Here is a 57671-nt window from a genome sequence, read left to right as displayed (position 1 = left end):
CCTCTACTTACTGCTTGTTTAGAAATACCAACAGGAATAGTAGGCGATTGGTTAGGACGAAAAAAAGTGTTACATCTAACATATATATCATTTTCCATATCAACATGTATTTTATTGTTTGCAAACCATATAGCAATAATATTTTTGGCATATGTATTAGAAGCTTTAGGTTGGAGTTTTTACAGTGGAAATACAGAATCAATTATATATGAATTAAGTGAGAAAAAGAAGTTAGATACAAATAGATCACTTGGTAATTTTTATGCGAGCTTAAGCGTTGGATATTTGCTTTCTGGCATTATTGTAGGATTATTACCAGGAAGTTATTCTGAAGATATCTTTAAATATGCTTTAATTGCCACCCTTATCTTTAGAGTTGTATCTACGATAATAGTTTATACATTAAAAGGCATAAATTCAGAAGGTGATAGTAAGAAAACTCCAATTGAATTGTTTCGTAAAACACTTAAGGTGTTTTTTAAAGATAAAAAAAGTATATCTATATGTGTGTATGAAGCCATGGGAAGATTACAGTTCTATTTACCAGTTATATACCAACCGATTTTATTTATGAAAGGTATGTCTGTAAAACAGGTTGCTATTATATATTCCATTACTCAATTGGCTCAAAGTTTATCTCAAAAATTTTCACCTATGGTAGTTGAAAAGTTTAAAATTCCTAGGCTGATTAAATTTGGACCTATAATACAAGGACTGTTCCTTTTACTATTAGTTTCAAATAATTTTCTATTAATTCTTTTAGGGGTTGTTGTAAGTTATTGTGCCATACCATTAAAAGGACAATGTATAACTTTGCTTAAACATGAAGAAGTAGACAATGAAATAAGGTCTACATTCTTATCAGTTATTTCTTTAGCAACATTGATAATTAATTCTATATTCTTGTCAATATGCGGAAAAATAATATCCTATAATACAATCGCTGGTGTAACATGTTTAGCTATTACATTAATAATAATTAGTGGAATAGCTGTTAATAACATTATTGCTTCGTCAAAAGATAATTTAATTAAGATTGAAGAATAGAGTAATTTGTTTGAGAATATGAAAAATTGGAGATGAAAGTGTGGATAAAGTAATTTTTTTATTTTTAAGTCTTGTATCTGGTTGTGTTGAAATAGGTGGAGTTGTATATGGGATATCGATAGATTTACCTGTTTTGCAAGTTGCTGCATTAGGATTAGCTTATCAGATAGGAAATTTAGTGCCTAATCCGTTCAAATTAAATAAGAAAGTAACAGCTATTACAGCATTTTTAAGCATGGGATGTTTTGTTATCTATGAATTTGTAATTTCTAATTATTGGGTTTTGGTTTTGGGATATATATTTATTGCTATGACTATACAATCAGTACGTTCTTTACAAAAGGATAAGGTCAGTACTACAGTTAAAAGAACTTTTAGAATATTAGGATTTGTTATTGCACCTTTTATTGGAGTAGAGCAAAATATAATTATATCAATAATATTGATATTTATTGTAGTATATTCTAAATACAAAATAAAAGAGTCTAAATTTATAAAACCGAGTTTTAAATTTATTAATGGGATTATGGTAATTCATCAGATGCATTATTTTGCTTATGTCTATTTTATATTGATCATAATTAGTAAACTTACTAGCAGTTTTGGTATTAAAGTAATTGGAATATTGGTTATGGCTGGCTGGATAACATATACCAGTGTTTCACATATAATTAAAGGGAAAAATTATAGGCAATATTTTATTGCAGGTCATTTTATTCTTTCAATTATTTTAATATGTTTAGCGAAGAATTATGATAATATGTTTGCAATTATTTTTTGGATAGCAACTGGCTTTGGTGGAGGTACTGTGTATTGCATTGGAGAGGTTAATAAAATTAATCAGGACTGTAGTAAGGGAGATATAGTGTTTTCTGAAAATATAGGGCATATTTTTGGAGTTATTGCAGGTATGTTAGTTTATTGGATTTTTAATGATTTGAGAGCTCCCATATATTTAAGTGCTTGTTGTGCAATTACAGCATTTATCTTAATGTTTATATATGGATTGTTGAAAAAGGATGTTGCAAAGAAAGAATTAGCTTAACTAATACTCAAGTTAATAGGAAAGGTCTAAAGTATTATGATTAATATAAAAAAAGTTGCAGTAAAACAAGTTAATACAAAATCAAAGTTACCTGATTCAGATTATGTAATAAATCCATATGTAGGTTGTCCTCATGGATGTATATATTGCTATGCTGAATTTATGAAACGATTTACTGGGCATGGTGATGAATGGGGGAGTTTTTTGGACATAAAATGTTGTGGTAAAAAAATAAATTTAAAACCCATGACTAATAAAACAATTTTATTAAGTTCTGTCACTGATGCTTATAATGTATATGAAGGTAAGTATAAAGTAACGCGTGGAATATTGGAGCAGTTAGTGGATGTTGATGCACGAGTTGAGATATTAACAAAATCAAGTTTAGTTTTAAGAGATATTGATCTTTTTAAGAAATTTAAGGATATACATATAGGGATATCTTTAAATACTTTAGATGATGAGTTTAGAAGGAAAATTGAACCGAGAGCATCATCAGTAGAACAGAGAGTAAAAGCTATTAAAAAATTGAAAGAAGAAAAAATAAAAACATACTTATTTATGTCACCAATGTTTCCAGAGATAACAAATTATAGTGAAATAATTGATTTCATTGGTGATGATGTTGATTATTATTGTTTTGAAAACTTAAACTTAAGAGGAAAGTACAAGAAAAGGGTACTGGATTTTATTGTTGAATATAAACCAGAATTAAAAGAGATTTATGATGATATATATATTAGCGGAAGAAACACTTATTGGAATTGTATTGAGGAAAATATTGTAAAGAAATGCAAGAAAGATAATTTAGCGTACAAGATTTATTTTTATCATGATAAAATAAAAAAGAAATAGATATAGTTCAATTATTGAAATCCCCCCTATTTTAGAAATAGAGGGGATTTTTTATATTATACTAAAGTGTTTTAAAGCATATTCAATACCGTCATCTTCAATATCTTTAGTAACAAAAGATACTAAATCAAATAATAATGGATTACTATTTCCCATTGCAATACTGTTTTTTACGTACTTGAGCATAGATAAATCATTTGTACTGTCTCCAATTGCATATGTATTTTCAAAAGGAATATTTAAATATTTAATTAGATACTCTATACCAGAAGCTTTTGAAAAGCCTAATGGAACTAATTCGTAAAAATTTTCTCCTCTATGGATAAATTCAAAGATATCTTTATATTTATCATAGAATTCTTCAAAATTACTATTATCATTTGTCCAGATTGTTAGCTTATCAAAATCAATTTGAGAAGAATCCCAAGTTGCTCCATTATATAATTGTTGTTCTCTATGATGAGCCTTTATTTTAAGTAATTCCTTAGAGATAATATTTTCATCTTCTTCATAGTAGATATCTTTTTCACCTTCAAGAATTGCATCAATTTTGCATTTTCTAAGATCTTTAACTACAGCTTTTGATATATTATTGCCTAGTTGCTTAGATAATAATATTGTATTTTTGTATTCTACATAAGTACCACAACCACATATAAACCCATCAAAACCAAGCTCTTTTATAAAAGAATCTATGCTTCTTATAGGTCTGCCAGTATTAATTATGGCTAAATGACCATTTTTTTGAGCTTTTTTTATAGCTCTCTTAGTGCTGTCTGGAATTTTTAATGTATTTTCAGTAAGTATTGTTCCATCGATGTCAAAAAAAACTATTTTTGATTTCATTATGTTCTCCTTTAAACTTGTCCATCGTTAATCTATATATTTATTATATATTATTAAGAAAGTTTATTACAACTATAAGAGAGGTTATGATGCTTTGATTTTAAATTAAATTACATTATAATATAAATAGAGATAAAAACACAGTTCTGTTGGTAGTCAGAACCTATAATAAATTATAGCAGTAACCTGCCCTCCTGGGGTTGTCCGTTCTCAATTATTTTTATTAACAGGAGGATTTAATTATGTTATCAATAATTAAATTAACAGTTCTTTTTAGTGATCCTTTTTGGATTGGAATTTTTGAAGTAGAGGATGGAAATAGAATAAAAGTATGTAAAGTAACCTTTGGTACAGAGCCAAAAGATTATGAAGTATATGAATTTATTCTAAGCAATTTTAACTCATTAAATTTTAGTAATTCTATGTCAATGAATGATGAAAAAATTATTAAGAAAAGAGTGAATTTCAAAAGGCTTTTAAGAGAAACAAGAAAAGAGACTTTGCAAAAAGGAATAGGTACTAAAGCGCAGGAAGCTTTAAAACTACAATATGAAAAGAACAAGGAAGAACGTAAGAAAGAAACGAAGGATGAGAGAGAACTAAATAAGAAAAGAAAGTATTGTCTTAAGCAGAAGAAAAAGCTAGAAAAGCATAAAGGACATTAATTTCAATGAAAAAAGTGTTAATTCTACAAAAGAAGGACACTTTTTTTGTTAACTACTAAATAATTAATGAATATAATTTGATAAGATTTCTATAAATGTTATAATTATGTATAAGGGTATAGTTTTAAATAACGGAGGGATAACATGACTAAAAAAATATTACTATTATTAGGTGATTATACAGAGGATTATGAAACAATGGTTCCGTATATTTTGCTTAAAACATTGGGTTACGAAGTTCATACAGTTTGTCCAGATAAAAAGGCTGGAGATTATGTAAAAACTGCAATTCATGATTTTGAAGGTGATCAAACTTATACAGAAAAGAGAGGCCATAATTTTGTTTTAAATAAGGATTTCACTGAGGTATGTTTAGGAGATTATGATGGATTATATATTTCAGGTGGAAGATCTCCTGAATACTTAAGGAATAATGAAGATGTCGTAAATATTGCTAAATATTTTTTAACTAATAGCAAACCAATAGCTGCAATTTGTCATGGTCCACAAATTTTAGTAGCAACTGGTATGTTAAGAGGAAGAAAACTTACGGCATATCCATCAGTAGCACCTGAAATCAGAGCATGTGGTGCAGAATATATTGAAGTTCAAGGGGATAATGCTGTGGTAGATGAAAATTTAGTTACTTCACCTTCATGGGCTGCACATACATCTATATTATCAGAATTTTTAATTTTACTTGGAGCAAAAATTAAATTATAGAAATTAAAACATCAAGGATATAATATAATAATTCCTTGATGTTTTGTTTTTCAAAGATAATATTATAAGAAAGTGTGATATGATATATTTTGAGGTGAATTAAATATGATTGATTTAACACTTTTAGGTTGTGGAGGAGGAATGCCAACACCAAATAGATATCTATCATCATTGCTAATAAATTATAAGGGAAGAAAAATATTAATAGATTGTGGAGAAGGTACTCAAGTATCAATGAAGATTGCTAATACTGGGTTTAAAGCTATAGATATCATTTGTATAACACACATTCATGGTGATCATATAATAGGATTGCCAGGGCTACTCGGCACAATTGGGAATAGCGGTAGAACAGAACCTGTTATAATAATAGGACCACATGGAATTAAAGAAGCTGTAGAAGGGCTTATGACTATAGCTAAATATCTTCCATATGAAGTTCGGGTTATTGAATCACCTAAAGAGGATTTGAATTTTATTGATGAAGATATAAAGATATCTACTTTAGAATTAGATCATTCTTCTCCCTGTATTGGATATAGTTTTTACTTTAGTAGAAGTCCTAAATTTGATGTGGAAAAAGCTTTGGAAAATAATGTTCCAAAATATTTATGGAATAAACTGCAAAAATCTAATGAAGAAATAATTGAAAATGGAATTACTTATTCAAGGTCTTTAGTAATGGGAGAAGATAGGAAAGGTATAAAACTTAGCTTTATAACAGATACAAGACCAATTGAAACCATTTCTAAATTCATTGATAATAGTGATTTGTTAGTAAGCGAAGGAACATATGGGGATGACTTAGATGAGAAAAAAGCTATTAAAAACAAGCATATGACCTTTAGGGAAGCAGCAACTTTAGCTAAAAGTGCATCAGTTAAAACTATGGTGTTAACACATTTTGGAACAGCTATGGCTGAACCAAAAGATTTTTTAGATAATGCTACAGAGGTTTTCGAAAATACTATTATTGGAGAAGATAGAATGACATTTGAATTGAAATTTGAAGACTAGTGAAAACATATGAAAGGAAAGTAGTTAATTATGATTAAAGCATTAGAAGCTGCAAAGAAATTAAATTTATATTTAAAAATTGTAACAACAACATCATCTTTTGAGAACTATAATAGTTTTTTTAATATATATAGTGAAATGGAAGAACCATGTAGAAGGGTAGCAGTTCTAACTCCGTATAAAGATTTAGAAGAAGTAACAGAAGTTGATTTTAATAAACCAATTAAGAAATATGATCTTATAGATAATAATCTATGGATAGAAGAATATCCTTTAACAACTAATCCGAAAACAATTAATTTGGAGGATATTTTCATACCGGAAGAGGCATATAATCTTTTAAAGAATCACATATGACGTAAAAACTAGATAGTTTTATAAAAAGCTATCTAGTTTTTTATAGTTAATTAATTTGAAAAATGCAACTTGTATATGGGGCTAAGTCAATTAAAATGGAGTGTTTTTTATTATTTGCAGATATAGGCTCGCTAAAAATTTGTTTAGAGTTTACTATATTGCAGCCTCCATAAATATCTAATTCACTATTAATAATTTCTTTAGCACTACATTCGTGATCTAAACCAAGTCTGAAATTTTTATAATGATTACTTGACATATTGAGAATAATTAAAAGCTTTTCTTTTTCACTATATCTCATATATGAGTATACACTCGCATCTTTATTATCAGCATCTATCCACTTAAAGCTAGCTTCATCATAATCTTTTTCATAAAGGGCGGAATGAGAAGAGTAGATTTTGCTTAACTCCTTAAAATATCTATTAAATGAGTCGTGAGATGGATATTTTAATAAAAACCAATCATTTTCTTTATTTTCATCCCATTCTCTAAATTGAGCGATTTCGTTGCTCATAAAGTTTAATTTCTTACCAGGATGGGTGAACATATAAGTAAACAATGTCTTGCATTGAGCAAATTTTTCCTCATAAGTACCCCAAAGCTTATCTATTATAGATTTTTTACCATGAACTACTTCATCATGAGATAAGGATAAAAGGTAATTTTCATAATAAAAATAACTCATTGAAAAATTAATTAAGTTATGGTTAAATTTTCTTTCCCAAGGTGGAGTAGCAAAGTAATTTAAGGTATCGTGCATCCAACCTAAGTCCCATTTATAATCAAAACCTAGCCCACCATAAGGTGTGGGAGCAGTAACTTTAATATAATTACTAGAATCTTCAGCTATAAGCATGACTTCAGGGTACATGCTATTTAAACCGTAATTCATTTTTCGCAAGAAATCAACACCACCGATATTTACACCTCTTTTTGAATCTCCTTGCCAATATATAGCGTTAGATATGGCATCCATTCTAAGCCCATCAACATGATAAACATCCAGCCAGAAAGTAGCTGCACTCATCAAAAAACTTACGACAGTAGGGTTGTAGTAGTTAAAGTTACAGGAACCCCATTCATTATCTGCTACATCGTCATATTCATATTCATAAAGTGCAGTACCATCAAATTTAGCTAATGAAAAATTATCGCGAACAAAGTGCACGGGAACGAAATCTAAAATGACTCCAATATTATTCTTATGACATTTATCAATAAAGAGCATTAATTCTTTAGTAGTTCCATATCTAGAAGTAGGGCTAAAATAACCTGAACTTTGGTAGCCCCAAGAGCCATCAAAAGGGTGTTCGTTTAGAGGCATAATTTCAATATGGGTAAAGTTATTTGATTTTAAATGACTAATTAATTCATCAGATATTTCAGTATAATTATAATATTCATCTTTATTTGGCTTTTTCCATGATCCCAGATGAAGCTCATAAATACTAATAGGATTATTATAATTTTTAGATCTAGCTCTCATCCACTCATCATCAGTAAATAAAGAATTATTTAAGTCAACTATATAGGAAGCTGTATTTGGTCGAAGTTCACTAAAAAAGCCGTAAGGATCGCACTTATCACAAATCACTCCTGTAGATTGAAAAATACGATATTTATACATCATTCCTTCTTTTGCTTCAGGAACAAATAATGTATAAGTGCCTTTTTCATCTAAATTGACCATTTCATAATTTTCGCCTGTCCATTTATTAAATTCTCCAATGACTTGGACACCTTTTGCTTTAGGCGCATAGACAGTAAATCTAACTCCTAATACACCTGACTCATGAGTTAGGTGAGCCCCAAAGTATTTGTAAGCGTGAAAACAGTTTCCAGAATAAAAACTATTAAGTAATTCATTTCTCATATATCATACCTCTCTTTCTTACCACCAATATATTATAAGGTGAATTTACAAAAAAAGTAAATGATATAAATGTAAATTTTTTAAAACATAATTAGTTTAAATAAAGTTAGTGCTTAGAGATTTTGCTCTTTTATAGGCACCTTTAGTTATTTCTTTTGGGAATCCTGTATAGTCTAGAAGTTTTATAGCATTTCTAGTTTTGGAAATGCCTTCTTTTAGTTTGTAATCAAAATTTAACCCAGTACTGATATTTACGTTTTCACTAAAGAAATAAAAATTATATTTTCCATTTAGCAAATTAGATAATTCTCTATCGTGAGTAGCAACTATACATATGGCATTTTTTCTATTTATATAATTTAATATTTCAGCAGATGAAGCTATTCTTTCAATTGGATTAGTACCTCTAAATATTTCATCTATAGGACAGAAGACTGGAATATAATCATTTAGTGATTTAAGGATTCTTAATATAGATTCAGCTTCAGATATATAATAGCTTTTGTTATTGTTTATATCATCTTTTGGACTTATTGAAGAAATAATGTTAAAGAAACAAGCTTCGTAACTTTTGGCTAGTACGAAGTTAAAGGTTTGAGCTAATAAAATATTAACAGTTATCATTCTTAAAAAGGTAGATTTTCCAGACATATTTGTGCCTGTTAAAACTATGCCTTTATGGTATATTGTAATAGAATTTGCAACAGGATTATCTAATAATGGATGAATTCCTTCAGTTATTTTTATTGTAGTTTTATCTATAAAGAGCGGAGTAGTACATTTATCTTTATTACTTTCTATATAGCTTGCAATAGATATTAAAGCATCTATTTCTCCAGCTGCTGAATATAAAGAAAGAATTGTATCTCTTTTTTCAATAAATCTTCCACTTATTTTATAGTATGTAGTAGCTTCTAGTAAAAAAGGAACAGAGAGAAATTCCATTATTCCACCTAGTCCTGTTATAATATTAATGAATTTAATTGATCGGTTAATTGATTTTAGTTCATTTAAAAGTAAATTAATTCTTTTAGTTAAAGGAGATAAATTTAAATTATCTATTTTAGAAAGTTTTATAGAAGAGAGAAGTAGCTTACCTAGATATACTATTCCAGTTGCTTTTACAGTATTTTTTTCTTTTTCTTGAATACGAATATTGATGTTTATTAGTATGAAGATTAGAAAAATAAATTTAGGTTCCTTAAATATTATAGCAAGGATAGATAACAATAGGGGGAGGATTTGCCCTAGGAATTTATATAAAAGAAATTTAAATTTATTTACAGAAAGTAAGCCTTCAATCATTTCAATAAGATTATTATTAGAATCGAAACCCATATAAAATAAAATATATCTTAGATGTGCTCTTAAATCTGTATTTTCTCTAAATAACTTTATATACTTTTCTCTATCTTGTAGTTTGTTTTTGTCCATAAGAGGATTTCTTAGCATATGGTAAAGCATAGCCTCACCAGCAGTTGAACATGTCCTATCTAGTTTTGTAAAAATATCATCCATTAATAGATCATCCCAAGTTGTTTCGTCAATAGTATATTTGTTTTTTTTAGACAAATCGAAAAGTTTTCTGATTTTATTCATATTTCTTCTTTTTTCTTTAGGACGTGTAAAATCTGAGGACAGTATTCTTTTTACAGAATTCATAAAAATTCTCCTTTATATTAAGTTTTGTAGCTACGTAGATTTTTTCAGTTATATATAATGATGAATAATAGAAAAGAAGCCAGAGGCTTCTTTAAATTATTTAAATAAAATTAGTGTTAAGAGTTTCCGCTTTCTTATATGCTGCTTCAATTATTTCTTTAGGATAGCCTATGTAATCTAGAAGCTTTATTGCATTTCTAGTATTTGAAATACCTTCTTTTAGTTTATAATCAAAACTTAATCCTTCAGTGTTATTAACATCTTCGCTAAAGTAATAAAAATCATATTGGTCTTTTAGCATCTCAGATAATTCTCTATCATGGGTAGCTACGATACATATAGCATTTCTTCTATTTATGTAACTTAATATTTCAGCAGAAGAAGATATTCTTTCTATAGGGTTAGTACCTCTAAATATTTCATCAATAGGACAGAAAACTGGTATATCACTATCTAGAGCTTTAATTATTCTTAATACTGATTCTGCTTCAGATAGGTAGTAACTCTTTCCAGAATTAATATCATCCTTAGGACTAATAGATGACACTATATTTAAAAAACAAGCTTCATATTCCTTAGCTAGTACAAAATTAAAAGTTTGTGCTAATAGAATATTTGTACTCATCATTCTTAAGAATGTAGATTTTCCAGACATATTCGTTCCAGTAAGAACTATACCGTTTTTTTCAATTGATATAGAATTTGCAACAGGTTTATTTAATAGTGGGTGAATACCATCCACAATCTTTAAGGTAGTATTATCTAAAAATTTTGGAGTAGCACAATTTGATATATTGATTTCTTTATAACTAGCAATAGATATTAAAGCATCGATTTCGCCAATTAAATAATATAAAGTAAGAATTTTATCTTCACTATTTGATAAAATACCGCTGATTTTATAATAATTTGTGACTTCTAGTAAAAAAGGTACAGATAAATATTCTAAAATTTCACCATATCCAGTGATAAACTTAATGAATTGAGTAGATCTATCTATGGATTTAATTTCTTTATCATTTAAAGCAGACTTAATTTTCTTAGTCATAGAAGCTAGAGCTAGATTATCTTCTTTAGAAATTTTATTTGCTGCAGTTAATAAATCTCTAAGATAAATGATTCCGGTAGCAGTTACATTGTTTTTTTCTTTATGAGTTATATAAATATTAAGGTAAACTAATATGAAAAAACCAAATGCAAATCTTGGTTCTTTAAAAGCAAAGGCTAGAATTATTAATAATAATGGAACTATTTGCCCAAGTATCATATAAAGAAAGAATTTTGCCTTACTTACGGCAAGAGAACCTTCAAGCATTTCAATAAGCCTATTTTTAGAGTCGAAACCCATATTAAATAGTATGTACCTTATATTACCACTTAGTTCTTTGTTTTTTCTAAATAATTCAATTAAGTTTTCTCTTTTCTCTAATTTATCCTTATCCATTAATGGATTCCTCAGCATACTATATAAAGCTGCTTCCCCTGAACTAGAATAGGTTCTATCTAATTTAGTAAAGACATCATTCATCATTAAATCATCCCAAGTATTATCATCAATTGTGTATTCATTTTTATAGGATAAGTCAAAAAGAGCTCTTATTTTAGTAAAGTTTCTTTTAGAATCCTTAGTTCGGGTAAAATCTGATAAAATTAGTTTTTTTATTGTATTCATAAGAATCTTCCTTTCCTTCATAGGTCTTGTCCATATATGGAAAGTATACCAGTATAAGTAGTGAAAATAAAGTATTTACAATTTAAATAATAAATTTATTGTCTATAACACCATTAAAATAATCAACAATTAAATTAGCTGCAAGAAGGTTCATGCTGTAGAATGTATCATAAGTAAAAGTTCCAGCATGAGGAGATAATATTACATTATCTAGTTTTAAAACAGGGGAATCTAAGCAAGGCTCTTCTTGAAAAACATCTAAGGCAGCGCCAGATATAATTCTGTTTTTTAAAGCTAGTGCTAAATCTTCTTCATTAACTATAGACCCTCTAGCGGTGTTAATAAACATGGCTGTTTTTTTCATTTTTTTAAACTTGTCATATGTGAACATGTTTTTAGTTTCTTCAGTAGATGGCATATGAAGTGAAACAAAATCACTAATTTTCAATAGTTCATCTAATGTAACATAACGAATGTTATATCTTTCTTCTAATTCAATTTTTCTATGAGGGCAATAATAAACTAAATTCATATCAAAAACTGAAGCTTTTCTTGCTACTTCTTGTCCTATGTTGCCAAAACCAACTAGCCCAAGGGTGGTTCCTTTAAGTCCTGATGAAAGTCTTTTATTCCAAATTCCATTATGGATATCTCTAGAATGTTCTTCTAGTTTTCTAGTTAAGGCCAAAATAAAGGCCATAGTAAGTTCTGAAACAGAAGATTCAACAGTACCTAATGTACGAGCAATGGTTATATTATTAATGTGGCAGTAATCAACATCTATGCTATCATAGCCAACACCTCGCCTAGCGATAAATTTCAAATTTGGAATCTTTTCTAATACTTTTTTATCTAAGGTTTCAGTGCCAACAAGTAGTGCGTCAGCATCTTTAATAAACTCTATGTATTCTTCTTCATTCTTTATATTTTTAAATGGTTTTTCTTTTACATCAAAGCCATTTTTTTTTAAAAGTTCTAAAGGTTCATTATTTAAATTTGATACATCACTAGCGGTGATTCTAACGTTATACATAATAATTCCTCCTAAATGTAATTGAAAATATTATAACATACTAAAATAAACATACTAAACTTAGCTAGGGATATGTCTTTTATGATGCTAAGCTTAATATGTTTATTATAATAATTTATTTATTGCAATTACAACAAGTTTGCGTATTATAGCAATCACATGGTGAGTAAACGAATATAACTGTGAATTTATAACATGTGCAACCATCATCTGCTGTAAAGGATAGAGTGTCCATTGTTCCAGGCCTTATGCAATTATATGCATCTAAAACTATACCTGAATCATAAGTTGTGTAAACTCCTAAGTCACCACATATTTTTTTGGTACATGGATCATATTTTCTCCCAGTATAAGTTATTGTAATGGGGCCGTTACATTTACTTGAAGTAGCGGTGAAATACTGTGGTTTGCCAGAACATACATATATTATTTTATTTTTAGGGTCGAAGTTTACGTCTAATCTACAGTTTGCGATGATAGATTTACAGGATGGAGAAGGTTTTTCCATCTTTTTTTCCTCCTAAAAGTGCATAAATTTCTTTTTATTTTATTCTATGGGGAAGGTTCAGCAATTGGTACAAAATATGAAGAAAAAGCATAGTATATTTTGTAAGAAGTTGCAGGGAGGATGTTAATTATGAAGGAAGAGGAGCAGGGTAGAGATACATGTGAATTTAAGATACATCCAAATAATTTTAAAGTTGAAATAAGTGAAATAAAACCTATATGTGCATATGGATGTATACCGGTGATATTGGACATAAAAGTAAGAAATTGTAGTAGAGCAAAGAGTTCTGTAAAGATTAAATTAAATCCATGTAATGGTATTTTGTACTTTGTAGAACCATCCACTTATATATATAAGGCTAAAAGAGGATTTTGTGGTATGGATATTTTCCAATTATGTTTTAGAGATGAGTATGGGGAAGAATCTATAGAAAGTATATTAGTTAATGTGAAAAGAGCAAGAAGGTCATGTAAACATAAGATAAAAAAATAAACTGAGTATTCCCTCAGTTTATTTTTTATATAAAATTATTAATACATCTTTTCAACTATAAGTCCAACTAAACCAGGTCCGGTATGTACTCCAAGAGAAGGAGCAATACATCCTCCTAGGGTACATTCAATAATATTAGGGAAATCTTTTATTGATTGATATAATACTTTTGCTTTTTCAGGAGCACCTCCATTTAGAACCCATACTTTACATTTACCTTTCTCAAGATATGGTTTTAGTAAAGTAGAAAGTTTTGATATAGATTGTTTGACTCCTCTAACTTTAGCAGCAGTATGATATATTCCGTCATTCCCAACTGTTATTATTGGTTTTAAGTTGAGGGTAGTAGCAATTGTACCTGCAACTTTACCAATTCTACCTCCCTTAATTAAATATTCTAAAGTATCTATTGTAAAAAATACATCTATTTTATCCCTTAAGCTTGGTAGAAACTCAGTAATTTCTTTAAAGGATTTACCTTCTTTTATTAGATTAGCTGTTTCAATTACCATAGCACCTTCAGACATAGTTAAAGTCATAGAATCAAATACAAAAGTTTCTATTCCATTAACACTTTCAGCAGCTAGTCTTGCAGAGTTATAAGTACCAGAAAGGCCGCTTGATATTGTTATTATAATGGCATGAGTATAACCTTCATCCTTTAATGAAGTCAATAATTCTGCAAATTTGTCTGTACTAGGTAAAGAAGTTGTAGGAACTTCTTTTGGTAAAAGTTCATAAAGCATCTCAGATGTCAATTCTATAGCATCATTATATTCTCTATCAGAAAAAATAATTTTAAAAGGTACTACCTTTATATTATTTTCTTTTACAAAATCTAAGCTTACATCTGAAGCACTATCTGTTATTAACGCTATTTTTTCCATTATGAATTCTCCTTTATGTATCTTAAATTAAGATGTCAATTTTATTTCACTTATTCATAAAAGTTTTGATCTTTGTATATTTAGTATAACATAACTTAGATATACATCGTAACCATAAAAGTAAATTTGTACAATAACTGATTTAAATTGGCTCGCATTATAAGATAAGTTCAATATGTTTTTATCCAATAATCTTTGAATATTATAAATATTGATTTTATTTGTCTATTTTTAACTAATTATAAATCATATAAAAATAAGGGTCAAATGGATAGAATGGTTGACTAATCAACTATTCTATGATAATTTATTATTTGGAAAGCAAAAGGAGGAAACATGAATAGCAAATTTAGAGATTTAATTAGATTAACCAATAATATATATAGATACACTCAAGTATATTTAGATAAGAAATTAGAAAAGCTAAATATTACAACTGGAAGTTATCCATATTTGTTAGTGTTAAACAAGAATGAAGGCATTAGTCAAAATGAGATAAGTAGAGAGCTTAATGTGGATAAAGCTATGTCTGCAAGAATAATAAAAAAACTAATTGAGTTAGAATATGTTAGAAAAGAAGAAAATGAAAAAGATATACGTGCATATAAATTATTTTTAACTAAAAGAGGAAGAGAAGTAATCCCTGAAATTCATAATATTATAGAAGAGTGGACTAATATGATAATTCAGGGAAATGAAGAAGAACAAATTGAAAGTTCTATAGAATTTCTAGATAAGGTATTAGAGAATGCTAAAGAAATTAAAAAGAACTGCTGTGAAAGGATGAAAAATATTGAATAATAAAGAAGATGAAATATATAAAAAGCGATGGATTATTCTATTTACAGTGTTATCAGCCACATTCATGTCAACTTTAGATGGTAGTATTGTAAATGTCGCTTTACCTGATATGTCTAATAAATTAAATGTTAGCTCAGCAAGCATTCAGTGGGTAGTTACTAGTTTTTTAATTACAATCGTAGCTACTATTTTAATATTTGGAAGGCTAGGAGATATAAAAGGTAAAACAAAAATATTTAAATTTGGAGTTTTGCTTTTTACATTAGGATCATTACTTTGTGGCTTTACTAATTCCTTATTAGTATTGGTTGTTGCAAGAGTAATTCAAGCCATTGGAGCGGCTGCTACCATGGCAAATAATCAAGGTATTATAACTCAAGTTTTTCCTCCTAATGAACGGGGAAGAGCCCTTGGAATTTTAGGAACTTTTGTTGCGTTGGGAGCCATGGCTGGGCCTCCACTTGGTGGGATAATCGTTTCGGCTGTTAGTTGGGAATATATATTTTTAATAAATGTGCCTATAGGAATAATAGTTTTCATACTTACAATGAAGATTTTTCCAAAGTCAGACAAAGAAATAGATGAAAATTTTGATGGAAAAGGAGCTCTTTTATTTGCCATATCAACTGTGGCATTATTTGGTGCTTTAGTACAAGGTCAAACTATTGGGTATAATAATATATATATAATATTGGCATTTATTGTATCAGCTATTACTTTTATAGTGTTTCTTTGGATTGAAAGTAAGATGGAATTACCTCTACTTTACTTAAAGATTTTTTCAAATAGTTTATTTTCAATAAGCATATTATGTGCATTTATATCATTTATTGCAATTAGTGCATCTAATATAATTCTGCCTTTTTATTTTCAAGATGCTTTAAAACTATCACCAGCCACAACAGGATTTTTTATGATGGTTTCACCGCTTGTACTTTCTGTAGTAGCACCTTTTAGCGGGTATTTATCAGATAAAATTGGATCAGAAATACTTACATTAATTGGGCTCACGTTAACCAGTTTAGGTTTATTTCTTATATCAACCTTAAATGAGAACTCACCTGTTATAATGTTAATAGTTTTTATAATAATTATGACTATTGGAAATGGAATGTTCCAATCACCAAATAATTCTTTAGTAATGTCAACTGTAACAAAGGATAAGCTTGGAATTGCAGGTAGTGTAAATGCACTTATTAGAAATCTTGGTATGGTATTTGGTACATCGCTTGCAACTTCTTTACTTTATAGCAGAATGAGCAGCAAAGCTGGATATAGGGTAGTTGATTACATAGTAGGCAGAGATGATATATTTATATATGGGATGAGATGTGTTTATATTTCGGCTTCTATGCTTTGTGTTGTAGGTGCTATAATTACTGGAATACGATTATATAATAGTAAAAAAATTCGTAAATTAAATACAGAATATGAAAGCTAAAATAGAGAAAAAAGCCATAGTGATATGGCTTTTTTTATATGGGAAAATAACATATGTATTTAATAGGATAACTTTTAACTTTTTACATAAGACAAAGTAATAATGGATAAAATACTAAAAGTATATTAACAAAAAAATAATGATATTAAGAACATGAGGTGGATACAATGAAAAAGATGAAAACCATGGATGGAAATACAGCAGCAGCATATATTTCATATGCCTTTACAGAAGTATCTGTAATATTTCCTATTACACCTTCATCTCCAATGGCAGAATATGTAGATAGTTGGAGTGCTCAGGAAAAGAAAAATATATTTGGTAGACCAGTTAAAGTTGTAGAGATGCAATCAGAAGCAGGTGCAGCAGGAGCATTACATGGCTCACTTCAGTCAGGTGCTTTAACAACAACATATACAGCATCGCAAGGGTTGCTACTTATGATACCTAATATATATAGGATAGTTGGAGATAGATTGCCAGGTGTTATTCATGTAGCAGCTAGAGCGCTAACTACATCATCATTAAATATTTTTGGAGATCACCAAGATGTAATGGCTGCAAGACAAACAGGAGTAGTAATGTTAGTAGAAAGTTCTGTTCAGGAAGTTATGGATCTTTCAGCAGTTGCACATTTAGCAGCAATTAAAAGTAGAATGCCATTTCTTAATTTTTTTGATGGATTTAGAACCTCTCATGAAATTCAAAAGATAGAAGTTTTAGAGTACGATGATCTTCAAAAGATGGTTGATCAAAAATCCCTTGAGGATTTTAGAAATAATTCTATGACACCTAATAGTCCAGTAACTAGAGGTATGGCTCAAAATTCAGATGTTTATTTTCAACTTAGGGAAGCAGCTAATAGATTTTATGATGATATTCCAACAGTAGTTGAAGAGTATATGAGTAAAATCACAAGTCTTACAGGTAGGGAATATCATTGTTTTGATTATTATGGGGCACCTGATGCTGATAGGATTATTATTGCAATGGGATCTGTCACAGATGTATGTGAAGAAACTGTTGATTATTTAAATAATAAAGGAGAAAAAGTAGGACTCGTTAGGGTAAGGCTATTTAGACCATTTTCTACTGAAAGGTTACTAAAAGTTATACCTAAATCGGTTAAAAAGATAGCAGTTTTAGATAGAACTAAAGAACCTGGTGCGCCTGGAGAACCTTTATACCTAGATGTAGTTAGAACATTCTTTAGTGAAAAAGAAAGACCTATAATAGTAGGAGGAAGATTTGGACTTGGTTCAAAGGATCCAAATCCAGAAAATATAGCGGCAGTTTATGAAAACTTGACTAAGAATGAGCCCAAAAATAGTTTTACAATTGGAATACTAGATGATGTGACAAATACTTCATTAGAACTTATAAAAGGTATTGATGCAACACCAGAAGGTACAACTCAATGTAAATTTTGGGGTCTTGGATCTGATGGAACCATCGGTGCAAATAAAAGTGCCATAAAAATTATAGGAGATCATACAGAGATGTATGCTCAAGGTTATTTTTTCTATGATTCAAAAAAATCTGGTGGTATAACAATATCTCATTTAAGGTTTGGTAAAAAGCCAATTAAGTCACCTTATTTAATAGATAAAGCTGATTTTGTTGCTTGTCATAATCAAGCATATGTTTATAAATATAATGTAATGGAAGGGCTAAAAGAAAATTCTAAGTTCTTGCTAAATACAATTTGGAGTCCAGAGGAGCTTGAAGAAAGACTTCCAGCAAGAGTAAAGGTGTTTATTGCAGAAAATAATATTGAGTTTTATACAATAAATGCAATAAAGATAGCGCAAGATATAGGTCTTGGTGGAAGAATTAATATGATAATGCAATCAGCTTTTTTTAAACTTACAAATATAATTCCTGTTGAAGATGCTGTTAAATATCTTAAAGAAGCAGTAGTTACTTCATATAGTAAAAAAGGAGAAAAGGTAGTATCTATGAATCATGAAGCAATAGATAAAGGTGTTAATTCAATAATAAAAATTGATGTACCTGCTTCATGGAAAGATGCAAAGGATGATAAGCTTGATATCAAAGAAGATATACCTGACTTTGTAAAAGAAGTAGCTATGCCAATACATAGACAAGAAGGAAATAGTTTGCCAGTTTCTACTTTTGTAAAACATGGAATGGACGATGGATCTTTTAGACAAGGGACTTCAGTCTTCTTTAAAAGAGGTATTGCAGTAAATGTTCCTGAATGGATACCTGAAAACTGTATTCAATGTAATCAGTGTTCGTATGTATGTCCGCATTCAGTAATTAGACCTTTCTTATTAAATGAAGAAGAGAAGAACAATGCGCCAGAAGGAACAAAGCTAGTTGAGGCTAAAGCATTAAAAACTGATGAAAAATATAATTTTTCAATAGGCGTAAGCATTTTAGATTGTACTGGATGTGCAAATTGTGCGGAAGTTTGTCCAGCTCCTGAAAAAGCATTAATTATGAAATCACAAGATTCACAGGCAGAGCAAATTGAAGTATGGGATTATTACATGGAAGGTGTTTCTAAGAAAGAAAATCCAATGAGCAAGTTTACTGTTAAAGGCAGTCAATTTGAAACTCCTCTTCTTGAATTCCACGGAGCTTGTGCTGGTTGTGGAGAACCTGCATATGCTAGAATTATAACTCAATTATTTGGAGATAGGATGATGATAGCCAATGCAACAGGTTGTTCATCAATATGGGCAGGATCTGCAGAAATGAGTGCGTATACAGTAAATAAGGATGGTCATGGTCCAGCCTGGGCTAATTCTTTATTTGAGGATAATGCAGAGTTTGGTTATGGAATGCATTTAGGAAGCACATATATGAGGGAAACAATTGCTGAAGACATTAAAAAAGCTTTAGAATCAGATTTACCTGATGAAACAAAGAATGTTTTAAAAGACTGGTTAGATCACAAAGATTCAGGTGAAGGAACAAGACTTAGAGCAAATAGAGTTATTGAAGTATTACAAAATGAAAACTCTGAAATAGCTAAAAAGATACTTAAAAATAAGGATTACTTAGTAAAGAGAAGTCAATGGCTATTTGGTGGAGATGGATGGGCTTACGATATTGGATATGGTGGACTTGATCATGTATTAGCTTCTGGAGAAGATGTAAATGTATTAGTAATGGATACTGAAATTTATTCCAATACAGGAGGTCAGTCATCAAAATCTACCCCTACAGCAGCAATAGCTAAATTTGCTTCTAGTGGTAAGAGAACAAAGAAAAAGGATCTAGGTGCAATGGCTATGACCTACGGATATATTTATGTTGCTCAAGTTGCTATAGGAGCAGATAAAAATCAAACACTAAAAGCAATTGCAGAAGCTGAAAGCTATAATGGACCATCTTTAATTATTGCTTATGCGCCATGTATATCTCATGGAATTCATGTTGGAATGGCTAATTCTGTAGAAGAAGAGAGAAAAGCGGTACACTGTGGTTATTGGCAACTATATAGATATAATCCTAGTCTTCGAGGTGAAAAGAATCCATTTTCACTTGATTATGCAAAGGAGCCTAATGGTAAGTTCAAAGAATTCTTAATGGGAGAAGTTAGGTATTCATCACTTGCTAAAGCTTTTCCAGAGCAATCTGAAAAGTTGTTTGAAAAGACAGAGCATGATGCAATGGAAAGATTGGATACATACAGAAGGTTAGCAGAAAGATAGTATTTTGAGGGAAGTTAATTACTTCCCTTATTTTTCTGAAAATTATAAGCAGTTATATATTTGTAGTCATATATTGAATAGTAGATTTGTTTAGCAATAACTAAGAGTGGTGATAGATATTGAAAAAAGATAGACTTACACAAGGTAATGAAAATAATAAAAGCAGTAAAGATTGGAATCAGTTTTTAATAGAACTTGGATGGAGCAATAGAGAAATTTTATCAGGACATATAGCTCTATATACAATAATACAAAGTATTATTGTAAGACATACTAGAAGAGCAATTTTATTAGATGACATAAATGGAACTAATTATAAAAATGATCCACAAGCTACATGTATACTTAAGAAATATCCTGGTTTAATTACTGGAACATTATTAGTCTTAGCTATAAATTCTGTGGAAGTAAGTTTTGAACAATTGGTTAATGCTTACTCTTTAGGGAAAGCAACAAAGCAGGAACTCAGAGATTTGCAGGATTCTTTAATATCTTCCTTTTTTGCATATGTGGCAGCAAAAATTAGTCATGAAATTGAAAGTAGAGCTCCATTTTACTAAAATGAATTTCAAGTTATCTCATATTTTGAAACATTGCCAGTATATTTAACATTCCATATCCCCATTGAGGATTAGGATAAATATCACCAGCTCTTTTTGTTGTTCCTCGAGCAAGGTATGTCTTTATAGTTTGAGAATACATTGTTGGATCATTTCCATCTACAATTCCCCATTGGAGTAATAATGCGCAAGCACCAGAAACTACAGCAGCAGATACGCTTGTTCCATTAACAACAGTGGTAGAATTATTTGGAGCAACTGTAACGGCATTAACACCACCAGCCGCAACAGTAATTCCAATGCGGTTATTGCCAGTAAAACCTACCCCTGAATAGTTTAGAATATTATTATTATTTTGATTGTAAGCAGCAGCAGTAATTATAAAAGCTGTATTACCTGGATTGGTTAAAGTTCCATAAATATCTGATGGCATAAGTCTAGTTCCTCCAACTGTTATTCCACTTTGAGGTATCCAAGCATTAAAGTTTCCATCTAGAATATATTCGCCTATTATTCTAATTCTCCATATGCCAGGCTGAAGTTTATAGATTCTAATGCGAATTAATTCGTTACCACTGTTTTCTTCTGGAGTGTAGAAATTTATTTTCATCGATGTTTTTTCAAATAGAAAAGTATAAGTTTCAGTAACATTAATTAAAGCACGTATAGGCCCAGTATTTTCTCCAGATGGAGATACTATATCAACAGACAAAATATTGGGAGCATCAGACCAAATTTCAACCCAAAGATCTTTCTGCTCAGGAGAAACATCTATTTCAATTTCTTTATTTACGCCAGTTTCAGGTATAATTCCTGAAGTATGTTCACTTTCAGCACGTTCATTGCCTGCTCCTGTAATTACAACGATTCCAGTATTAGAGGAAATTGAATCTATATATTGAGAAACAATATCATTACCATCATGACTACCTAAGTTAGTACCAAGAGGAAAACATATGGCCATTGGTTTAAAAAAACTTAGGGCATATCTATTTAAAAATTCAAGTGCTGCAAATATAACTGTTACATTAAAAACTGGAATTTCTATATCAAATTGAGCCTCAAAAGAAAAATCTTCAATTAGTTTGATTACTACGAAATTGCACTCAGGGGCAATACCTTTTAAATTAGGGTTTTTTCCAGAGGCTCCAATTATACCTGCCATACTAGTTCCATGACCAAGAGTATCTTGTGTTGGTACTATGTCATAGGGAGATTTTCCTTCTCTTGAAGCATTTATTGCATCTTGTATTTTTTCTTTGCTAAAAACTGTTCCAAAATGAGGAGTATTAGTATTAGATGAATTTTCTGATGGGATAGTCATATCCCAAATTAATTCTATTCTGGTTTGTCCATTGGCATCCATAAATTCAGGACTTAAGTAATCTATACCTGAATCTAGTATAGCAACATTAACACCTCTTCCAGTAAGGCTTAATGGAAGATTTAATTGTAAAAAGTTAACTTGCGTAGCCTCTATTGGAGATATTTGCTGCAAAGTGTACATTTCTGCAGGTTTTACATAAACAATAGTAGGGAAAAAAGGACTTGTTATATTAATTTCAATGTCCTTTTTTACGGAAACTATAGCATATCTATTATTAATTATAGTTGCATAGTAATCAGGAAATCTAGAAAGATCTTCTTGAATGTTTCCTTGATATTGTACTACGTAGTGATCATAATTAACATCATAAAAGATATTTGAAGGTGTACCATTTACTCGCTTCATTTTAACTTTCCTTTCATTTTGGAATTCTTATAAATAAATTATTTATATTATATTCATGAAAATTTGATTGGTTTTCTTTTATATAATCTCTATTTACTTCACCATAGGATCTACTAATGATGTTAAAGGTATCTAACAAGTCAAAATCGCCATAACCTGTTTCTCTATTAGGAAATTTATAAATAGCATTTCTATAGGCACCGTAGTATAGGTAGCTTCTTATCTTCCTTGAATGCATAGTTCTATCATTATTTTTAACAATTCCCCATTCCAATAGAAGGGCAGAGGCCCCTGCTACTATAGAAGCTGCAGCAGAACTACCAGAAAGGGTGGTGTTTCCACCACCAACCTGGGTAGTTAAGATATTAGTACCTAATGTGGCTACATCAGGATTTATGATACCATCTGTATTATAACCTCTTCCAGAGGATGGCATTCTAGCACCATTTTCACCAAAGTATGCTACTGTCACAATATTAAGAGCGGTACTTGGAACTGATAAAGTACTATATGGGTCAGGTTCAAGAAATACTGTTCCTTCAGGTAAAGTGATTTTAGGTGGAAGCCATATATCGAATCGGCCATTGACTATATATTCACCTGTAATTTGAAATTTCCAAATACCAGGCTTTATATTTTTAAAATCTACTTGAATCATCTCATGTCCTGTAAAATGTTCCGGAGTTAAGTATCTAATTTCCATAATAGTATTTGTATATACAAATAAATGACTGTCGCGCTTGCCAATTTTAGATTCATACAAGGTTGAAGATTCTCCAGTTGGAGAAATTACTCTTAAAGAAACACGACTTGGTTTTTGAACTACTATTCTAAAGCCAAGTTGTTTCATTTCTCTAGGAATCCTAAGTTCAACAGTTTTTGAATCTCCAACTGACACAATGGTTCCAGATGCATGTCCTTGAGAGTCACCTTCATTACCAACTCCTATTACAGTGCATATTCCTCTTATATTTCCTAAACTTGCTATATATCTAGCAGTTAAACTTAAAGTATCATGACTAAGATCCGTAGTTCCAAGATTTAGACTAATGACCATAGGTCTATTTAAGTTAAGACTAATATTTTTTACATGCTCTAAAGCTGCAATAAGTTCTGAAGCATTATAAACAGGAACATTTACTATGCCATTATCGGATAAAAGCTTTTTAAAATAGGAAGACTGAGAGAGTTTAACTATTACAAAATCGCAATCATGTGCAACACCTTGAAGTTCACCAGCGTAACCTCTAGCTCCAATAATCCCAGCAACTTTTGTTCCATGACCAATTTCATCTCTAGATGGGACTATTTGATAGGGATCCTGATTGTTTTTTGAAGCAGCTATAGCTTGATTAATTTGTTCATTTGTATAAATTTCACCCATATGAACTGAAGGATTGGTGGTAGTAGTTATTGACTGATCCCATATACTAAGTATTCTAGATGTTCCATCCTCTCTTATGAATTCTTGGTTAAGATAATCTATGCCAGTATCAATAATACCAACTAAAACACCTCTGCCAGTCAAGTTTAAATATGGACTGATCTTAATAGTATTTATATTATCCACGTTAGAAGGGGAGGTTTCTTCTAAAACAAATATAGGGTTATAGCCTATAAAAATAATAGCAGGAACATCAATTAAGATTTGTTCCAAATATTTATCCTCTAAAGATATAACCCCAATACTTTCAGTAATTATATCTCCGCAGGCATAAGAAACCTTATCTATTTGTTCTTTAAAATTGCCTCTATATTCAACTAAATGATTTGCTGTATTAGATTCATGGTAAAGATTGCAAGCACGTGAATTTTGCATTGTTAACTCCAATTTAATAAGCTTTAATAATATTTTATTTTTAATTTACAGTATTAATGATAAAATTTTGGGAAATGCGGAGTAGAGTGTAAATTATATAGTTTATTTGTGCATATAACACATTTATTAATATGAGAACATATTTATATATAAAATGGAAAGAACTAACGTGAATTATATGGAGGATAAAAATGAGAGGAATAGATGTATCAAATCATAATGGAAATATTGATTTTGATAAGGTTAAAAATAGTGGAATAGAGTTAGTATATATTAAGGCAACAGAAGGAACTACTTATCAAGATCCTTTTAGAGAAATAAATTATAATGGTGCTACCAGTGCTGGGTTACAAGTAGGATTTTATCATTTCCTAGTAGGAAGTAGCTCACCAGAAACTCAAGCAGAGAATTTCTATAATGTAATAAAGAATAAAAATAATTATTTAAAACCATGTCTTGATTTGGAGACGGCAGGATTTGATGTAATGGATTATGCTTTAAGATTTATTAGTAAATTTAACTCATTAACAGATTTGCCTATTGCAATTTATTCATCGCCTTATTTTATTAATAACAATTTAGATAGCAGGCTTGCAAACTATCCATTATGGGTTGCTCATTATGGAGTAACAACACCAACTAGTAATAATGTTTGGGGATCAAGTTATGTTGGACATCAATATACAAGTAATGGGAGAGTAGATGGGATAAATGGAAATTGTGATCTAAATAATTTTTATGATGGTATACTCGTTTCCAGTAGAAATAATGATCCATCACCTGCAGCTGAAACAATGGTAGAAAGAGGGAGGAGATTTGTAGGGTCCAGATGTAAAGAACTTCAGGAAAAATTAATTGCAAGAGGGTATGATTGTGGAGGATATGGAGCTGATGGTATTTTTGGTGAAGGAACATTAAATTCTTTGCTACAATTTCAAACAGATAATGGATTAGTTGCTGATGGATTAGCAGGACCATTAACTTTTGCAAAACTTAATAGTGGAAATAGTACAGTAGATGATGTAGTAAGAAAGCTACAAAGTGAAATAAATTCACAAGGTTTTGGGAATATCGCGGTAGATGGAATAGTTGGGGAGGAGACTTTAAGTCATGTTCCAGTAATAAGATATGGAGCTAATGGGGAAATAACAAAATGTCTTCAGATTCTTTTAAATCGTAAAGGATATAACTTGGCTGCAGATGGAGTATTTGGAGATAATACTTTAAATGCGGTTAAGTCTTTTCAAAGTAAAAAAGGCCTTTTAGTAGATGGAATAGTTGGAAAAAATACTTGGAGTAGTTTATTAAAGTAGATGTTGAAATATCCTTAAAAGAAATATATACTTATGTAAAGTTTAGTATATATGTTGAAGGAAGGGATATTATGAAAAAGGAAGTAGTTTTTACTGAAAAAGCACCTAAAGCTATTGGGCCATATTCTCAAGGAGTTAAAGTAGGAGAATTAATCTTTACATCAGGACAAATACCATTAGTGCCTGAGTCTGGAGTAATGGTTACTGAAATAAAAGAAGCAACAAAGCAGAGCTTAGAAAATGTGAAGTCTATACTTGAAGCCGCTGGCAGTTCTTTGGATAAGGTTGTGAAGGTTGTAGTTTTCATTAAGGATATGGATGATTTTCCAGTAATCAATGAGATTTATGGAGAATATTTTAAAGAAAATACTCCAGCTAGAAGTCTTGTTCAGGTTGCTAAGTTACCTAAAGATGCTTTACTTGAGATAGAAGCAATAGCTCATATTTAACTTAAAATAAATTTTGAATGATAGGTATAAATGTCTATTTTGAATTTATGAAATTATAGGAAGAAATATATTTTTTAAAGAGGAAAAGTAGTAGCTTCATAGGTAAATACATTATTGACATTTATACCTTTAACAACATATTACTAAAGCTCAAGAAATATACTTGTTTTATAATTTTTTTTGCTTCGAACACTTAAATTATGTAGTATTTAAATTAAAACGTTTTATAAGACCATATAATAGCATTTTACGATATATTTATTGATTTTCTTTATGGTAAATTATAAACTTGTTCTTGGATAAAATTGTTGGATCGGGGGAGAAAAATGAAGAACAAAGTGAAAAAAATAATAGCAACAATATGTATAGTAACTTTGTCAGCGCCATTAATAGCATGTGGTGGACAAGATAAAAAAGCACCGGAAGAGGTTGTAAAAACATATATTGGAACTTATTTGAAGTCAAAAGATGTTAATTATGAGAAAACAAAAGTAGATAAAGATACTGCAGAAGATTTAGCAAATAAACGCGACTATAATTTAGTAGTGACTTTTAATTTAGATGGAGAAGATATGGAAGGTGATTTTGTAAAAGCATTACATTCAGCCTTGTCTAAAGTAAAGTATAATGTGACTTCATCAGAAGTAGATAAAGCTAAAGCTAAAGTATCTTTAGAAATAGAAGGCATTAATTTAGATGATGTAGAAAAAGATGGATTGGGAAAATTGAAAGAAGAAAAGAAAAAGAAAACAATGAATGTTGAAGAGAGTATGAATTACCTTGGTAAAGTTGTAATAGATGATCTTAACGATATAAAATTAGATGATAGTAAAACTGTAGAACTTGAATTAAATCAAGATTCTAATAAAGTATGGACTTTAACAGATGATAGTATAAGCAAACTAGAAGCAGCTATTACTGAAAAAGATTCCTATGAAAGAATTAAAGAAAAAGTTCCAGATAACTTTAAAGAAGTTATTAATCAGGCATCCTAAAAATTCACCTTATATAAAAAAAACTATCCAATTTTAAATTGGATAGTTTTTTTATTATCTTCTTTTAGTAGCTACTTCAACATTAACTTTTCTTTTATTAATCTTGTTTCCAGTACATGCTGAAAGAACTTTATCTGAAATGTCCTTATCAACAGTAACAAATGAAAAACTTTCAAGTATATCTATTTTATTAACTTTCTTGCCATTTATATTAGCCTTTTCAGTTATAAATTTTACTAAAGTTTTTGGTGTTAAATTATCTCTTTTTCCAATAGAGAAGAATAATCTAACATCATCACGATTTTTAAAACGATCTGTACCGTAAGAAGTTTCTCTTTTAGGAGTTTCCAAAGCATCACTAGTATAGTTAAAGCTCATTTCCTTATTAAATTGCATTTTCATAAGTGCAGCAACCACATCAACTGGGTTGTAATTTTCACAAAGAGTGTTAGCAAGTTTAACATATTTAGAGCAATCTTCATTAAGTAAAACTTGTTCTATTTCCTTAGATTTAGAGTTAAACTTTGATTCTAAAATTTCTTCAACTGTTGGAACAGGCATTTTTGTTATAGTACCTTTTGTAACTCTTTTAATTTGGTTAAGCATTGAAAATTCTCTTGGAGTAATGAAAGAGTAAGCAGTACCTTCTCTGTTAGCTCTACCAGTTCTTCCTATTCTATGGACATAACTTTCAACATCTTGAGTCAAGTCATAATTTATAACGTGAGTAATTCCTTCTACATCAATACCTCTTGCAGCTACATCTGTTGCAACTAAGTAACTTAAAGAACCTTCTTTAAATCTTTTTAAAGTTCTCATTCTATGGAGTTGAGACATATCACCATGCATTCCTTCAACAACATAGTTTCTTGATTGAAGACCTTCAACTAAATCATCAACACCTTTTTTAGTTCTACAAAAGATGATTGCAGCGCTAGGTGTGTCATAATCTAATACTCTGCATAAGGCTTCAAATTTATTTCTTTGATTAACTTCAAAAAATCCTTGCTTAATCTTAGAAACTGTCATAGCAACTTTTTTTATGTTAACTATTTTAACATCTTTCTTCATATACTTCTTAGCTAATTTCTCAATTTGAGGTGGCATAGTAGCAGAGAATAATAGTGTTTGTCTTTCCTTAGGTAGTTCTTTTATAACTTCTTCTATATCTTCAATGAAGCCCATATTAAGCATTTCATCAGCTTCATCTAAAACTAAGAATTGAGCATCTTCTAAGTGAAGAGCCTTTCTTCTAATAAGATCAAGAACTCTTCCTGGAGTACCAACAACTACATCAACACCTCTTTTAAGTTCTCTAAGCTGCTTTTGAATAGAATCTCCGCCGTATATTGGTAAAACGTTAATCTTATCATATTTTGATAATTTATTTAATTCTTCGTAAACTTGAATTGCAAGTTCTCTTGTTGGAGCTAAAACTATAGCACCAATATTGCCAGTTTTAACAAGGTTGTTTAATAAAGAACAACCAAAGGCAGCAGTTTTACCTGTACCAGTTTGTGCTTGACCTATAAGATCATGTCCTTCTAATGCTAAAGGAATAGCCTCTGCTTGAATTTGAGATGGATTGACATAACCTAAGTCGTCTATAGCCTTTATTATCTCATTTTTTAAATTTAAATCTTTGAACGTAATTTTTTCCATGTAATGTTCCCTTCATTTTATATTTGCTTCATATATTATTAAACTTTTTAAATTGCACATTTAAACATCATATATATTTGCACTAACTTTCTAAGTATAGCCTAATTGAAAGAATAATGCAAAGAATTTTAAATATTATTTCCAAGGTGCTGCATCAGAAGGCATTCTTAAATCTCCTCTTGGGGATAGTGATATTGATCCAACTTTAGGTCCATCTGGTAGTGCGCTCCTCTTAAATTGTTGTGTAAAGAATCTCCACATAAACTTATCTAACCACTTTTGAATTTCGTCTTCACTATAGTCATCCTTAAAAGCATTTTTTGCTAAAAAGAAAATTCTTTCCTTAGATGACCCATGTTTCATAAAATGATATAGGAAGAAATCATGTAATTCATAAGGGCCTACAATATCTTCTGTTTTTTGAGTGATTTTACCTTCATCATCCTTTGGTAAAAGCTCAGGACTTACAGGAGTTTCAAGAATATCAATTAATGTTGAGCGAACAGTAGAAGTTGATTCCTTTTCCGCAACGTATCTTACAAGGTATCTTACAAGACTCTTAGGGATTGAAGGATTAACAGAGTACATAGACATATGGTCTCCGTTATAAGTACACCAACCTAAAGCTAGTTCTGATAAATCACCAGTTCCAATAAGCAGACCACCTTCTTTATTAGCTAAATCCATAAGGATTTGAGTCCTTTCCCTTGCTTGAACATTTTCATAAGTAACATCGTGGATATCTTTATCATGGCCAATATCTTCAAAATGTTGAAGAGAAGCTTTAACTATATTAATTTCTCTTAAATCACAACCAAGTTCTCTGCATAAGCTTAAAGCATTATTATATGTTCTATCAGTTGTTCCAAAGCCTGGCATGGTTATTGCTACAATATTATTCATTGGATAATTTAACAGTTCAAAAGTTTTAACAATAACTAGTAAGGCTAATGTAGAATCAAGTCCACCTGAAATTCCTATAACTGCCTTTTTAAGCCCTGTATGTTCAAATCTCTTAGCTAAAGCAGAAGATTGAATATTAAATATCTCTTTAGAACGTATTTCTCTTTCAAGATCATTAGATGGAACGAATGGATGTTTATCTACATATCTATCAAATTCCTTTAAAACTACATCTTCATATGAGAAATTTATAGTCTTAGGAGACATATTTAACATTCTAGTAGAATCTCTAAAGCTAAGGTTTTTCATTCTTTCAGCATTTAGCTTAAAAATATCAACTATAGAATAAATTACTTCGTTATCTCTTTGGAAACGCTTATTCTCCTTTAGTATGCCCCCATTTTCTCCAATTAATAAATGTCCGCTAAATAATAAATCTGTAGTAGATTCATGAACGCCTGCAGAAGAGTAAATATATGAACAAATACAGCGGGCACTCTGATTTTTAATAAGATCACGTCTGTAGTCCATTTTGCTGACAAGTTCATTTGATGCGGAAAGATTACCTATTATATTAGCTCCCATAAGAGCTAAATAGGAACTTGGAGGAATAGTAACCCAAAGATCTTCGCAAATTTCAACACCAAAAGTAAAATCAGCACATGAGAAAAGAAGGTTTGTACCAAAATCAATATCTTTTTGAAATGGAAGATCAATTATTTTATTTGTTATTCCAATTCCCTCAGTAAACCAGCGTTTTTCATAGAATTCACTGTAATTTGGTATATATGATTTAGGAACTATACCAAGAATCTTTCCTTTAAATAATATGTATGCTGCATTATATAAAGTACTCTTATGTAGTAGTGGGGCACCGACAGCTATAAGAATATCTAAGTTTTTAGTGTCTTCAAGTAAATTATGAATTCCTTCAATAGATTTATTTAGCAAAGTGCTTTGCAAAAATAAATCAGAACAAGTATAAGAAGTTATAGATAATTCTGGGAATACAATTAATTTTGCTCCGTTTTTCACAGCGTCTTTTGTACATTCTAAAATATTAGAAATGTTAAAATTTACATCGCCTACTTTTGTAATAGGGCAAGCAGATGCTACTTTAATAAAATCCATGTATTTCAACTCCATTGTGTAATTATTTTTTACTACATTAATAGTAGTATTTCATTTATTTTAGGTATATAAACATAATAAAATGAAAATTTTAGAAAAGCAATGAAAAATAAAGAAAGAGAAAGAATAATCACTTAAAGAGTTATTTTATAACTTATAAAGAGAGAAAATTAAACTTGTAAGCTTGGACCTTTGGAAATAGAATGTATTCATAGATAAATTAACTAACAAGAAATAGGTACTTAATGGTATAATGGAAACATATATACTAGTATTAATAATGAAAGGGGAGATGATAATGGGAATGCTTATATTTTGGCTAGTTCTTTCTATTGTTGCATTATTGGTTGATGCTTTTACTAGTGCATTTTTATTTATATGGTTTGCTTTTGGTGGTGTGGCAGCTATAATTGCAAGCTATTTAGGGGCAGGACTTATGTTACAGATTGCTTTATTTGTCTTAGTTAGTTTAATTGCAGTGGCAATTGGATATCCATGGGCTAAGAAAAAATTTAAGACTTCAATAAAGCCTACACCGCTTATGGAAGAAACTTATGTAGGAAAAGAATTTGTAGCAGAAGAAGAGATCGGAGAAAAAACAAGATTAAAAGTGTCAGGAATTTATTGGACAGGATACAATGAAGGAAATATAATAAAAAAAGGACAAAAATTTAAGATAGTGGGAATAGATGGGAATAAATTAATGATTAATGGAATCGAGGAGGAATAATTATGAATGGATTAATAGTTGCAGGAGCAGTAGTACTTATAGTAATAATAGTTTTATTAGCATCAATAAGAATAGTAAATACAGGATATGTTTACGTGGTAGAGCGTTTAGGACAGTTTCATAAGGTATTAGAACCAGGGTGGCACTTTTTAATTCCTTTTGTAGACTTTGTTAGAAAAAGGGTATCTACAAAACAACAAATTTTAGATGTAGAACCTCAATCAGTTATAACAAAAGATAATGTTAAGATTTCAGTAGATAATGTTATATTCTATAAGCTTTTAAATGCAAAGGATGCAGTGTATAATATAGAGAATTATAAGTCTGGTATAGTTTATTCATCTACTACTAATATGAGAAATATTATAGGTAATATGACATTGGATGAAGTATTGTCAGGTAGAGATAAGATAAACCAAGATTTATTAAGCATTATAGATGAAGTTACAGATGCATATGGTATTAAAATACTTTCAGTAGAAATTAAAAACATAGTACCTCCAGGCGAAATACAACAAGCTATGGAGAAGCAAATGAAGGCTGAAAGAGACAAAAGAGCTGCAATACTTGTTGCAGAAGGACAAAGACAATCACAAATAGAAAAAGCAGAAGGTGAAAAGAGAGCTAAGATTTTAGCTGCAGAAGCAGAAAAAGAAGCTCAGATAAGAAGAGCAGAAGGTTTAAAAGAATCTCAACTTTTAGAAGCTGAAGGTAAAGCAAAAGCTATAGAAGAAATAGCAAAAGCAGAATCAGAAGCTATTATGAAAGTTAATAGGGCAATTATTGAGTCTGGAACAGATGAAAAAGTTATTGCATTAAAACAAGTTGAAGCTTTAAAGGAAATGGCTAATAATCCTGCTAATAAGCTTATATTGCCAAACGAAACTTTATCTTCTCTTGGAAGCATAGCTGCAATAGGAGAGATGCTTAAAGGAAAGTAATAAAACTATAAAAACATTTCACAGCTTTATATAGCTGTGAAATGTAAACAGAAAAATGAACGGGGTGTTGCTTTGATGGTTATTTTTATAATTTCCTTAGTGACCGTAATATTAGGATTTACTATTTATATTAAAAAGTTATATAAGCTAGGGTACATGTTTTTTTACTATAAGTCTATTGATAAATGTTATAAGGTTAATAACGAAAAAGACAGAGATGAAATAGCTGAAATTACTGGAGCGTATATGATGGTTGTTGGATTGATTATAGGGGTAATTTATCTACTATCCATGGCTATAGATTTAAAAGTCTTGCTTTTAATATTACTAATATTTATCCCATTTTTTCATTATAGACTTTATAGAAGTCTTCATGAATATAAGGGCGAAAAAATAGAAGAAGAATAAAGATTAGAAAGAAGTACATAAAAATGTATTTCTTTTTTTAATACTTTAGATTACTGCGGAATGAATTAGTATGGACAACTATGGGAATAATTAAGGTAAAAAGTTATTGTTATAGGAGATCATATGAAAAAACGTGTCCAGTTAATTGATGAGTTAAGAGGCTTAGCTATAATACTTATGATAATATACCATTTTATTTATCAATATGTATTATGGATGTCATCAAATAGTAAAATTTTAGATAACATAATAATTGAAGGTATTAGGTTAGGGGCAGAGTTTTTGTTTATAACTATATCAGGAATTAGTAGTTCATTTAGTAGAAATAATTTTAGAAGAGGATTAATTTGTGTTTACTTAGGAATTTTCATAACAGTTGTAACTTATATTTTTGTACCTAGAGAATTAATTTCATTTGGAATATTACATTTCCTTGGGATTTCAATAATTTTTTATGAACTTTTGATAGATAGGATAAGAAAAATTACCCCTAATAGGGGATTGGTTTTATCTCTTATTCTCTTTATCGTTACCTATGTTGTCTTATATGAAGGGTCATATTTAAAAGAACGTATGAAATTATCTTGGATAATTAATCTTAAAAATAATGGATATCTTAACTTTATTGGAATAAAGTCGAATTCTTTCATTAGTTCTGATTTTTTCCCTATTATTCCTTGGTTTTTTCTATTTCTTTCAGGAGGATTTATAGGGGAGAAGATTAAGAAAATAGATAAGATTAAAGATGGAAATAAGATTGAGTTTTTAATTTTTTTAAGATGGCTTGGACGAAATTCTCTTTTAATTTATATGACTCATATTCCTATAATAATTGGGATTATTTTTTTCATAAAGTATATAGTTCTATAAGCCTACCAAAACTTTTATTAGATTTTTTGCACTCTGAGAAGAAGGGATTTATGGTATATTCTAATATTCTTGTATTCTGAAGAATATTAGAATATTAGAATACAAAGGGGAAATTAGCCGTGGATATAATATTTATGGATGAGACATATTTTTATAGGCAAATTTACCAGGCAGATTTATTTTAAAAATATGGTTAGAGTAGAGTATCAGTGGAGTTGTAGTATATGAATTTTTCTTCCTTAAATTTAGACATTCGCTTGGTAAAAAGGAGATAGAATGAGATTATTGCAGCCTGGTGATTGATTGTAGTATTATAAGAATATAGAATTTTCTAGCATTAACCATTAACATGAGATGTATTTAAATTCTGGTGAAACTTTGCCATTAATTCTTAATATTGCAATTAACCATTAACATGAGATGTATTTAAATGTTGAAACTATGAGTAAACATTTGAGTAAAGAAGAAATTAACCATTAACATGAGATGTATTTAAATCTTTTAAAAGCTTCTCTTAGTTTATCAGCTACACCGATTAACCATTAACATGAGATGTATTTAAATTTCTTTCTTATCTGTAGCATATATAATTCTACATTGATTAACTATTAACATGAGATGTATTTAAATGGGGCATTAGGACTTATAAAAGGAATTTGGGGACCATTAACTATTAACATGAGATGTATTTAAATACCAGTTACTATTTATGAAATTGATACTAGTTTAAATTAACTATTAACATGAGATGTATTTAAATAAGGTAATCCAACAACAATTCTATTATGCTTATCATTAACTATTAACATGAGATGTATTTAAATTTATCTCTAACGACTATATAGCTATCTTTCATGCCAATTAACTATTAACATGAGATGTATTTAAATAATCTTGTTACTCCTGCCACTCTTACCATATCTATATTAACTATTAACATGAGATGTATTTAAATAGACTTGGATTTTTTCTTTCTGATTTAATATCACATATTATTAACATGCCACATATTTACCATTCTCCTTAAAACTCACAAAATTTTTATTGCATTTAGCGCTTTAGTATGATAAAGTATTAAATAAGTAAGAAACATAAAGCATATTTAAGGGGTGGCAAAAATGAACTTAAAAAACTTATTTAAAAAAGGATTAATCATAACAATGATTGGAACACTAGCTATAGGCATGGTTGCTTGTGGGAGTGATAAGAATAAAATAAAAACTTTAGATAAAGACGAAATAGTATTAGGTTTTGATGATACTTTTGTACCAATGGGATTTAAAGGCAATGATGGAAATTACACAGGTTTTGATATTGAGTTATCTGAAGCTGTAGGCAAAAAGTTAAATAAAAAGATTACTTTTCAACCTATAGATTGGACAATGAAAGAATCAGAACTTAAGAATGGAAATATAGATTTAATCTGGAATGGTTATTCAGTTACTGAAGATAGAAAGAAAGAAGTTGATTTTTCTAAATCATACTTAAAAAATAGACAAGTAATTATTACTTTAGCCAATTCTAATATAAGTTCAAAAGAAGACTTAAAAGGGAAAAAGGTAGCAGCTCAAGATCAATCAAGTGCAATTGATGCAATAGGTGATTACAAAGATAACTTTAAAGAGTTAGTTACATTTTCAACTAATGATGAAGCGCTAAGAGATTTAGAAGCTGGTAGAAGTGATGCAGTAGTTGCAGATGAAATTCTTTCAAGATATTATATAAATCTTAAAGGTGAAACTAAATATAAAGTTTTAAGTGATGATTTTGGTGATGAAGAATACGCTGTAGGTATCAGAAAAGGCGATAAAGAATTCTTAGATGCGTTTAATAAGGCATATGAAGAAGTAGTAGCAGACGGAACAGCTTCAGAAATCTCTAAAAAATGGTTTGGTGAAGATATAATACAAAAGTAATTTTTAAAGTACTGGAAGGTGGATGTCCCTATATGAACACGATAATTGAATTTATTAATCAATCAATGAATACGACAGTGGAGTTAATGCCACAATTACTTGAAGGTTTAATAATGACTTTAAAGGTATTTGTACTTACTTTAATTCTTTCTATTCCACTTGGAATAGTAGTTTCATTAGGAAGAATTTCTAAGGTGAAAATAATAAAAAGCATAACAGGAGTTTATGTTTTAATAATGAGGGGGACCCCACTTCTCTTACAATTAGTATTTATATTTTTTGGTTTGCCTCTATTAGGTATAAATATAGAAAGATTTCCAGCGGCACTAGTAGCTTTTGTACTTAATTATGCTGCATATTTTGGTGAAATCTTTAGAGGTGGAATACTTTCAATAGATAAAGGACAATATGAAGGAGCAGAAGTTTTAGGTTTATCTTCAAAGGACACTTTCCTTAGAATAATATTACCTCAAGCTTTTAAGAGAATAATACCACCAGTGGCAAATGAGATAATTACTTTAGTTAAGGATACCTCCTTAGTATATGTAGTAGGACTGGATGAACTTCTTAAAATTGCAAAAGCAGCTTCTAATAAACTTTCTTCATTGCTTCCTTTGCTATTAGTAGGTGTTGTTTATTTATTACTTATAGCTATATTTACTAAGTTGCTTTCTAAAGTAGAAGAAAAATATAGCTATTACGAGTAGGAGGAAAGACTATGTTAAAGATAACTGGGCTTAGAAAAAGTTTTAAAAATACTGAGGTCTTAAAGGGTGTTGATTTAACTGTAAAAGCTGGAGAGACTTTAGTTATAGTAGGTCCATCTGGTGGAGGTAAAACAACATTGTTAAGATGTGTTAATGCCTTAGAAAAAGCGGATAAAGGGACAATTGAGATAAATGGTAAAAAGTTATGTTATGAAGGAAAATATGTAGATAAAAATGGGCTTAAAGATATAAGAAGAGATGTCGGAATGGTTTTTCAAGGGTATAATCTTTTTCCTCATATGAGTGTTTTAGAAAATCTTATTGAAGCTCCTCAAAGGGTCTTTGGAGTATCTAAAGAAAAGGCTATAGAAAATTCCAGAGAAATTTTAGGATTTTTAGGTCTTAGTGATAAGGAAAATAATTATCCGTTTGAATTATCAGGAGGACAAAAGCAAAGAGTTGCAATTGGTAGAGCGTTAGCGTTAGAGCCAAAACTAATGTGTTTTGATGAACCGACATCAGCATTAGATCCAAGTTTAACTGATGAGGTGGGAAAGCTAATTAAAAGTTTAAATCTTAAAGGTATGTCTAATCTTATAATAACTCATGATATGGAATTTGCTAAGAAAGTAGCAGATAGAATTTTTTCAATGGATAAAGGAGTATTAAAGGAAGGCCTTATCTTTGAAGAGTAAATTCATATTTGTAAAAGGGTATAACAAATTTAATTGTTATATCTTTTTTTTTGTTATGTCAAAAAGCTTGTTTAAGGATTTTAGAAGGTATATACTTATTATGTAAAAATATACAAATTAGAGGGGGAGAAAAATGGGAATTAAAGCACAAAAAACAAAAATGATTGGAAGTTTACTAGCTGTTACAACTACATTTGTAATTGGGTACAATTTAATATTTTCTAAAGCTATTACTGTTCATGCACTGGAAGATATAAGTATAACTGTTAAGGATAATGTTTCGTTACAAGATAAAGAAAGTACAGATGAAACTTATAGAATAAATTTAGAAAATGCCAATAAAGCTATGGAAATTCTTCACAAGGATCATTGGAATATAGACAAATTTAAACCAGCACAAGATGCTATCAATAAATTACCTGAAGGTGATGAAAATAGAATAAAACTTCAGAAGGAATATGATGTTTACTGGATATTGAGAAGTATTTATTAATTATAATGTGTTTATAAAGCTATTTTTTGGTATAAGCTTATAGGACCATAGTCTTAAAATCTTAGGACTATGGTCACTTTTTTGCCCTTATTGAGGAAAAGGAACAAAAAACGGTTTATAATTTTGATATATACGGAAAAAAGTATATCTAGGAGGGATAGAATGAGGAACATGTTTAGTGAATATAGAGATAACTCAAGTATTAACTATACGTTGGATGATAGAAATATTTTTTCAGATGTTGGATATAAGGTATTAAGAAATGAAGATACCAATGGGTTTATTAAGTGTGTAAAGGTATCACATAATGGAAAATTAAAATTAGTATATGATATTTCAGGATATAGAGATCTTTTTACATTATCTAAAGAAATGTCTTTAGATAGTTTTTTTACAGTAATATCAAGACTATTATCCATTGTAAATGGTGTTAAAGAAAATGGATTTATGGAATATAAAAATATAGATTCTAGTATGAGCAGTATATTTGTAGATATAAACAATTTAAATGTTTATATGATATATCTTCCATTAAGTTATTATGGAGATAAGTCAGAAGAGACTTTTGTAAGTGAATTAAAAAATAACATAGTTCAACTTATGAATATTAATAGAAATCTGCAAGGGCAAAATATAAATATTTTAAGGAATAACTTATTGAGTTCAAAACCATTAGAATTTGTTTTAAAGGAATTAAATAACAGAGGTAGAAATGAAGAGATTAGTCAAATTTCTATTAATATAAATCCTAATGTTAAAAAGAAAAAATCACCTTTTGCAGTTTTCGAAAAGCTATTTTCTAAAAAGAAAGAAAAAACAAGTAATATGAATATGCAGAACATGAACATGCAAAACAGATCTGTTGAAGAGTATCAGAATAATTCAATCAATTCAATTAATCAACAACAAGGTAATATTAATTTTCAGCAAGCCAATCTTAATTTTCAAGAAGGTAATGGGAATTTTCAGCAAAGTAATAATAACTTTAACCAAGCAGTTGAACAACCAATTATGAATATGGCTCCTCCTATGGAACCTCAAACGCCTATGGGTAATTATATAAATAACCAGACATCAGCTGTTTCAGAGGAAATATATGATGAAGAAACTTCATTATTATATGATAAAAATGATAATGGTGGAAGTTTGGTTTTAAAGGGGATTAATACTCCAGTGCCAATAAGTTTCATAGTAGACAGAGATGAGTATCTTATAGGAGCAAGTAAAGATTTAGTTGATGGGTTTATAGGGTTTAATAAGGCAGTAAGCAGAAGACATTGTAAGGTTATAAATAGAAATGATTCGTATTATATTCAGGATGTGGGTAGTTCTAATGGAACTTTTGTTAATTCAAGGAGACTTAGAAGAGATGTAGCTACTAAAATAAGTTATGGAGATAAGGTTACCATTGCCAATATAGATTTTATGGTTATGGAAATGTAGATTTTAGGGGGGATTAGGATGAATAAACTATCAATTATGTTAGTTGACTTAGATGAAAAATATTTGATGCCAATTGAGTTGAAATTTATAGAAGAACTAGAAGATAAAGTGGATATTATAGTTATTTCAGATAAAGAATATTTGAAGGAGTATTTTAGTTCACCTAAAAAGGTCGATGTATTAGTCATTAATGAAAACTTATATACAGATGAGTTTGAAAAACATAATATAGGAAATACATTTATTTTAATGGAGAATGAAGGTGAAGGAAGCACTGAAAACCTTAATATCCATAGAATTTATAAATATAAAAGTGTTAAGAAATTGTATAGTGACATAATGAATAACAGTGTTACTAAATCAATGGAGTTATTAAATAAAATAGAAGATACCAAAGTGTTTATGGTATATTCACCAGCTGGCGGGAGTGGAAAAACAACAGTTGGCATTGGACTTGCAGCAGCACTTACAGGAGTAAATAGAAAGGTTCTCTATATAAGTACAGAAAGTTTACAAAGTTTTTATTTTACGAAAGATGAGAGATATTGTCAAAATGGCTTTGATAAACTGATGATTTCAAGAGAAGAAAATATACTAGATAGCTTAGAAAGTGTTATTGATAATAATATTTTTGATTACTTATTACCCTTCAGACAAGCACTTTCATCTATTAACATAAAGCTTTCAGATTATGAATTTCTAATTGATAAAATCAAGTCTTCTGGGAAGTATGACTATATTATAGTAGATACTTCTTCGGACCTTACAGCAGAAAAATCAATGTTAATGAGTAATAGTGATAAGGTTATAATTTTAGCTGGGCAAGGGCGTGAAGAGGCTATAAAGCTTAATTCTCTTTTATTTAATATAGATTGTTCAAATGAAAATAAATTTATATTTATATGTAATAAATACCTTGAAAGTAAAGAGAATTATTTAATTAAAGATGAATTTCTAAATAAATGTAACATAGTTGAATATATCGAGTATTTTAATCAAGAAAATATTACAGTTCAATTTTTAGCAAATAATGTTCACTTTAATAAGCTTGCATATATGATAAGCTAGGAGGAATTAGATATGAACAAAGCAATAATTAGATTATATATACATAAGAGAAATAAGAAAGTTGATATAGAAGTTCCTTTAGATATAACTGCTAATGATTTAGTTATAGCACTAAATAAAGCCTATAACTTAGGAATAAATACAGATAATATGATGGAAGTATATCTAAAATCAGAAAATCCAATAGCTCTCCTTAAGGGAAATAGAACCTTAGAAGATTTTAAGATTAGAAATGGATCGATTATAAACATTACAGGTGAGGAGAGAGATAATTTTGGACAATAAATATAAGATAGTCATTTCTGGTAAAGGTATATATAGGGAACATGTACTTGCTACCAATGATAGCAATATAATAAAGGTTGGAACAAATAGAGGCTGTCAAGTTAGATTTAAGAAAGAAAGGTTTTTTGAAAGTTTTGAATTTGAACTAGTAAAAACAGCTAAAGGATGGCAATTAAATTGTAGTAATTCTGTCTATTTTACTTTAGATGGTGTTATGAAATTATATAATAAAGAACTTGAACATGGTGATGAAATAATAGTAAAATATCAAAATTATAATGGAGAACTTTTTAAATTAAATTTCTTTATTGACTTTGATAGTGTAACAAAAAACTATGATAGAATAATTGATTTAACAGATGTAAAAAAATTAACTATCGGTGGCAGCGAAGATAATCATATTTTTATAGATGACTCCCTTTATAAACAAGGAACTGTTACCTTGTCTTGTGAAAATGGGGAATACTATCTTAAAGATAATAATACTAAGTATGGAGTTTACATAAATACAGAGAAGATAAAAGAAAAGAAAAAATTAAATAATTATGATTTCTTTATTATAGTTGGACATTATTTTTATTTGAAAGATCATAAACTTTATACAGATAAAGATGAGAGAATGCATATAAAGGCCTTGAATTATGTAGATGAAAAGATAATAAATAGTATGGAGTATCCTAAATTTAATAGGAGTACTAGGATTAAATATAAGGAACTAGATAATCAAATAGAGATTTTACCTCCAGAGCAGCTAGCAAAGGAGCAAAAGAGAAGCATACTTTTAGCTCTAATTCCAGCATTAGCTATGATGGGGATAACAGTTGTTTTAAGAGGAATGATGGGGGGTGGTGGCGCCTTTGTTTTATATAGCGTTGCTACTATGTCTGTAGGTGTAATTATGTCAATTGTAACAGCTATATCAAATGGAAAAGAATATAGAAAGAATAAAAAAGAACGTAGAGAAAAATATCTAGAATATTTAAAAGAAAAAGAACAAGCAATTAGAAAATGCAGAGAAAAAGAACTTGAAGTATTAAATAAAATATATAAACCTATTGAAGAAAATCTTGATAACATAAAAGGATTTAAGAAAGATCTTTTTGATAGGGATAGAAGAGACGAAGATTATTTGAATTTGAGATTAGGTACTGGAAGGCAAGCGGCTAATTGTAAGGTTAAAGTAACGCCACTTGAATTTAAGAATCTTGAAGATGATTTAGTTAGTATGCCTGAGCAAATAGAAGAAAAATATAAGTATATAGATAATAGACCAATAGTAGCTAAACTTCCAGAAATAAATGCATTAGGAATAGTAGGTCAATATGAAAGTTTGTATAAGATATTAAAAAACATTACATTTGATATAGTAGGAAGGCAATTTTATAAAGATGTTAAACTTTTCTATATGATTAGGGAAGATGAAAAGGCAAGGTTTAGCTGGCTTAGATGGTTAAGACATGTGGAAAATGATGATCTTGGCATAAGAAATATAATCTGTGATGATGAAAGTAAGAATTTATTATTTGAATATTTATATATCGAACTAGGAAAGAGAAGAGAAGATAAGAAAAAAGAATTTAAAGAGAATTTTATAATATTTGTTTTAGATAATAAGGGGATAAAAAATCACCCTATTTCAAAGTTTATTGAATCTTCTAAAGAATATGGTGTAACCTTTGTATTTTTAGAAGAACATGAAGAATTATTACCTAAGGGCTGTGATGAAATAATAAGGCTAAAAGACAATGCAAATAGCGCAGTTGTATTAAGCAGTATAAATGGGGAAGATAATCTTCAATTCAATTTTAATGAAGTAGCAGAAAATTTATTAGAATCTTTAGCTTTAAAGATAGCTCCTGTTTATGTAGATGAAGTTACTCTAGAAGGACAACTAACAAAAAATATATCTCTTTATGAACTTTTAGGGGTGTTAAGTGTTGATGAAATTGACATAGAAAAGAGATGGAGAGAATCTGTTGTTTATAAGAGTATGGCAGCACCTCTTGGTGTTAAGGCTAGTAAAGAAGTTGTATATCTAGATTTAAATGAAAAACATCACGGGCCTCATGGACTTGTGGCAGGTACAACAGGTTCTGGTAAAAGTGAGATCTTGCAAAGTTATATATTATCTATGGCCACACTTTTCCATCCATATGAAGTTGGGTTTGTAATAATTGACTTTAAGGGTGGAGGTATGGTTAATCAATTTAAGGATTTGCCACATCTAGTTGGAGCTATTACTAATATTGATGGTAGAGAAATAACGCGTTCACTTTTATCTATAAAGGCAGAACTTAGAAAGAGACAAGAACTTTTTGCTGAAGCTGAAGTTAATCATATAGATGCTTATATTAAAAAGTTTAAGGCAGGAGAAGCTAGTTATCCACTTCCACATTTAATATTAATAGTAGATGAATTTGCAGAACTTAAAAGCGATCAACCAGAATTTATGAAAGAACTTATTAGTGCAGCTAGAATAGGTAGAAGTTTAGGAGTCCACCTTATCCTTGCAACACAAAAACCTTCAGGAGTAGTTGATGAACAAATTTGGAGTAACTCAAAGTTTAAGCTATGCTTAAAAGTTCAAAATCAACAGGATTCAAAGGAAGTATTAAAATCACCATTAGCTGCAGAAATAAAGGAACCTGGTAGAGCATACTTACAAGTTGGTAATAATGAAATATTTGAATTATTCCAATCAGCATATAGTGGAGCATCAGCCGTAAATGATGATATGGGAAGTTTTAAAGAGTTTGAAGTAAATGAAGTTTCCTTATGGGGTAAGAGAAATACTGTATTTAAGCAAGAAAAGAAGAAAAGTGGAGAAAACAGTGAAAGTCAACTAGAAGCTATAGTTGAATATGTTAATGAGTATTGTGCTGAAAAGAATATAAAGAGATTGCCAGGAATATGTCTTCCGCCTTTACCAGAACTTATTTACTTAAGTGACATAGAAGATATAGAAAAGAATGATATAACTACAGAAGTTCCAATAGGTATGTTTGATGATCCAACAAGACAATTGCAAGCACCTGTAATATTAAACTTGCTTGAAGGAAATATGATTATAATAGGCTCATCACAATTTGGTAAGACAAGCATTCTTCAAACTATAATTAGAGGGGTAGCAGAAAAATACTCACCAGAAGAAGTGAATTTCTACATTATAGACTTTGCTTCTATGATACTTAAGAACTTTGAAACATTAAAACATGTTGGAGGGGTAATAACATCTTCAGAGGATGAAAAGCTTAAGACATTCACGAAGATGATAATTCAAGAGATAGCAAGACGTAAAGAGATATTATCAAGTCTTGGAATAAGTTCTTTTGCTTCATATAGAGAAGCAGGTTATAAGGATTTACCACATATTATTATAGCATTAGATAACTTTATAGCATTTAAAGAATTATATCCAGATAGAGATGAAGAACTATTAAATATAGTTAGAGAAGGTACAGCAGTTGGTGTAACTGTAATATTTGCTAATTCACAAACTAATGGAATCAGTTATAAATATATGACTAACTTTGGTAGAAGAATAGCATTATATTGTAATGATTCAAGTGAATATGGAGTATTATTTGATAAATGCAGAATGCAACCTAAAAATGTTCCAGGTAGAGCTATAATTTCTATAGATAAAAATATCTATGAATATCAAAATTATCTTGCTTTCTATGGTGAAAAGGAAATTGATAGAGTTCAGGATATGAAGAATTTCATAGAAGAAATTAATAAAAAGTATTCAGGAAAGGGTGCTAGAATAATTCCTGAAATACCAAAGCTATTAACAATGGAATATATTGAAGATAATTATAGTGATAGATCCTTTAGTAAATACGAGATTCCAGTAGGATTAAACTACAATAATATTGAAATAGAAACTATAGATTTGGAAAAGGTAGGATTCTTCTGTACAGTTGGTAAAGAAGGAAGAGGAAAGAAGACTTTACTACGTAATATCATGGAAAATCTACAAAAGAATATATATAGTAGTCCAGTAGAGGCTATGGTTATTGATAATATAGAAAAAGATCTTAGCTTTATGGAGGACTATGGATATACTTCAAGTTATTCTGTTCTATATGATAACTTTGAAGAGGTAATAGAGGATGTTCATGATAAACTTGAAGAACGTTATGATGCTGTTAGTGAATCAGGTAAGGAAGTCCTAGAGAAAATGCCATTATTACTTGTTGTAGTTAATAATAATGATGCTTTAGTCAATATTGGAACTAATAAAGAAGCAATGGATATGTTTAAGAAGATCACTAAGCAATATAGAAATCTAAAAGTATGCTTCATATTCAATAATGTAGAAAATTCACCGGTTTCTTTTGCATCAACAGAAATTCTTAAGATGATTAAGGAAAATAGAAAAGCATTCTTATTTGAGGATTTAGAAAATAGTAAATTATTTGATATGAATATGAATGTTGTTAGAAACTTTAAGAAGAAAATTACTGTCGGAGATTGTTATATCCTTGAAGAAGGTGAAGTGGTTAAGATAAAGGCAGTGAAAAATGAGTAAATAACTTATATATAATGATTGAACCATAGTCAAAAATGATATGACTATGGTCTTTTTTTACCGAAAAGCGAAGAATAGGACCATAGTTATATTGAAAATAGGACCATAGTCCATAAATGACAGGACTATAGTCACAAAATTAGAATTTTTAGGGAATTTGGTTTTTGTTTATTATATAATGAAAATACGGAAGACATTCCGAAGGAGAGACCTAAAAAGGTTAAATAAATAAAAAAATTATAAATAAAATGGAGGAATTAAAAATGTCACAAATTAGAATTACACCTCAAGAATTATATGATGGAGCTAGCTTCACAAATGATAAGGCAAGTACTATTGAATCTGAATTATCAGCTTTAAAGTCAAAAATTGATGAAGTAACAGGTAACTGGGAAGGTGCTGCTCAAAGTAGTTTCATAGCAAGCTTTAATGAATTATACAGTTCATTTATGCAAAAGTTCCCACCAATAATACAAGGGGTTGCTCAACAAATGCAATCAGCTGGACAAGTTCTTGAAAATGCTGATTTAGAAGTTTCTAAGGCATTTCAACAAAGCTAATATAATCTAGAGGGTAAGCCATAGATATGCACTTAAATTATATAAGTTAATACTGGATACTTAGTTAATAGTGTAAGGATTAAATTAATAAACTACACCTTGGAATATCTCTAAGGTGTAGTTTGTTTTTTATATGATATAATTTAATAAAGCAATCAATAAATTTTTTAAAAGAAGAAAGAGGAGTAAATAGTATGAAACCAGTAAAGAGAGTAGCAGTAATACATGATTTAAGTGTAGTTGGAAAAGCTGCTTTGACTAATATAATACCTGTTTTAAGTGTAATGGGCGTTGAAGTGTGTCCAATACCAACTATGATCCTTTCTACACATACTGGTGGATTTGGGGTGCCAGAAGTGATAAAGTTACCTAGGTTTATTGATGGATGTAATAATCATTATAAAAAAATTGGAATTACATTTGATACTTTATTTGTAGGTTACTTAGGCAGCGAAGATGCAATAAAATCATCAATTGATTTTATTAATGAAAATAAAGGAACAAATGTTGTATTAGATCCTATATTTGGTGACGGAGGACTTTGTTATTCTAATTTTACTATGGAATATGTAAATAGCATTAAAAAGTTAATTCCTTTTAGCGATATAATAACACCCAATTACACTGAAGCGTGTTTTTTAACTGGAGAAGATTATAATGAAGAATTTACAGAAGAAAAACTTATAAGAATCTATAAGAAGCTACTGAAGATTGGAGCTAAAAAAATAGTAATAACTAGTATTCCATCTTATATTAAAAATCATTTGGGAATAGGAATTTTTAATGGAGAAGATTTTAATGTTTTTTATAAGGAAAAGTCAGAAAAGTCCTATCCAGGCACTGGTGATATATTTACTTCTGTATTAATTGGTAAAATGATAAATGGGTTAAACTTATATGATTCAGCATTATGTGCTCATTATTTTGTTAGTTCTTGTATAGTGGAAAGTTCAAAGTATGATTATCCTACAAAGGAAGGAGTTCTTTTAGAGAAAAATCTAAAATTATTACTTTAATCTGCGGGAAAGAGCTGTGTTAATAGATATTTTTTTATTAGCGCAGCTTTTTTTGCGTGTTCATATACCTAAAGTCCTAATTAAATTAGGACCTTAGTCTTAACATTAAAGGACTTTAGTCACAAAAATGGATATAAGAAGGAAAGTTGGATTTAAATATTATATAATATAAGAAATTATATCGGTGTTAAGTTTAAAGGATAAGTTATAAGACAGCTATAAGTGATAACTATATGTGTGGAAAATCATTAATTATCTGTAATTATAATAAGGAGGAGCAAATGAATAAGGAATTAAGTAAACTAGAAGAAGAAAAATTAAATGTGGAATATAGATTAAAGAAGATTTGTGGCTTTATAAAATATGAAAATTATGATGCAGCTATTAAAGATTTAGATGAGTTTAATAGAAAATACCCATTAATAGTGGAAGGATATCATATTAAATTTAAAGTTCATTGTATTAAAAAGAAATACTTCGAAGCAAAAGAAGTAATTGATTATGCAATGAAGTTATTCCCTGAAAATGAGAAGTTAAAGCAGGATAAAATAGCTATTGATACTAAGCTAAAGGATTATGAAAATGTATTATATAAGCTTAATAAAAATAAAAAGGCAGAAGCTTCAACTGAAGATTTAAGAAATTTGAATTTTGAGAAAGCTAAGGTATATGCTGAAGAAAATGATGTTAATAATACAATAAAATATTTAGAAAAAGCAATATCCTATGAAGGGGATAATGTTGATCGTGAAGCTAGATATTATATTATGAACCATTATTTAAGCACAAAACAGTATGATAAGCTTATTAAAAATTCTGAGGTTCTAGTTAAGGAAGAAGATTCTAAAGATTCTAGTTTAATGTCTGCATATTACTATAGGGCTTTAAGCTTTAGAATGCTTAATAAGGATAAGGAAAATAAGTATTATGGAGAAGCTTGCAAGATTTATAAGGATATAACTATATCAAAGCCTACAAATATAGATGCGTATTTACTTAGAGTATTATGTCATAAGGATTTAAAAGAGTATAGCAGGGCTTTAGAATTAATTGATTGCATATTAATGATTAAGAAAGATTATAAGCCAGCTTTAGATTTAAGAAGCTCTATTTATAGAGAGATGGAACAAGAGAGAATAAGTAAAGTGCTAAAAGCTAAAAAGTTAGATTTTAATGCTGTTTTGCAAAATTAGATATTTGGCTTGGGAAAAGATAGTAACAGGAAGTTTTAGTTACTATTTTTTTTATTTAGGAAAAGAGATTGAAATGAGTACTAAAATGATTAAAACTGGAACTAAAGAAACATTAAATTTAAACTTTTACGCATACTAAACTATGTAAGGAAGGTGTGTGTTATGAAGAATAAAAAGTTAGTTGATTGTTGTTGGGGAGATAAAATAGAAATCAATTTAATGATAAAGAAAATATTAGATATTAAAAATCCTTTAATTTGGGCTTATGCAGGTGATAATACTAAAGAAATAAAGTGTATTATAAACTGTGAGGATCTAAAAATAAAGGAAGGAGATGTGATTTTTACAAAAGGTCAATATGCTGAACCCTTTAAGATAGATAATTTTAAGATTGTAGAAAAATATGATATTAAGGACTTCCTTCAAAGTGTTAAAAGACCTATTGAAGATATAATGAGGGAAATAGAAGAAATCTCAAATGAAGAATTTAAATCAAAGGAAGCTAAAATATTAAATAATTACTTTTTTAAAGACGAAGATTTTATAGAAAAATTTAAAAATGCCATTGGAGGCGTATTTAATCATCATAATTATCTAGGGGGACTTGCTGAGCATACATTAAACGTTATGTATCTATCAAAAACTTTAGCATATAGATATGATTGTAGGTATAAAGAGATAGCAATACTTGGAGCAAAGCTGCATGATATAGGTAAAGTTTATGAAATGGAGTATAATGGACCTTTTAAATATACATTGCGTGGAAGCCTTGAAGGTCACATTGTTATGGGAGTTGCGATGATAGAGAGAGCTTTCTCTGAAAATCCGGATATCTTTTCAGAGGACTATAAAGAAAGAATAAAAGCTATAATAGTTCAGCATCATGGTAAATTAGAATATGGATCTCCAGTAGCACCAAGAACTGAAGAGTCTTATGTAGTGCATTATGCGGATTATGTAGATGCAACTATGAACAAAATAGATATTATTTCGGAAGGAATACCTGAAGGGCAGTGGAGTAATTATGATAAAAGAATAGAAACAAGATTATTCTTATAGAATTAAAAGGATAAAACTTTCATAAAGAAGTTTTATCCTTTTCTTTTATTCTTCTAATAATTCTTTAACGTAGTTTGGTAAAGCAAAAGCTGCTTTATGAACCTCACTATTATAGTATCTGTCTTTTAGGTTAAGACTCTTATAATATTCTTCGTTGTAGTCTTTAACTGGATGAAGTTTCTTGGAAGCAAAGCCAAAGAACCAATATCCAGAAGGATATGTTGGAATAACATATTGATAAACTTCGCAAATAGGGAAGATTTCTTTAAGCTTCTTATTTGATCTTTTCATTTCTCTTCTGTTCATATCATAATAAGGACTTTCGCCTTGGTTAACTAATATTCCATTTTCAGTTAATGCTTTATAGCAGTTTTTATAGAATTCCACTGTAAATAATCCTTCTCCAGGACCTATTGGATCAGTAGAGTCTACTATTATAAGGTCATATTTATTTTCTAGACCTTCAACAAATTTTATTCCATCTTCAAAATAAAGACTAACTTTTTCGTCTTTCAATTTAGAAGAAGTGAATGGTAGATGTTCAAATGCTGCATTTACAACTTCTTCATCTAGTTCTACCATATCTATATGTTCAATGGATGGAAATCTAGTAAGCTCTCTAACAGTTCCTCCATCACCAGCACCTATTACTAAAACATTTTTTATATTTGGATTAACAGTCATAGGAACGTGAGTTATCATTTCGTGATAGATGAATTCATCTTTTTCAGTTATCATTGTCCAACCATCTATAACTAAAACTCTACCAAAATCATATGTATCTATTACATCAATTTGTTGGAAAGGACTCTTTTTTGAAAAAAGTGTTTCCTTTACTCTCATAGAGAATTTTACATTGTCTGTTTGATTTTCTGAATACCATAATTCCATAAAATATACCTCCTGATTTGTACGATAATGTTATTTAGTTCATTTTGTCAAAAGAATTGTGCATTACCTTATTATAGGTAAGAATTTAAGACAAAATTATAAAAAAAGTTTACTAAAGGTAAACTAAAAGTTGTGATATATTAAACTTCCCGATATAAAGTATACATTACATTAATAAAAAGTCAATATTTTATAAGCAACATTTATTATTATATGAAATAATTTCATTTTATATAACAATAACTTAGAAATTTGAATAAAGCAGTAAGAATTTGCGAATAATATTATTGACCGTTAAGGTTGCGTAGGGTTTCTTGCCAATGGCTTAGGCTGTTGGCTTTTTTTTAATTTTAGATCATCTAAAATATAGAAAATGAAGAGAAATGTCTAAAAATACGAATAACTAAAGCGTGTGATTTTAATATAATTCGTTATACTGCGAAATATATTATGTTTTTTAACTGTAATATTGACATTGTTCAGTTGGAATGATAAGCTAATTATAGAAATACGAAATATAAAATGTAATAGCAAAAAAACATTCGTTAAATTGACAATCAATGTTTGGAGGTATTTAAATGTCTAAAAATAGATGCATATTCGTCGAAAAGAAAGATGGATTTGACGTTGAAGCTAAAAGCTTATTAAAAGACTTTAAAAGTAATTTAAGAGTAGAAAAATTAGAAAATGTGAGAGTAGTAAATAAATATACTTTAGGAGACGTAGAAGAAGAATATTATAAAAAAGCTTTATATACAATTTTTTCTGAACTTACAGTTGATAAAGTATATGAAGAAAATTTAGAAATTAATGATGGAGAAATAGCATTTGGAGTTGAATACTTACCAGGACAATACGATCAAAGAGCTGATTCAGCGTCAGAGTGTTTTCAAATCTTAACTGAAGAAGATAGAATTCAAGTTAAATCTTCAAAAATAATTATTTTAATTGGTAATTTAACAAAAGAAGATATAGATAAAATAAAAAATTATTACATCAATCCAGTGGATTCAAGAGAAGTAGAAATTAATAATAGAGAGTTAGAATCTCCAATGAACATACCTAACGATGTACAAATCTTAGAAGGCTTCAGAGAAATGGATAAAGAATCTCTAGAAAAATTGCATAAAGATCTAGGACTTGCAATGAGTATAGAAGATCTAGTTATGATTAGAGATTACTTTAAGGAAGAAATGAGAGAACCAACTATTACAGAGATAAAGGTAATAGACACATATTGGTCAGATCACTGTAGGCATACAACTTTCTCAACTTCAATCGAAGAAGTTGAAATCGAAGAAAATAAATTCACAGTACCCATTAAAAAAAGCTATGAAGCTTATATAAAATCAAGAGATTATGTCTATGGAAAAACAGATAGACCTATAACACTTATGGATCTAGCAGTTATTTCAATGAAGGAAATGAGAAAAAAGGGAATGCTTGAAGACCTAGATGTTTCTGATGAAATAAATGCATGTTCTATAAACATTAATGTAGAAACAGATAATGGAACAGAAAAATACCTTTTAATGTTTAAAAATGAAACACATAATCATCCAACAGAAATAGAACCTTTTGGTGGTGCAGCTACATGTCTAGGTGGTGCAATTCGTGATCCATTATCAGGAAGAACTTTTGTATATCAAGCTATGAGAGTTACAGGTGCGGCAGACCCAACAGTTCCTGTAGAGGAAACTATAAAGGGGAAATTACCTCAAAGAACAATTACATTAAAGGCAGCACATGGATATAGTTCATATGGTAATCAAATAGGGCTTGCCACAGGACAAGTAGCAGAAGTTTATCATCCAAACTATGTTGCAAAGAGAATGGAGGTTGGAGCAGTAATTGCTGCAGCTCCAAAAGAAAATGTAGTTAGAGAAGAGCCTAAGGTAGGAGATGTTATAATTCTTCTTGGTGGAAGAACAGGTAGAGATGGTGTAGGTGGTGCAACTGGTTCATCAAAAGAGCATACAGAAGATTCTATAAATGAGTGTGGTGCAGAAGTTCAAAAAGGTAATGCACCAACAGAGAGAAAGATTCAAAGACTATTTAGAAACTCAGAAGTAGCTAAAATGATAAAGAGATGTAACGACTTTGGTGCTGGTGGAGTTTCAGTAGCTATTGGAGAACTTTGTAGAGGTCTTGATATAAATTTAGATAAGGTTCCTAAAAAATATGAAGGTTTAGATGGAACAGAACTTGCAGTTTCAGAATCTCAAGAGAGAATGGCAGTTGTAGTTCATAGTAGTTTAGCAGAAAGATTTATAGAACTTTCTTCAGAAGAAAATTTAGAAGCAGTGGTTGTAGCAAAGGTTACAGATACTGAAAGACTAAGACTTTTCTGGAGAGAGAAGATGATAGTGGATATTAAGAGAAGTTTCTTAGATACAAATGGAGCAACTCAGAAGACTAATGTTAAGGTAGTTGCACCTAAGGAATTCCCATGTGATGTTCATGAAGTAGATGTTAAATCAAAATGGATAGAAAATCTACATAAATTAAATGTAGCTTCTCAAAAGGGATTAATTGAAACCTTCGATTCAACTATAGGTACTGGAACAGTGCTTATGCCTTTTGGTGGGAAATATTCAAAAACACCAGCAGAAGGTATGGCAGCAAAAATTCCAGTATTTCATGGAGAAAGCAAGGATGCATCACTTATGACTTTTGGATTTAATCCAGAGCTTGGAACATGGAGTCCATATCACATGGCTTTCTATTCTGTAATAGAATCTATAGCTAAACTTGCAGCTATGGGTGGAGATTATAGAAGAGCTAGACTTACATTCCAAGAATATTTCGAAAGACTAGGTAAAAAGCCTGAAAGATGGGGTAAACCATTTGCAGCATTACTTGGAGCATATAAAGCGCAAGAGGATTTAGGAATACCTGCAATAGGTGGTAAAGACTCAATGTCTGGAAGTTTTGAGGATATAGATGTTCCTCCAAGTTTAGTGTCTTTTGCAGTAGGATATGAAAAAGCTAATAAAATTATTAGTCCAGAGTTTAAAGAAGTTAATAGTACATTAGTTTTACTTGAAACAGAAAAACTTGAAGATGGCTTAATAAACATGGATAAGTTTAAAAAGAATATAGAAACATTATATGACTTAATAGGTGCTAAAAAAGTTATATCAGCGTCAACAATAAAGTTTGGTGGAGTAGCTGAAGCTATAACTAAAATGTCTCTAGGAAATAGAATTGGAACTGAAATAAATAACCTTTCAAAAGATGAGTTATTTGGATTAAACTATGGAAGCATTTTATTAGAAGTACCAGCAAAGGTAAATGTTCAAGAAGTATTTAAAGATTGTTTATATAAAGTAGTTGGTAAAACTTTAGAAGAAGAAGTGATTAAAGTACAAGAATTTGAAATTGCACTTGCAATTGAAGAACTTGATAAAGCTTTAGAAGAAAAGTTAAGCCCAGTATTTAAAATTAAAACAGAGGAAACTAATACAAAAGTGAAAGTAGCTACTTACAATAAGAGAAACACTATTTCTCCAAAAGTAAAAGTAGCAAAACCTAAAGTTGTAATTCCAGTTTTCCCTGGGACAAATTGTGAAGATGATTGTGCTAGAGCATTCTTGAAGGAAGGTGCTGAAGTTTCACAAGTTATTTTAAGAAATCTAAATAAAGAAATTTTAACAGAGTCAATCAATAAGTTAGCTGAAGAAATAAGGACAGCACAAATCATTATGCTTCCAGGTGGTTTCTCAGCTGGAGATGAGCCAGATGGTTCAGGTAAGTTTATAGCTACTGTCTTTAGAAATGAAAAGATTAAAAATGCAGTAATGGATCTTTTAAATAATAGAGATGGTTTGATGCTAGGAATTTGTAACGGCTTCCAAGCATTGATTAAATTAGGACTACTTCCTTATGGTGAAATTAGAGATATAGAAGAGGATATGGCTACATTAACTTATAACAATATAAATAGACATATGTCATCTTTAATTAGAACAAAGATAAATTCTGTTAAATCACCATGGTTAAGTGAAGTAAATGTAGATGATATTCATACAGTAGCAATATCTCACGGAGAAGGAAGATTTGTAGCTTCAGAAAGTTTACTTAAGGAACTAGAAGCAAATGGACAAATAGCAACACAATATGTTGATTTTAATGGAGATGTTTCATTAGATATGCCATATAATCCAAATGGATCTATGCTTGGTATTGAAGGTATTACAAGTCCTGATGGAAGAATATTTGGTAAGATGGCTCATTCAGAAAGAATTGGCACAGATTTATATAGAAATGTACCAGGGGAATTTGATCAAAAGATATTTAAAGCAGGAGTAAATTATTTTAGATAAATGGGAGGTCTTTTATGAAAGTAGCAATATTTTTCGGAAGTAAGTCAGACACAGATGTTATGAAAGGAGCTGCAAATGCTCTAAAGGAATATGGAGTTTCTTATAAAGCATTTATATTATCAGCCCATAGAGTGCCTGAAAAACTAGTTGAGACTATTAAGAAAATTGAAAGTGAAGGTTGTGAAGTTATAATTGCAGGAGCAGGACTTGCTGCTCATTTGCCGGGGGTAATAGCATCACAAACAACGCTTCCAGTAATAGGAGTACCAGTAAGAGCAGCGCTAGATGGTATGGATGCACTACTATCAATAGTACAAATGCCAAAATCAATACCAGTTGCAACAGTTGGTATAAACAATAGTTATAATGCGGGATTATTAGCGGTACAAATGTTATCACTAAAATATCCTGATATTAAAGAAAAATTAGTAGAAGCAAGATTAAAGATGAAAGAAAAGTTTATAAGTGAAAATAGAGAGGGAGTAGAACTATAATGGAAAAGTTAGAAATGTTATATGAAGGAAAAGCAAAGAAGATTTATAGCACAGCAAAGGAAGATGAAGTTATCGTTTATTATAAAGATGATGCAACAGCATTTAATGGAGTAAAGAAAGCTCAAATCGATAATAAAGGTGTTTTAAATAATGCTATAACAACAATGATTTTTGAAATGTTAAATAAAAATGGTATAAAGACTCATTTTGTTAAGAAAATAAATGATAGAGAGCAACTTTGTAAAAAAGTTGAAATCGTACCTTTAGAAGTTATAGTTAGAAATATAGCTGCAGGTTCTATGGCTAAGAGATTAGGCCTTGAAGAAGGATATAAGTTAAAGACAACTGTATTTGAATTTTCTTATAAGGATGATGAACTTGGAGATCCATTAATAAACTCATATCACGCAGTTGCAATAGGAGCAGCTACTTTTGAAGAAATTAAGTTAATCTTAGATATGACAGCAAAGATTAATGATTTATTAAAAGAATTCTTTGCAAAACTTAATATAAATCTAATCGACTTTAAAATAGAATTTGGTAAGTTACAAAATGGAGAAATAGTTCTAGCTGATGAAATATCTCCAGATACATGTAGGTTCTGGGACGCAACAACTGGAGAAAAGCTTGATAAAGATAGATTTAGAAGAGATATGGGTAATGTGGAAGGTGCGTACATAGAAATATTAAACAGAATTAAAGGAGAATAGTTAATGACAAATTCAGATTTTAATTTAATATTAGATCCTAGTCTAGATAAATTTAAAGATGAATGTGGTGTATTTGGGGTTTTCTCAAGTACACCTCTAGATGTAGCAGGAATGACTTACTATGGATTATATGCACTACAACATAGAGGGCAAGAAAGTGCAGGTATAGCAGTAGGTGATGGCGAAAAGATCGAAATGCATAAAGGGCTAGGTTTAATAACAGAAGCATTTAGCAAGGAAGATTTAGAAAAGTTAAAAGGTCATGTTGCTATAGGGCATGTAAGATATTCTACTACAGGAGCAAATACAGTAGAAAATTCTCAGCCACTTTTAGCTAGTTCTAAGTTAGGCTCTATTGCCTTAGCACACAATGGTAATTTGGTAAATGCAGATGTGATAAGAGAATTACTTGAAGAGGGTGGACACATTTTCCATACTTCAATAGATTCTGAAGTAATAGCTACTTTAATTGCAAGAGGTGCAAAAAAGGGTATAGAAAGAGCAGTAACTGATGCAATGCAAGCAATTAGAGGAAGTTTTGCAATGGTTATAGCTACAAAGGATAAGCTTATTGGTGCAAGAGATCCTCATGGAATAAGACCTCTTTGTATAGGAAAAGTTGACAATGCTTATATTCTAGCATCTGAAAGTTGTGCTCTTGATGCTGTGGGAGCTGAATATGTTAGAGATGTTAAACCAGGTGAAATGATAATAATAAATGAAAATGGTATTGAATCATTCCAGTATTCTGAAGATGCAGGTTGTCAAACTTGTGCTTTTGAATACATATACTTTGCAAGACCAGATTCTATGATAGATGGACTTGATGTTTATAATACAAGAATAAAATCGGGAGAGAGATTATTTAAAGAACATAAGATAGAAGCTGATTTAGTAGTAGCAGTACCTGATTCAGGAATACCAGCAGCTATAGGGTATTCAAAGGCTTCAGGAATTCCTTATGATATAGGTTTTGTTAAAAACAGATATGTAGGAAGAACATTTATATCGCCTTCTCAAGAAATTAGAGAAAAGGCTGTTGCTGTAAAGTTAAATCCTTTAAAAGTTAATTTAGATGGTAAGAGAGTAATACTTATTGATGATTCTATAGTTAGAGGAACTACATCAAAGCATTTAGTAGAATCATTAAGGAGAGCAGGAGCTAAGGAAGTACATTTCCTAGTAGCATCTCCAGTTGTTAAGTATCCATGTTACTTTGGAATCGATACTCCATATAGAAGTGAACTAGTTGGCGCAAATTACACTATTCCAGAAATAGGTGAAATGATAGGTGCAGACTCTTTAGGCTACTTAAGCATGGAAGGAATGTATAAATGCTTTGAAGGCAAAGAAGGATTCTGTGTAGGTTGTTTTAATGGAAAGTATCCAGTAGCAACTCCAATTGAAACATCAAAAGATCATCTTGAAAGGTAGGATTATTAAATGATAACTTATAAGGAATCGGGAGTTAATATAGAAGAAGGATATAAGTCAGTTAAGCTAATAAAGGAATATGCAGCTAGAACAATGAGTAAATATGTTTTAAATGGACTTGGAAGTTTTGCTGGTATGGTTGAGCTTCCAGAAGGCTATAAGAAACCAGTTTTAGTATCAGGAACAGATGGAGTTGGAACAAAGCTTGATATAGCATGCAAGAAGAAAAAGTATGATACAGTAGGAATTGATTGCGTTGCCATGTGTGTTAATGACATACTTTGTCATGGAGCAAAGCCATTATTTTTCTTAGACTACATAGCTTGTGGTAAGCTTGAAGCAGAAGTTGCAGCAGATTTAGTTAAAGGTGTATCAGAGGGTTGCCTTCAATCAGACTGTGCTCTTGTTGGGGGAGAGACAGCTGAAATGCCAGGTTTTTATAAAGAAGGAGATTATGATATAGCTGGTTTTGCTGTGGGGATAGCAGATAAGGATGAAATAATTGACGGATCTAAAATTAAAGAAGGAGATAAGCTTATTGGTATAGCTTCTTCGGGAGTTCATTCTAATGGATTTTCACTTGTTAGAAAGTTGTTTAGTGACTTAGATATGGAGTTTGAAGGGAAAGAAGTATGGAAAACTTTAATTACTCCTACTAAAATTTACGTTAAGCCAGTGCTTGAACTCTTAAAAAACTATGAAATAAAAGGAATGTCACATAT

General features: G+C 29.8%; 48 protein-coding genes and 1 CRISPR repeat array (2 of these 49 cut by a window edge). Of the genes, 36 read left to right on the top strand and 12 right to left on the bottom strand.

Annotation, left to right across the window (positions count from 1 at the left end; genetic code table 11):
• The 3 genes in view from FAY47_RS05075 to FAY47_RS05065 are tightly spaced (at most 40 nt apart) and all read left to right on the top strand, a layout consistent with a single transcriptional unit that may run on beyond the window.
• Positions 1 to 1047: the 3' portion of an MFS transporter gene (locus tag FAY47_RS05075; protein ID WP_143315353.1), read on the top strand. 141 nt of this gene lie to the left of the window's left edge; the window shows 1047 of its 1188 coding nt (coding positions 142-1188); the start codon falls outside the window, past its left edge; the stop codon is at positions 1045 to 1047.
• A 40-nt stretch (positions 1048 to 1087) separates the two neighbouring features.
• The gene (locus FAY47_RS05070) at positions 1088 to 2092 is read left to right on the top strand and encodes a hypothetical protein (protein WP_143315352.1); all 1005 of its coding nucleotides are present in this window, start codon (positions 1088 to 1090) and stop codon (positions 2090 to 2092) included.
• A gap of 36 nt (positions 2093 to 2128) precedes the next feature.
• The gene (locus FAY47_RS05065; protein WP_185966724.1) at positions 2129 to 2947 is read left to right on the top strand and encodes a radical SAM protein; all 819 of its coding nucleotides are present in this window, start codon (positions 2129 to 2131) and stop codon (positions 2945 to 2947) included.
• 51 nt (positions 2948 to 2998) lie between these two features.
• On the opposite strand, the gene FAY47_RS05060 is transcribed toward FAY47_RS05065, so the two are convergent.
• A complete protein-coding gene (locus tag FAY47_RS05060; RefSeq protein WP_143315351.1) occupies positions 2999 to 3793 on the bottom strand; it encodes an HAD family hydrolase in 795 nt (264 codons plus the stop codon).
• Between the two features lie 242 nt (positions 3794 to 4035).
• On the opposite strand from FAY47_RS05060, the gene FAY47_RS05055 reads away from it, so the two are divergent.
• From FAY47_RS05055 to FAY47_RS05040, 4 genes are all read left to right on the top strand, one after another.
• Positions 4036 to 4458: a YjdF family protein gene (locus FAY47_RS05055; protein ID WP_143315350.1), complete on the top strand. Its 423-nt coding sequence runs from the start codon at positions 4036 to 4038 to the stop codon at positions 4456 to 4458.
• A gap of 144 nt (positions 4459 to 4602) precedes the next feature.
• Positions 4603 to 5181, top strand: a complete 579-nt coding sequence (locus FAY47_RS05050) for a DJ-1/PfpI family protein (RefSeq protein WP_143315349.1) — start codon at positions 4603 to 4605, stop codon at positions 5179 to 5181.
• A gap of 105 nt (positions 5182 to 5286) precedes the next feature.
• Complete coding sequence (locus FAY47_RS05045) at positions 5287 to 6198, top strand: ribonuclease Z (RefSeq protein ID WP_143315348.1); 912 nt, start codon at positions 5287 to 5289, stop codon at positions 6196 to 6198.
• A 30-nt stretch (positions 6199 to 6228) separates the two neighbouring features.
• A complete protein-coding gene (locus FAY47_RS05040) occupies positions 6229 to 6555 on the top strand; it encodes a hypothetical protein (RefSeq protein ID WP_143315347.1) in 327 nt (108 codons plus the stop codon).
• Between the two features lie 46 nt (positions 6556 to 6601).
• Here FAY47_RS05040 and glgB read toward each other — a convergent pair whose 3' ends face one another.
• The 5 genes from glgB to FAY47_RS05015 all read right to left on the bottom strand — a co-directional run bounded on the left by glgB (position 6602) and on the right by FAY47_RS05015 (position 13306).
• Positions 6602 to 8431: a 1,4-alpha-glucan branching protein GlgB gene (gene glgB / locus FAY47_RS05035; protein WP_143315346.1), complete on the bottom strand. Its 1830-nt coding sequence runs from the start codon at positions 8429 to 8431 to the stop codon at positions 6602 to 6604.
• A gap of 96 nt (positions 8432 to 8527) precedes the next feature.
• Positions 8528 to 10093: a DNA mismatch repair protein MutS gene (locus FAY47_RS05030; RefSeq protein ID WP_143315345.1), complete on the bottom strand. Its 1566-nt coding sequence runs from the start codon at positions 10091 to 10093 to the stop codon at positions 8528 to 8530.
• A 100-nt stretch (positions 10094 to 10193) separates the two neighbouring features.
• Positions 10194 to 11765 carry a DNA mismatch repair protein MutS gene (locus FAY47_RS05025; protein ID WP_143315344.1) on the bottom strand — a complete coding sequence of 524 codons (1572 nt, stop codon included), beginning with the start codon at positions 11763 to 11765 and terminating at the stop codon, positions 10194 to 10196.
• An 82-nt stretch (positions 11766 to 11847) separates the two neighbouring features.
• Positions 11848 to 12798, bottom strand: coding sequence for a phosphoglycerate dehydrogenase (locus FAY47_RS05020; protein ID WP_143315343.1), 951 nt, complete (start codon positions 12796 to 12798; stop codon positions 11848 to 11850).
• 115 nt (positions 12799 to 12913) lie between these two features.
• On the bottom strand, positions 12914 to 13306 hold the full coding sequence (locus FAY47_RS05015; RefSeq protein ID WP_143315342.1) for a hypothetical protein: 393 nt from the start codon (positions 13304 to 13306) through the stop codon (positions 12914 to 12916).
• Positions 13307 to 13435: 129 nt separating this feature from the next.
• Here FAY47_RS05015 and FAY47_RS05010 point away from each other — a divergent pair, with 129 nt between their 5' ends.
• A complete protein-coding gene (locus tag FAY47_RS05010) occupies positions 13436 to 13798 on the top strand; it encodes a hypothetical protein (RefSeq protein WP_143315341.1) in 363 nt (120 codons plus the stop codon).
• 38 nt (positions 13799 to 13836) lie between these two features.
• Here FAY47_RS05010 and FAY47_RS05005 read toward each other — a convergent pair whose 3' ends face one another.
• Complete coding sequence (locus FAY47_RS05005) at positions 13837 to 14685, bottom strand: DegV family protein (protein ID WP_143315340.1); 849 nt, start codon at positions 14683 to 14685, stop codon at positions 13837 to 13839.
• A gap of 336 nt (positions 14686 to 15021) precedes the next feature.
• Here FAY47_RS05005 and FAY47_RS05000 point away from each other — a divergent pair, with 336 nt between their 5' ends.
• From FAY47_RS05000 to FAY47_RS04985, 4 genes are all read left to right on the top strand, one after another.
• Complete coding sequence (locus FAY47_RS05000) at positions 15022 to 15486, top strand: MarR family transcriptional regulator (protein WP_143315339.1); 465 nt, start codon at positions 15022 to 15024, stop codon at positions 15484 to 15486.
• Entirely contained in the window at positions 15479 to 16927 is a 1449-nt protein-coding gene (locus FAY47_RS04995) for an MFS transporter (RefSeq protein ID WP_143315338.1), read from the top strand. Before FAY47_RS05000 ends, FAY47_RS04995 begins: the two co-directional genes overlap by 8 nt.
• A gap of 167 nt (positions 16928 to 17094) precedes the next feature.
• On the top strand, positions 17095 to 20613 hold the full coding sequence (gene nifJ / locus FAY47_RS04990; protein ID WP_143315337.1) for a pyruvate:ferredoxin (flavodoxin) oxidoreductase: 3519 nt from the start codon (positions 17095 to 17097) through the stop codon (positions 20611 to 20613).
• A gap of 119 nt (positions 20614 to 20732) precedes the next feature.
• Complete coding sequence (locus FAY47_RS04985; protein WP_143315336.1) at positions 20733 to 21173, top strand: hypothetical protein; 441 nt, start codon at positions 20733 to 20735, stop codon at positions 21171 to 21173.
• A 13-nt stretch (positions 21174 to 21186) separates the two neighbouring features.
• Here FAY47_RS04985 and FAY47_RS04980 read toward each other — a convergent pair whose 3' ends face one another.
• Both FAY47_RS04980 and FAY47_RS04975 read right to left on the bottom strand, forming a co-directional pair.
• The gene (locus tag FAY47_RS04980; protein ID WP_143315335.1) at positions 21187 to 22905 is read right to left on the bottom strand and encodes a S8 family peptidase; all 1719 of its coding nucleotides are present in this window, start codon (positions 22903 to 22905) and stop codon (positions 21187 to 21189) included.
• Positions 22906 to 22918: 13 nt separating this feature from the next.
• Positions 22919 to 24724: a S8 family peptidase gene (locus FAY47_RS04975; protein WP_143315334.1), complete on the bottom strand. Its 1806-nt coding sequence runs from the start codon at positions 24722 to 24724 to the stop codon at positions 22919 to 22921.
• A 191-nt stretch (positions 24725 to 24915) separates the two neighbouring features.
• Here FAY47_RS04975 and FAY47_RS04970 point away from each other — a divergent pair, with 191 nt between their 5' ends.
• The 3 genes from FAY47_RS04970 to FAY47_RS04960 all read left to right on the top strand — a co-directional run bounded on the left by FAY47_RS04970 (position 24916) and on the right by FAY47_RS04960 (position 27481).
• A complete protein-coding gene (locus tag FAY47_RS04970; RefSeq protein ID WP_143315333.1) occupies positions 24916 to 26037 on the top strand; it encodes a GH25 family lysozyme in 1122 nt (373 codons plus the stop codon).
• Between the two features lie 71 nt (positions 26038 to 26108).
• On the top strand, positions 26109 to 26486 hold the full coding sequence (locus tag FAY47_RS04965; protein ID WP_143315332.1) for a Rid family detoxifying hydrolase: 378 nt from the start codon (positions 26109 to 26111) through the stop codon (positions 26484 to 26486).
• Positions 26487 to 26812: 326 nt separating this feature from the next.
• Positions 26813 to 27481, top strand: a complete 669-nt coding sequence (locus FAY47_RS04960; RefSeq protein WP_143315331.1) for a hypothetical protein — start codon at positions 26813 to 26815, stop codon at positions 27479 to 27481.
• A 54-nt stretch (positions 27482 to 27535) separates the two neighbouring features.
• Here FAY47_RS04960 and FAY47_RS04955 read toward each other — a convergent pair whose 3' ends face one another.
• Positions 27536 to 29143, bottom strand: a complete 1608-nt coding sequence (locus FAY47_RS04955) for a DEAD/DEAH box helicase (protein ID WP_143315330.1) — start codon at positions 29141 to 29143, stop codon at positions 27536 to 27538.
• A gap of 135 nt (positions 29144 to 29278) precedes the next feature.
• The gene (locus FAY47_RS04950) at positions 29279 to 31177 is read right to left on the bottom strand and encodes an NAD(+) synthase (protein ID WP_143315329.1); all 1899 of its coding nucleotides are present in this window, start codon (positions 31175 to 31177) and stop codon (positions 29279 to 29281) included.
• Between the two features lie 298 nt (positions 31178 to 31475).
• Between FAY47_RS04950 and FAY47_RS04945 the strand changes: the two genes are divergently transcribed.
• The 16 genes from FAY47_RS04945 (at position 31476) to FAY47_RS04870 (ending at position 49095) form a co-directional block, all read left to right on the top strand.
• Positions 31476 to 31907, top strand: a complete 432-nt coding sequence (locus tag FAY47_RS04945; protein ID WP_143315328.1) for an NfeD family protein — start codon at positions 31476 to 31478, stop codon at positions 31905 to 31907.
• Positions 31908 to 31909: 2 nt separating this feature from the next.
• Complete coding sequence (locus tag FAY47_RS04940; RefSeq protein ID WP_143315327.1) at positions 31910 to 32848, top strand: SPFH domain-containing protein; 939 nt, start codon at positions 31910 to 31912, stop codon at positions 32846 to 32848.
• 75 nt (positions 32849 to 32923) lie between these two features.
• The gene (locus FAY47_RS04935) at positions 32924 to 33256 is read left to right on the top strand and encodes a hypothetical protein (protein ID WP_143315326.1); all 333 of its coding nucleotides are present in this window, start codon (positions 32924 to 32926) and stop codon (positions 33254 to 33256) included.
• Between the two features lie 123 nt (positions 33257 to 33379).
• The gene (locus FAY47_RS04930) at positions 33380 to 34126 is read left to right on the top strand and encodes a heparan-alpha-glucosaminide N-acetyltransferase domain-containing protein (RefSeq protein WP_143315325.1); all 747 of its coding nucleotides are present in this window, start codon (positions 33380 to 33382) and stop codon (positions 34124 to 34126) included.
• A 336-nt stretch (positions 34127 to 34462) separates the two neighbouring features.
• A CRISPR array of direct repeats spans positions 34463 to 35143; the repeat unit is 23 nt; unit sequence ATTAACATGAGATGTATTTAAAT.
• A gap of 101 nt (positions 35144 to 35244) precedes the next feature.
• Positions 35245 to 36042, top strand: coding sequence for an amino acid ABC transporter substrate-binding protein (locus FAY47_RS04925; RefSeq protein WP_143315324.1), 798 nt, complete (start codon positions 35245 to 35247; stop codon positions 36040 to 36042).
• Positions 36043 to 36107: 65 nt separating this feature from the next.
• On the top strand, positions 36108 to 36749 hold the full coding sequence (locus FAY47_RS04920; protein WP_143315381.1) for an amino acid ABC transporter permease: 642 nt from the start codon (positions 36108 to 36110) through the stop codon (positions 36747 to 36749).
• Between the two features lie 11 nt (positions 36750 to 36760).
• A complete protein-coding gene (locus FAY47_RS04915) occupies positions 36761 to 37444 on the top strand; it encodes an amino acid ABC transporter ATP-binding protein (protein WP_143315323.1) in 684 nt (227 codons plus the stop codon).
• A gap of 133 nt (positions 37445 to 37577) precedes the next feature.
• Positions 37578 to 37937: a hypothetical protein gene (locus tag FAY47_RS04910; protein WP_143315322.1), complete on the top strand. Its 360-nt coding sequence runs from the start codon at positions 37578 to 37580 to the stop codon at positions 37935 to 37937.
• Positions 37938 to 38099: 162 nt separating this feature from the next.
• Positions 38100 to 39380, top strand: a complete 1281-nt coding sequence (locus FAY47_RS04905) for an FHA domain-containing protein (RefSeq protein WP_185966723.1) — start codon at positions 38100 to 38102, stop codon at positions 39378 to 39380.
• 18 nt (positions 39381 to 39398) lie between these two features.
• On the top strand, positions 39399 to 40448 hold the full coding sequence (locus FAY47_RS04900; RefSeq protein WP_143315320.1) for an AAA family ATPase: 1050 nt from the start codon (positions 39399 to 39401) through the stop codon (positions 40446 to 40448).
• Between the two features lie 12 nt (positions 40449 to 40460).
• Positions 40461 to 40733: an EsaB/YukD family protein gene (locus FAY47_RS04895; protein ID WP_143315319.1), complete on the top strand. Its 273-nt coding sequence runs from the start codon at positions 40461 to 40463 to the stop codon at positions 40731 to 40733.
• A complete protein-coding gene (gene essC, locus FAY47_RS04890) occupies positions 40723 to 45267 on the top strand; it encodes a type VII secretion protein EssC (RefSeq protein WP_143315318.1) in 4545 nt (1514 codons plus the stop codon). Before FAY47_RS04895 ends, essC begins: the two co-directional genes overlap by 11 nt.
• Positions 45268 to 45530: 263 nt before the next feature.
• Positions 45531 to 45827, top strand: a complete 297-nt coding sequence (locus tag FAY47_RS04885; RefSeq protein ID WP_185966722.1) for a WXG100 family type VII secretion target — start codon at positions 45531 to 45533, stop codon at positions 45825 to 45827.
• Positions 45828 to 46021: 194 nt separating this feature from the next.
• Positions 46022 to 46843, top strand: coding sequence for a pyridoxamine kinase (locus tag FAY47_RS04880; RefSeq protein WP_143315316.1), 822 nt, complete (start codon positions 46022 to 46024; stop codon positions 46841 to 46843).
• Between the two features lie 281 nt (positions 46844 to 47124).
• Positions 47125 to 48036 carry a hypothetical protein gene (locus tag FAY47_RS04875; protein WP_143315315.1) on the top strand — a complete coding sequence of 304 codons (912 nt, stop codon included), beginning with the start codon at positions 47125 to 47127 and terminating at the stop codon, positions 48034 to 48036.
• A 162-nt stretch (positions 48037 to 48198) separates the two neighbouring features.
• On the top strand, positions 48199 to 49095 hold the full coding sequence (locus FAY47_RS04870) for an HD domain-containing protein (RefSeq protein WP_143315314.1): 897 nt from the start codon (positions 48199 to 48201) through the stop codon (positions 49093 to 49095).
• A 45-nt stretch (positions 49096 to 49140) separates the two neighbouring features.
• On the opposite strand, the gene speE is transcribed toward FAY47_RS04870, so the two are convergent.
• Positions 49141 to 49986 (bottom strand): polyamine aminopropyltransferase, encoded by an 846-nt coding sequence (gene speE / locus FAY47_RS04865; RefSeq protein ID WP_143315313.1) that lies wholly within the window; start codon positions 49984 to 49986, stop codon positions 49141 to 49143.
• A 578-nt stretch (positions 49987 to 50564) separates the two neighbouring features.
• Between speE and FAY47_RS04860 the strand changes: the two genes are divergently transcribed.
• The 5 genes in view from FAY47_RS04860 to purM are tightly spaced (at most 14 nt apart) and all read left to right on the top strand, a layout consistent with a single transcriptional unit that may run on beyond the window.
• The gene (locus FAY47_RS04860; RefSeq protein ID WP_143315312.1) at positions 50565 to 54311 is read left to right on the top strand and encodes a phosphoribosylformylglycinamidine synthase; all 3747 of its coding nucleotides are present in this window, start codon (positions 50565 to 50567) and stop codon (positions 54309 to 54311) included.
• 14 nt (positions 54312 to 54325) lie between these two features.
• On the top strand, positions 54326 to 54805 hold the full coding sequence (purE, locus tag FAY47_RS04855; RefSeq protein ID WP_143315310.1) for a 5-(carboxyamino)imidazole ribonucleotide mutase: 480 nt from the start codon (positions 54326 to 54328) through the stop codon (positions 54803 to 54805).
• Positions 54805 to 55515 (top strand): phosphoribosylaminoimidazolesuccinocarboxamide synthase, encoded by a 711-nt coding sequence (purC, locus tag FAY47_RS04850; RefSeq protein ID WP_143315308.1) that lies wholly within the window; start codon positions 54805 to 54807, stop codon positions 55513 to 55515. The genes purE and purC overlap by 1 nt, the downstream gene beginning before the upstream one ends.
• 3 nt (positions 55516 to 55518) lie before the next feature.
• Complete coding sequence (purF, locus tag FAY47_RS04845; RefSeq protein ID WP_143315307.1) at positions 55519 to 56949, top strand: amidophosphoribosyltransferase; 1431 nt, start codon at positions 55519 to 55521, stop codon at positions 56947 to 56949.
• Between the two features lie 9 nt (positions 56950 to 56958).
• Positions 56959 to 57671: the 5' portion of a phosphoribosylformylglycinamidine cyclo-ligase gene (gene purM, locus FAY47_RS04840; RefSeq protein ID WP_143315305.1), read on the top strand. 289 nt of this gene lie beyond the right edge of the window; only the first 713 of its 1002 coding nucleotides appear in the window; its start codon is at positions 56959 to 56961; its stop codon lies off the right edge, out of view.

This window comes from Clostridium sp. HBUAS56017, from assembly GCF_007115085.1.
Lineage (GTDB): Bacteria > Bacillota > Clostridia > Clostridiales > Clostridiaceae > Clostridium > Clostridium cibarium.
Note: the sequence above shows the minus strand (reverse complement) of the source record. Positions and strands in the feature narration are given on the sequence as shown.

Excerpts from the sequence above, each read along its gene's own strand:
- FAY47_RS05065 (WP_185966724.1), top strand. The coding sequence starts at position 2,129 with ATGATTAATATAAAAAAAGTTGCAGTAAAACAAGTTAATACAAAATCA.
- FAY47_RS05060 (WP_143315351.1), bottom strand. The coding sequence starts at position 3,793 with ATGAAATCAAAAATAGTTTTTTTTGACATCGATGGAACAATACTTACT.
- FAY47_RS05055 (WP_143315350.1), top strand. The coding sequence starts at position 4,036 with ATGTTATCAATAATTAAATTAACAGTTCTTTTTAGTGATCCTTTTTGG.
- FAY47_RS05050 (WP_143315349.1), top strand. The coding sequence starts at position 4,603 with ATGACTAAAAAAATATTACTATTATTAGGTGATTATACAGAGGATTAT.
- FAY47_RS05045 (WP_143315348.1), top strand. The coding sequence starts at position 5,287 with ATGATTGATTTAACACTTTTAGGTTGTGGAGGAGGAATGCCAACACCA.
- FAY47_RS05040 (WP_143315347.1), top strand. The coding sequence starts at position 6,229 with ATGATTAAAGCATTAGAAGCTGCAAAGAAATTAAATTTATATTTAAAA.
- glgB (WP_143315346.1), bottom strand. The coding sequence starts at position 8,431 with ATGAGAAATGAATTACTTAATAGTTTTTATTCTGGAAACTGTTTTCAC.
- FAY47_RS05030 (WP_143315345.1), bottom strand. The coding sequence starts at position 10,093 with ATGAATTCTGTAAAAAGAATACTGTCCTCAGATTTTACACGTCCTAAA.
- FAY47_RS05025 (WP_143315344.1), bottom strand. The coding sequence starts at position 11,765 with ATGAATACAATAAAAAAACTAATTTTATCAGATTTTACCCGAACTAAG.
- FAY47_RS05020 (WP_143315343.1), bottom strand. The coding sequence starts at position 12,798 with ATGTATAACGTTAGAATCACCGCTAGTGATGTATCAAATTTAAATAAT.
- FAY47_RS05015 (WP_143315342.1), bottom strand. The coding sequence starts at position 13,306 with ATGGAAAAACCTTCTCCATCCTGTAAATCTATCATCGCAAACTGTAGA.
- FAY47_RS05010 (WP_143315341.1), top strand. The coding sequence starts at position 13,436 with ATGAAGGAAGAGGAGCAGGGTAGAGATACATGTGAATTTAAGATACAT.
- FAY47_RS05005 (WP_143315340.1), bottom strand. The coding sequence starts at position 14,685 with ATGGAAAAAATAGCGTTAATAACAGATAGTGCTTCAGATGTAAGCTTA.
- FAY47_RS05000 (WP_143315339.1), top strand. The coding sequence starts at position 15,022 with ATGAATAGCAAATTTAGAGATTTAATTAGATTAACCAATAATATATAT.
- nifJ (WP_143315337.1), top strand. The coding sequence starts at position 17,095 with ATGAAAAAGATGAAAACCATGGATGGAAATACAGCAGCAGCATATATT.
- FAY47_RS04980 (WP_143315335.1), bottom strand. The coding sequence starts at position 22,905 with ATGAAGCGAGTAAATGGTACACCTTCAAATATCTTTTATGATGTTAAT.
- FAY47_RS04975 (WP_143315334.1), bottom strand. The coding sequence starts at position 24,724 with ATGCAAAATTCACGTGCTTGCAATCTTTACCATGAATCTAATACAGCA.
- FAY47_RS04970 (WP_143315333.1), top strand. The coding sequence starts at position 24,916 with ATGAGAGGAATAGATGTATCAAATCATAATGGAAATATTGATTTTGAT.
- FAY47_RS04965 (WP_143315332.1), top strand. The coding sequence starts at position 26,109 with ATGAAAAAGGAAGTAGTTTTTACTGAAAAAGCACCTAAAGCTATTGGG.
- FAY47_RS04960 (WP_143315331.1), top strand. The coding sequence starts at position 26,813 with ATGAAGAACAAAGTGAAAAAAATAATAGCAACAATATGTATAGTAACT.
- FAY47_RS04955 (WP_143315330.1), bottom strand. The coding sequence starts at position 29,143 with ATGGAAAAAATTACGTTCAAAGATTTAAATTTAAAAAATGAGATAATA.
- FAY47_RS04950 (WP_143315329.1), bottom strand. The coding sequence starts at position 31,177 with ATGGATTTTATTAAAGTAGCATCTGCTTGCCCTATTACAAAAGTAGGC.
- FAY47_RS04945 (WP_143315328.1), top strand. The coding sequence starts at position 31,476 with ATGGGAATGCTTATATTTTGGCTAGTTCTTTCTATTGTTGCATTATTG.
- FAY47_RS04940 (WP_143315327.1), top strand. The coding sequence starts at position 31,910 with ATGAATGGATTAATAGTTGCAGGAGCAGTAGTACTTATAGTAATAATA.
- FAY47_RS04935 (WP_143315326.1), top strand. The coding sequence starts at position 32,924 with ATGGTTATTTTTATAATTTCCTTAGTGACCGTAATATTAGGATTTACT.
- FAY47_RS04930 (WP_143315325.1), top strand. The coding sequence starts at position 33,380 with ATGAAAAAACGTGTCCAGTTAATTGATGAGTTAAGAGGCTTAGCTATA.
- FAY47_RS04925 (WP_143315324.1), top strand. The coding sequence starts at position 35,245 with ATGAACTTAAAAAACTTATTTAAAAAAGGATTAATCATAACAATGATT.
- FAY47_RS04920 (WP_143315381.1), top strand. The coding sequence starts at position 36,108 with ATGAATACGACAGTGGAGTTAATGCCACAATTACTTGAAGGTTTAATA.
- FAY47_RS04915 (WP_143315323.1), top strand. The coding sequence starts at position 36,761 with ATGTTAAAGATAACTGGGCTTAGAAAAAGTTTTAAAAATACTGAGGTC.
- FAY47_RS04910 (WP_143315322.1), top strand. The coding sequence starts at position 37,578 with ATGGGAATTAAAGCACAAAAAACAAAAATGATTGGAAGTTTACTAGCT.
- FAY47_RS04905 (WP_185966723.1), top strand. The coding sequence starts at position 38,100 with ATGAGGAACATGTTTAGTGAATATAGAGATAACTCAAGTATTAACTAT.
- FAY47_RS04900 (WP_143315320.1), top strand. The coding sequence starts at position 39,399 with ATGAATAAACTATCAATTATGTTAGTTGACTTAGATGAAAAATATTTG.
- FAY47_RS04895 (WP_143315319.1), top strand. The coding sequence starts at position 40,461 with ATGAACAAAGCAATAATTAGATTATATATACATAAGAGAAATAAGAAA.
- FAY47_RS04885 (WP_185966722.1), top strand. The coding sequence starts at position 45,531 with ATGTCACAAATTAGAATTACACCTCAAGAATTATATGATGGAGCTAGC.
- FAY47_RS04880 (WP_143315316.1), top strand. The coding sequence starts at position 46,022 with ATGAAACCAGTAAAGAGAGTAGCAGTAATACATGATTTAAGTGTAGTT.
- FAY47_RS04875 (WP_143315315.1), top strand. The coding sequence starts at position 47,125 with ATGAATAAGGAATTAAGTAAACTAGAAGAAGAAAAATTAAATGTGGAA.
- FAY47_RS04870 (WP_143315314.1), top strand. The coding sequence starts at position 48,199 with ATGAAGAATAAAAAGTTAGTTGATTGTTGTTGGGGAGATAAAATAGAA.
- speE (WP_143315313.1), bottom strand. The coding sequence starts at position 49,986 with ATGGAATTATGGTATTCAGAAAATCAAACAGACAATGTAAAATTCTCT.
- FAY47_RS04860 (WP_143315312.1), top strand. The coding sequence starts at position 50,565 with ATGTCTAAAAATAGATGCATATTCGTCGAAAAGAAAGATGGATTTGAC.
- purE (WP_143315310.1), top strand. The coding sequence starts at position 54,326 with ATGAAAGTAGCAATATTTTTCGGAAGTAAGTCAGACACAGATGTTATG.
- purC (WP_143315308.1), top strand. The coding sequence starts at position 54,805 with ATGGAAAAGTTAGAAATGTTATATGAAGGAAAAGCAAAGAAGATTTAT.
- purF (WP_143315307.1), top strand. The coding sequence starts at position 55,519 with ATGACAAATTCAGATTTTAATTTAATATTAGATCCTAGTCTAGATAAA.